Source organism: Pseudoxanthomonas japonensis (assembly GCF_010093445.1).
Taxonomy (GTDB): Bacteria; Pseudomonadota; Gammaproteobacteria; order Xanthomonadales; family Xanthomonadaceae; genus Pseudoxanthomonas_A; species Pseudoxanthomonas_A japonensis.
In genome coordinates this window covers 1-41206 of record NZ_PDWW01000035.1, presented here as the reverse complement: position 1 = coordinate 41206, position 41206 = coordinate 1, and the positions used below count along the sequence as shown (strand labels likewise).

The 41206-nt window shown below is 68.5% G+C and carries 47 protein-coding genes and 1 pseudogene; 35 read left to right on the top strand and 13 right to left on the bottom strand.

The features are described from left to right. Positions 1-22 precede the first annotated feature (22 nt). From CSC78_RS17710 to CSC78_RS17630, 17 genes are all read left to right on the top strand, one after another. On the top strand, positions 23-568 hold the full coding sequence (locus tag CSC78_RS17710) for a KdsC family phosphatase (protein WP_162339181.1): 546 nt from the start codon (positions 23-25) through the stop codon (positions 566-568). After that, the gene (lptC, locus tag CSC78_RS17705; RefSeq protein WP_162339180.1) at positions 565-1128 is read left to right on the top strand and encodes an LPS export ABC transporter periplasmic protein LptC; all 564 of its coding nucleotides are present in this window, start codon (positions 565-567) and stop codon (positions 1126-1128) included. The genes CSC78_RS17710 and lptC overlap by 4 nt, the downstream gene beginning before the upstream one ends. Next, positions 1106-1615: a lipopolysaccharide transport periplasmic protein LptA gene (gene lptA, locus CSC78_RS17700; RefSeq protein ID WP_162339179.1), complete on the top strand. Its 510-nt coding sequence runs from the start codon at positions 1106-1108 to the stop codon at positions 1613-1615. The genes lptC and lptA overlap by 23 nt, the downstream gene beginning before the upstream one ends. Further along, positions 1615-2334 carry an LPS export ABC transporter ATP-binding protein gene (lptB, locus tag CSC78_RS17695; protein WP_162339178.1) on the top strand — a complete coding sequence of 240 codons (720 nt, stop codon included), beginning with the start codon at positions 1615-1617 and terminating at the stop codon, positions 2332-2334. The genes lptA and lptB overlap by 1 nt, the downstream gene beginning before the upstream one ends. Further along, the gene (locus tag CSC78_RS17690) at positions 2240-3817 is read left to right on the top strand and encodes an RNA polymerase factor sigma-54 (protein WP_379609397.1); all 1578 of its coding nucleotides are present in this window, start codon (positions 2240-2242) and stop codon (positions 3815-3817) included. The genes lptB and CSC78_RS17690 overlap by 95 nt, the downstream gene beginning before the upstream one ends. A gap of 258 nt (positions 3818-4075) precedes the next feature. Then, positions 4076-4396 (top strand): ribosome hibernation-promoting factor, HPF/YfiA family, encoded by a 321-nt coding sequence (gene hpf / locus CSC78_RS17685; protein ID WP_162339176.1) that lies wholly within the window; start codon positions 4076-4078, stop codon positions 4394-4396. 217 nt (positions 4397-4613) lie between these two features. Next, positions 4614-5564 (top strand): HPr(Ser) kinase/phosphatase, encoded by a 951-nt coding sequence (gene hprK / locus CSC78_RS17680; protein WP_162339190.1) that lies wholly within the window; start codon positions 4614-4616, stop codon positions 5562-5564. Between the two features lie 50 nt (positions 5565-5614). After that, on the top strand, positions 5615-6478 hold the full coding sequence (rapZ, locus tag CSC78_RS17675; protein WP_162339189.1) for an RNase adapter RapZ: 864 nt from the start codon (positions 5615-5617) through the stop codon (positions 6476-6478). Positions 6479-6649: 171 nt separating this feature from the next. Then, a complete protein-coding gene (locus tag CSC78_RS17670) occupies positions 6650-7042 on the top strand; it encodes a PTS sugar transporter subunit IIA (RefSeq protein WP_162339175.1) in 393 nt (130 codons plus the stop codon). Beyond that, positions 7035-7304, top strand: coding sequence for an HPr family phosphocarrier protein (locus CSC78_RS17665; RefSeq protein ID WP_162339174.1), 270 nt, complete (start codon positions 7035-7037; stop codon positions 7302-7304). The genes CSC78_RS17670 and CSC78_RS17665 overlap by 8 nt, the downstream gene beginning before the upstream one ends. A gap of 1 nt (position 7305) precedes the next feature. Next, complete coding sequence (gene ptsP, locus CSC78_RS17660; RefSeq protein WP_162339173.1) at positions 7306-9027, top strand: phosphoenolpyruvate--protein phosphotransferase; 1722 nt, start codon at positions 7306-7308, stop codon at positions 9025-9027. Positions 9028-9247: 220 nt separating this feature from the next. Then, on the top strand, positions 9248-10609 hold the full coding sequence (mgtE, locus tag CSC78_RS17655; RefSeq protein ID WP_162339172.1) for a magnesium transporter: 1362 nt from the start codon (positions 9248-9250) through the stop codon (positions 10607-10609). Positions 10610-10621: 12 nt separating this feature from the next. After that, on the top strand, positions 10622-11233 hold the full coding sequence (locus tag CSC78_RS17650; protein ID WP_162339171.1) for a DUF1294 domain-containing protein: 612 nt from the start codon (positions 10622-10624) through the stop codon (positions 11231-11233). A gap of 160 nt (positions 11234-11393) precedes the next feature. Continuing rightward, entirely contained in the window at positions 11394-12245 is an 852-nt protein-coding gene (locus tag CSC78_RS17645) for a DNA ligase (RefSeq protein WP_162339170.1), read from the top strand. Positions 12246-12321: 76 nt separating this feature from the next. Further along, positions 12322-13125: a carboxylesterase family protein gene (locus CSC78_RS17640; RefSeq protein ID WP_238391334.1), complete on the top strand. Its 804-nt coding sequence runs from the start codon at positions 12322-12324 to the stop codon at positions 13123-13125. A 3-nt stretch (positions 13126-13128) separates the two neighbouring features. Continuing rightward, the gene (locus CSC78_RS17635) at positions 13129-13407 is read left to right on the top strand and encodes a hypothetical protein (RefSeq protein WP_162339169.1); all 279 of its coding nucleotides are present in this window, start codon (positions 13129-13131) and stop codon (positions 13405-13407) included. Positions 13408-13551: 144 nt separating this feature from the next. After that, the gene (locus CSC78_RS17630; RefSeq protein ID WP_162339168.1) at positions 13552-15111 is read left to right on the top strand and encodes a GGDEF domain-containing protein; all 1560 of its coding nucleotides are present in this window, start codon (positions 13552-13554) and stop codon (positions 15109-15111) included. A gap of 178 nt (positions 15112-15289) precedes the next feature. Here the strand turns inward: CSC78_RS17630 and CSC78_RS17625 are convergent, their stop codons facing one another. From CSC78_RS17625 to CSC78_RS17615, 3 genes are all read right to left on the bottom strand, one after another. After that, a complete protein-coding gene (locus tag CSC78_RS17625; protein WP_162339167.1) occupies positions 15290-16234 on the bottom strand; it encodes an aspartate carbamoyltransferase catalytic subunit in 945 nt (314 codons plus the stop codon). Positions 16235-16253: 19 nt separating this feature from the next. Further along, complete coding sequence (ruvX, locus tag CSC78_RS17620; RefSeq protein WP_162339166.1) at positions 16254-16703, bottom strand: Holliday junction resolvase RuvX; 450 nt, start codon at positions 16701-16703, stop codon at positions 16254-16256. A gap of 76 nt (positions 16704-16779) precedes the next feature. Further along, positions 16780-17346, bottom strand: a complete 567-nt coding sequence (locus tag CSC78_RS17615; protein WP_162339165.1) for a YqgE/AlgH family protein — start codon at positions 17344-17346, stop codon at positions 16780-16782. A 101-nt stretch (positions 17347-17447) separates the two neighbouring features. On the opposite strand from CSC78_RS17615, the gene CSC78_RS17610 reads away from it, so the two are divergent. Beyond that, complete coding sequence (locus CSC78_RS17610) at positions 17448-17993, top strand: DNA-3-methyladenine glycosylase I (RefSeq protein ID WP_162339164.1); 546 nt, start codon at positions 17448-17450, stop codon at positions 17991-17993. 94 nt (positions 17994-18087) lie between these two features. After that, on the top strand, positions 18088-19602 hold the full coding sequence (locus tag CSC78_RS17605) for an acetyl-CoA hydrolase/transferase family protein (RefSeq protein WP_162339163.1): 1515 nt from the start codon (positions 18088-18090) through the stop codon (positions 19600-19602). A 150-nt stretch (positions 19603-19752) separates the two neighbouring features. On the opposite strand, the gene CSC78_RS17600 is transcribed toward CSC78_RS17605, so the two are convergent. Continuing rightward, on the bottom strand, positions 19753-20265 hold the full coding sequence (locus CSC78_RS17600) for a DUF6622 family protein (RefSeq protein ID WP_162339162.1): 513 nt from the start codon (positions 20263-20265) through the stop codon (positions 19753-19755). Positions 20266-20534: 269 nt separating this feature from the next. Here CSC78_RS17600 and CSC78_RS17595 point away from each other — a divergent pair, with 269 nt between their 5' ends. Genes CSC78_RS17595 through CSC78_RS17585 form a run of 3 tightly spaced genes read left to right on the top strand, consistent with a single transcriptional unit; the run spans position 20535 to position 22318 of the window. After that, entirely contained in the window at positions 20535-21047 is a 513-nt protein-coding gene (locus CSC78_RS17595) for a DUF2975 domain-containing protein (RefSeq protein ID WP_162339161.1), read from the top strand. Position 21048: 1 nt separating this feature from the next. After that, a complete protein-coding gene (locus CSC78_RS17590; RefSeq protein ID WP_162339160.1) occupies positions 21049-21270 on the top strand; it encodes a helix-turn-helix domain-containing protein in 222 nt (73 codons plus the stop codon). 49 nt (positions 21271-21319) lie between these two features. Beyond that, entirely contained in the window at positions 21320-22318 is a 999-nt protein-coding gene (locus tag CSC78_RS17585; protein ID WP_162339159.1) for an alpha/beta hydrolase family protein, read from the top strand. 47 nt (positions 22319-22365) lie between these two features. Here CSC78_RS17585 and CSC78_RS17580 read toward each other — a convergent pair whose 3' ends face one another. The 3 genes from CSC78_RS17580 to CSC78_RS17570 all read right to left on the bottom strand — a co-directional run bounded on the left by CSC78_RS17580 (position 22366) and on the right by CSC78_RS17570 (position 25165). Further along, complete coding sequence (locus CSC78_RS17580) at positions 22366-22752, bottom strand: glutaredoxin family protein (RefSeq protein WP_162339158.1); 387 nt, start codon at positions 22750-22752, stop codon at positions 22366-22368. 113 nt (positions 22753-22865) lie between these two features. After that, the gene (locus CSC78_RS17575; protein WP_162339157.1) at positions 22866-23996 is read right to left on the bottom strand and encodes a PilT/PilU family type 4a pilus ATPase; all 1131 of its coding nucleotides are present in this window, start codon (positions 23994-23996) and stop codon (positions 22866-22868) included. 131 nt (positions 23997-24127) lie between these two features. Further along, positions 24128-25165, bottom strand: coding sequence for a type IV pilus twitching motility protein PilT (locus CSC78_RS17570; RefSeq protein ID WP_162339156.1), 1038 nt, complete (start codon positions 25163-25165; stop codon positions 24128-24130). Between the two features lie 93 nt (positions 25166-25258). Here CSC78_RS17570 and CSC78_RS17565 point away from each other — a divergent pair, with 93 nt between their 5' ends. The 4 genes from CSC78_RS17565 to CSC78_RS17550 are packed head-to-tail and all read left to right on the top strand — an operon-like array spanning position 25259 to position 27877. Next, positions 25259-25936, top strand: coding sequence for a YggS family pyridoxal phosphate-dependent enzyme (locus CSC78_RS17565; protein WP_162339187.1), 678 nt, complete (start codon positions 25259-25261; stop codon positions 25934-25936). Between the two features lie 20 nt (positions 25937-25956). Beyond that, a complete protein-coding gene (locus tag CSC78_RS17560) occupies positions 25957-26532 on the top strand; it encodes a hypothetical protein (protein ID WP_162339155.1) in 576 nt (191 codons plus the stop codon). An 8-nt stretch (positions 26533-26540) separates the two neighbouring features. After that, complete coding sequence (gene proC, locus CSC78_RS17555) at positions 26541-27380, top strand: pyrroline-5-carboxylate reductase (protein WP_162339154.1); 840 nt, start codon at positions 26541-26543, stop codon at positions 27378-27380. Between the two features lie 44 nt (positions 27381-27424). Next, positions 27425-27877, top strand: a complete 453-nt coding sequence (locus CSC78_RS17550) for a DUF4426 domain-containing protein (protein ID WP_162339153.1) — start codon at positions 27425-27427, stop codon at positions 27875-27877. A 115-nt stretch (positions 27878-27992) separates the two neighbouring features. Here CSC78_RS17550 and CSC78_RS17545 read toward each other — a convergent pair whose 3' ends face one another. From CSC78_RS17545 to pdxH, 3 genes are read right to left on the bottom strand one after another with little or no spacing between them, the layout of a single operon-like run. Then, a complete protein-coding gene (locus CSC78_RS17545) occupies positions 27993-28787 on the bottom strand; it encodes a cobalamin-binding protein (RefSeq protein WP_162339186.1) in 795 nt (264 codons plus the stop codon). Between the two features lie 2 nt (positions 28788-28789). Then, on the bottom strand, positions 28790-29239 hold the full coding sequence (gene aac(6') / locus CSC78_RS17540; protein WP_338015142.1) for an aminoglycoside 6'-N-acetyltransferase: 450 nt from the start codon (positions 29237-29239) through the stop codon (positions 28790-28792). Further along, complete coding sequence (pdxH, locus tag CSC78_RS17535) at positions 29236-29838, bottom strand: pyridoxamine 5'-phosphate oxidase (RefSeq protein ID WP_162339184.1); 603 nt, start codon at positions 29836-29838, stop codon at positions 29236-29238. The genes aac(6') and pdxH overlap by 4 nt, the downstream gene beginning before the upstream one ends. Before the next feature lie 31 nt (positions 29839-29869). Between pdxH and CSC78_RS17530 the strand changes: the two genes are divergently transcribed. Continuing rightward, a complete protein-coding gene (locus CSC78_RS17530) occupies positions 29870-30700 on the top strand; it encodes a kinase (RefSeq protein ID WP_238391333.1) in 831 nt (276 codons plus the stop codon). A gap of 101 nt (positions 30701-30801) precedes the next feature. Here the strand turns inward: CSC78_RS17530 and CSC78_RS17525 are convergent, their stop codons facing one another. Further along, entirely contained in the window at positions 30802-31005 is a 204-nt protein-coding gene (locus tag CSC78_RS17525; RefSeq protein ID WP_162339152.1) for a dodecin family protein, read from the bottom strand. Positions 31006-31113: 108 nt separating this feature from the next. Between CSC78_RS17525 and CSC78_RS17520 the strand changes: the two genes are divergently transcribed. The 6 genes from CSC78_RS17520 to CSC78_RS17495 are packed head-to-tail and all read left to right on the top strand — an operon-like array spanning position 31114 to position 35285. Continuing rightward, entirely contained in the window at positions 31114-31656 is a 543-nt protein-coding gene (locus CSC78_RS17520) for a shikimate kinase (protein ID WP_162339151.1), read from the top strand. Beyond that, the gene (gene aroB / locus CSC78_RS17515) at positions 31653-32756 is read left to right on the top strand and encodes a 3-dehydroquinate synthase (protein WP_162339150.1); all 1104 of its coding nucleotides are present in this window, start codon (positions 31653-31655) and stop codon (positions 32754-32756) included. Before CSC78_RS17520 ends, aroB begins: the two co-directional genes overlap by 4 nt. 9 nt (positions 32757-32765) lie before the next feature. Then, a complete protein-coding gene (locus tag CSC78_RS17510) occupies positions 32766-33020 on the top strand; it encodes a WGR domain-containing protein (protein WP_093300856.1) in 255 nt (84 codons plus the stop codon). A gap of 21 nt (positions 33021-33041) precedes the next feature. Beyond that, positions 33042-34133, top strand: coding sequence for a uroporphyrinogen decarboxylase (hemE, locus tag CSC78_RS17505; RefSeq protein WP_162339149.1), 1092 nt, complete (start codon positions 33042-33044; stop codon positions 34131-34133). A 30-nt stretch (positions 34134-34163) separates the two neighbouring features. Next, complete coding sequence (locus CSC78_RS17500) at positions 34164-34799, top strand: hypothetical protein (RefSeq protein ID WP_162339148.1); 636 nt, start codon at positions 34164-34166, stop codon at positions 34797-34799. A gap of 3 nt (positions 34800-34802) precedes the next feature. Continuing rightward, positions 34803-35285, top strand: a complete 483-nt coding sequence (locus tag CSC78_RS17495; protein WP_162339147.1) for a hypothetical protein — start codon at positions 34803-34805, stop codon at positions 35283-35285. A gap of 6 nt (positions 35286-35291) precedes the next feature. On the opposite strand, the gene CSC78_RS17490 is transcribed toward CSC78_RS17495, so the two are convergent. Together CSC78_RS17490 and CSC78_RS17485 are read right to left on the bottom strand one after the other, a co-directional pair. Further along, positions 35292-36260, bottom strand: a complete 969-nt coding sequence (locus CSC78_RS17490) for a hypothetical protein (RefSeq protein WP_162339146.1) — start codon at positions 36258-36260, stop codon at positions 35292-35294. Beyond that, complete coding sequence (locus CSC78_RS17485; RefSeq protein WP_162339145.1) at positions 36257-39832, bottom strand: hybrid sensor histidine kinase/response regulator; 3576 nt, start codon at positions 39830-39832, stop codon at positions 36257-36259. Before CSC78_RS17485 ends, CSC78_RS17490 begins: the two co-directional genes overlap by 4 nt. A 144-nt stretch (positions 39833-39976) precedes the next feature. Between CSC78_RS17485 and CSC78_RS17480 the strand changes: the two genes are divergently transcribed. Together CSC78_RS17480 and CSC78_RS17475 are read left to right on the top strand one after the other, a co-directional pair. Next, entirely contained in the window at positions 39977-40606 is a 630-nt protein-coding gene (locus tag CSC78_RS17480; protein ID WP_162339182.1) for a YceI family protein, read from the top strand. Beyond that, positions 40603-41139, top strand: a pseudogene (locus CSC78_RS17475) (cytochrome b); the annotation flags it as partial. The gene CSC78_RS17480 and the pseudogene CSC78_RS17475, both read left to right, overlap by 4 nt. Between the last annotated feature and the right edge of the window lie 67 nt (positions 41140-41206).

The window sequence follows — 41206 nt, the reverse complement described above, 5'->3', positions numbered from 1 at the left end:
CTTCCCTTCCTCCCGCCTCCCGATGCCCCTTCGCCATCTCCATGACCTGACCGACGACGTGCTGGCCCGTGCCGCACGCATCCGTCTGGCGTGCTTCGACGTGGACGGGACGCTCACCGACGGTCGCCTGTTCCTCGACAGCGAGGGTCGCGAGCAGAAGGCGTTCCATGTGCAGGACGGCCAGGGCCTGGTGCTGCTGAAGCGCGCCGGCATCGAGGTCGCCTTCGTCACCGCACGTGGCGGCACCGTCGCCGTGGCACGAGGTCGGGAACTGGGCGTGCAGGTCTTTACCGGCGTCAAGGACAAGCTGGCCAAGGTGCAGGAACTCGCGGCCGGCCTGGGCATCGGGCAGGACGAAGTCGCCTTCATGGGCGACGATCTGCCGGACGTGCCGCCCTTTCTCGCTGTTGGCCTGGCGATCGCGCCGGCCGACGCGCACCCGTGGACCGCGCAGCATGCGCACTGGCGTACGCGCCGCGCGGGCGGCCAGGGCGCCGCGCGCGAAGCCTGCGACCTGTTGCTCGGCTCGCAGGGCCATGCGCCGATCTTCGAAGGCGGTACCGCATGAGCTGGCGTGCAACGCTCGGGCTGGTGCTGCTGCTCGCGGCCATCGTCAGCGGCTGGTCCGCGTGGAAGAACCGCGACGTCCCCGAGCCCAACCAGGTGCTCGCCGACCGGTCGGACTATGTGATGCACGATTTCGAGATGATCGCGTTGAACGGGGAAGGCCAGGAGGCCGTCGCCGTGCGCGCTCCCGAGATGGCGCGCAATCCCCAGGACGAGACCTACACCATCACCACGCCGCTGTTCCTGCTGCCGGAAGAGGAAGGCCGTTCGTGGGAGTTGCGCGCGAAGACCGGCTGGCTCAGCGCCAAGGGCGAGGAACTGCGCCTGAAGGGCGACGTGCACGGCATCTCCCCGGCCGGCAGCGCGCGCAAGGCGGAATTCCGCTCCGAGACGCTCAACGTATTCCCCGGCCGCGACCTCGCCCAGACCGACGACGAGGTGACGGTGACCCAGCCCGGCTCTAGACTGACCGGGCGCGGTTTTGAGACCAACCTCAAGACCAAGGAATACACATTCAAATCCCAGGTGAGATCGATCTATGAACCGCGTTCTGCTCGCTAGCGCTGCGCTGCTGCTCGTGCTGCCCGTCGCCGACGCCATGGCCAAGGCCAGCGACCGCAACCAGGCCATGACCATCGATTCCGGCAGCCAGAGCGGCAACATGGAAGGCAGCGGCAAGACCGTGCTGGGCGGCGGCGTGGTGGTGACCCAGGGCACGCTGGAGATCAAGTCGTCCGCAGCGGAGATCTACATGGCCGACGGCGAGGTCTCGCGCTCGGTCTTCACCGGCAAGCAGGTGAAGATGAAGCAGCAGATGGACGACGGCACCTGGATGGATGCGCAGGCCGACCGCGTGGAGTACGACATGAAGACCGAGACCATCACCTTCATCGGCAACTACACGGTCAAGTCCGACCGCGGCTCCAACAGCGGCCAGCGCATGGTCTATAACACCAAGACCGGCAACATGCAGAGCGGCGGCGACGGTACCCGCGTGCGCACCGTCATCCAGCCCAAGTCGGCGCAACCCGCGCAGGGCAAGAACTGATGCTGACCGCGAAGGGACTGCGCAAGCGCTACAAGCAGCGCGAAGTCGTCGCCGACTTCGGCCTGACCCTGCAGCCGGGCGAAGTGGTCGGCCTGCTGGGACCCAACGGCGCCGGCAAGACCACCTGCTTCTACATGATCGTCGGCCTGGTGGCCGCCGACGCCGGCAGCATCGAACTGGACGGCCAGGACATCACCGCCGAGCCGATGTACCAGCGCGCCAAGCTCGGCGTGGGCTACCTGCCGCAGGAACCCTCGGTGTTCCGCAAGCTCAGCGTGGCCGACAACATCCGCCTGGTGCTGGAACTGCGCGACGACTTGGACAGCGCCGGCATCGAGCGCGAACTGGTGTCGCTGCTGGACGAATTGCAGGTCACCCACGTGGCCGACCAGCTCGGCGCCAGCCTCTCCGGTGGCGAGCGCCGGCGCGTGGAGATCGCGCGCGCCCTCGCCGCCCGTCCGCGCCTGATGCTGCTGGACGAACCCTTCGCCGGCGTCGACCCGATCTCCGTGGGCGAGATCCAGCGCATCGTGAAGCACCTCAAGGATCGCGGCATCGGCGTGCTGATCACCGACCACAACGTGCGCGAAACCTTGGGAATCTGCGACCGGGCGTATATCCTCAATGCCGGTAGCGTTCTGGCGCAGGGGGCCCCGGACGCGTTGCTGGCCAATCCGGACGTACGCCGGGTCTATCTGGGCGAAACCTTCCGCCTGTGATCCCGTCGGCGGCTCTTGGCCGCCACATGGGTTTCCAAGGTCGGGAATGAAGCCACGCCTGCAGACATCGCTGGGACAACAGCTGGTCATGACGCCGCAGTTGCGTCAGGCCATCCGGCTGCTGCAGATGTCCACGGCCGAACTCGAGATCGAACTGACCGAAGCGGTCGAGACCAATCCGCTGCTCGACTGGAGCGAGCCCGAAGACGAACCGGTGCCGGTCCGCGGCAGCGACGACGACCAGCCCCCCGCCGAACCGGCGCAGGAAGTCGCGCGCGAGGCTGCCGACGACCGCGACGACTGGTCACCGGACGAAGGGCCCTGGACGACGTCCGGCAGCGGCGGTTCCTTCGACGACGATGACGGCGGCAGTCCCGCCGAGCGCGTGGCGGAAGCCGATACGCTGCATGGCCACCTGCTGTGGCAGCTGCATCTCTCGCATCTGTCCGAGCGCGACCGCCGCATCGGCGCCACCCTGATCGACGCACTGGAAGAAGACGGCTACCTGCGCGAGCCGCTGTCCGGCATCGTGCAGGCGCTGCGTCCGGACATCGAAGCGCGCGAGGACGAAGTGCTGGTCGTGTTGCACCAGGTGCAGCGATTCGATCCCGTTGGCGTCGCCGCGCGCACGCTCGGCGAATGCCTGCACCTGCAACTGGCGGTGCTGGCCGACGACACGCCCGGCAAGGCGCTGGCCCTGCAGATCGCCGATACGGCACTGGAGCGCCTGCCGCGCAGCGGCGTGGCCGGCATCGCGCAGGAACTGAGACGTCCCGTCGCCGAGGTGGAGGAAGCCGTGCAATTGCTGCGCACGCTCGATCCCAAGCCCGGCGCGCAGGTGGGCGATCTTTCGCACGACACCTACGTGGTGCCGGACTGCGTGGTCTGGCGCCAACGCGGCGTCTGGCGCGCCGCACTGTCCGGCAACACCTTGCCCCGCATCACCATCCACCGCGGGTACGAGCAGATGATCCGGCAATGCGGCGACAGCGACGCCGGCTATCTCAAGGCGCAACTGCAGGAAGCGCGCTGGCTGCTCAAGAGCGTCGAGGCCCGCGGCGACACGCTGCTGAAGGTCATGCGCTGCCTGCTGCACCAGCAGGCCGGCTTCCTGGAATTCGGCGAGCAGGCGCTGCGTCCGCTGACGCTGCGCGACGTCGCCGAGGAAGTGGGCCTGCACGAATCGACCGTGTCGCGCGCCATCGCCCGCAAGTACGTGCGCACGCCGCGCGGCACCCTGCCGATGCGCGCCTTCTTCGCGTCCGGCATCGACACCGAGGGCGGTGGCGAAGCCTCCAGCACGGCGATCCAGGCCATGATCCGTCGGCTGGTCGACGGCGAGAATCCACGCAAGCCGTTGTCGGATGCCAAGCTCGCGGACCTGCTCAAGGCGTCCGGCATCCCGGTGGCACGCCGCACCGTCGCGAAATATCGCGAAGCCCTCCATATCCTGTCGTCCCACGAACGCGTGCGCATCGGCTGAACGCTCCCCGCGTCGCACCGGTTCCGTGACTCCGTTCCGCGCCCGCGAAACGCTTTTCTAACACCGCATCGTCCTACGCAAAATTCTGCTCGACAACAGTTGATAGTTGTCGCGGACGGGTCCATCTTGTCCTCGAAGGCCTCGCCCTTCCCTTGCCGCCGACACAGGAGATGACCGGAACCCAGACCCCTGCCGCGTTGTCACATGACACGCTCTCCGCGCCACGCGCGCGGTTCTACCGACCAGAAGGAGGCACACATGCGTATCGAGACTTACGGCCATGAAATCGAAGTCACTCCCGCCTTGCGCGAATACGTTGAAACCAAACTGAAGCGGTTGGAGCGCCACTTCGAGCAACCCTGCGAAGTCCGTACGCAACTGGGAACCCGCAAGCCCGATTATCTCGCCGAGGCCACGGTCAACGTGTCCGGGCGCACCCTGCATGCCGATGCCGGCGCGCAGACGATGTATGCGGCCATCGACATCCTGGCCGACAAGCTCGACCGCCTGCTGGTCAAGCACAAGGAAAAGCGCACCGACGTCCAGCGCCACAGCATGCGTGGCGAACTGATCGGCTGACGCATCGCCCCACGGGCCGCTTCGCGCCGCGGAGCGGCCCTCGCACGCACGACTATTCCCGCGCCCGGCGTCCTCGCCGCGCATCGGTGGTCGCACGCTCCCGGAAGGGACATTACACTGGCCCTCACTGCGCTCCGGACGGATCGTGCCGACACCGTGTCGTCGATCCGCGCACTGTCCGGAGAAGCACTCCCTTCCCGCCGGCTGCCTTCGCATGATGAATACCAGCATCACCGCCCGTGAACTGTTCGATCAGCAGAAGGACAAGCTGGCCCTGCGCTGGCTGGCCGGGCAGAAGGGCGAGAAGCGCGTGCTGGAGTCCGGCGACACCGTGTCCCGGCGCCCGTCGCTGGCCGGCTACCTCAACGCGGTCTACCCCAACAAGGTGCAGATCCTCGGTACGGAGGAACTGACCTGGCTGGATTCGCTCGACTCCCGCCAGCGCTGGGAAACGATCGAGAAGATCGTGCAGGCCAAGCCGCTGGCGCTGGTGATCAGCAAGAGCCAGTCCTGCCCCGAGGACCTGCGCGAAGCGGCCAACGAGAACGATACGCCGTTGTGGGGATCGCCCAAGCGCGGCCACGAACTGCTCAACCATATTTCCTACCACCTGGCGCGCACGCTGGCGCCGCGGGTCACGCTGCACGGTGTCTTCATGGAGATCTACTCCATCGGCGTGCTGATCACCGGCGAGGCCGGGTCCGGCAAGAGCGAACTGGCGCTGGAACTGCTGAGCCGCGGCCATCGCCTGGTCGCCGACGACGCACCGGAGTTCACCCAGATCGCGCCGGACGTGCTCGACGGCACCTGCCCCGAGCTGCTGCAGGACCTGCTGGAAGTGCGTGGACTGGGCGTGCTCAACGTGCGCGAGATGTTCGGCGACACGGCCGTGAAGAAGAACAAGTACCTGCGCCTGATCGTGCACCTCACCCGCCCGATGACCGAGCCGAACCCGCATGGCTACGAACGGCTGACCGGCGATTCCGGCACGCGCCACGTGCTCGACCTGGACGTTCCCCTGATCACCCTGCCCGTGATGCCCGGCCGCAACCTGGCCGTGCTGACCGAAGCCGCCACGCGCCTGCACATCCTGCGCACCAAGGGCATCGATCCGGCGGCGATGTTCATCGCCCGCCACAGCAACCTGCTCGAGCGCAGCACGCCATGAGCCAGGCCGGCGACGACTCCGCTCGCGCGCACGAAGAGAACGCCCCGGGCATGACGCCCACGGTGGTGATCGTCAGCGGCCTGTCCGGTTCGGGCAAGTCGGTGGCGTTGAAGACGTTCGAAGACTTGGACTACTACTGCGTCGACAACCTGCCCGTGGACCTGCTGCCGTCGTTCGTGCGCAGCCTGGTCCGCGAGGACGAACTGCCGCCCAAGATCGCGGTGGGCATCGACGTCCGCAGCCGCCACAGCGACCTGTCGAAGCTCGCCCAGTGGCGCGCCGCGCTGGCGCAACTGGGGCTGGAAGGTCGCTTGGTCTTTTTCGACGCGGGCGACGACGTGCTGCTGCGCCGTTACTCCGACACCCGTCGCCGCCACCCGCTGGGCCACGGCGGCCTGTCGCTGCAGGAGGCGATCCGCCAGGAACGCGATATCGTCCAACCGCTGCGGGACGAGGCGGATATCGTCATCGACACCAGCCAGCTCAACGTGCACCAGCTGCGCCGCCGGATCATCGCCGAGTTCGCGCTCAACAAGGGCACGCAGCTGTCGCTGTTGTTCGAGTCCTTCGCCTACAAGCGCGGCGTGCCCGCGGACGCGGACTTCGTGTTCGACGCGCGTGTGCTGCCCAACCCGCACTGGAACCCGGAACTGCGCCCGTACGCCGGCCGCGACCCGAAGGTGCGTGCGTTCCTCGACGCGCAGCCGGACGTGGCCGAGTACGTGGGCCAAGTCAGCGGTTTCCTCGATACCTGGCTGCCCCGCCTGCGCGGCGAGACCCGCAGCTACGTGACCATCGCCTTCGGCTGCACCGGCGGCAAGCACCGCTCCGTGTACCTGGCGGAAACCCTGGCCCGGCATGCCCGCGAACAGGGCTGGGAAGAGGTCGCGACCTTCCATCGCGAGCTGGATTGACCCCCGCTTCCGTAGAGCCGAGCTTGCTCGGCTGACACCCGCTCCATACTCGGGCGTCAGAGCAGCGAAGCGAGCTCCGGTACGGGGACGCGGTGGCGACGCATCATGTCACCCTGACCGTTCCATCGGCGCCGCTTCCAGCCCGTCATGCCCGTCTGTTAACGTTCCGGCATGGCCTGTGGCATTCTTCTTGTGACTCATCCTGGCGTGGGCGCGGCGATCCTGGCGGTCGCCACGTCGCTGCTGCGACAGCTGCCCCTGAAGGCGGAAGCCTTCGAGGTGCCGTTCGACGCCGACCTCGATGTCCTGCTCCCGCAGGCATCGGCCGCGTTACGGCGCGTGGACGGTGGCGATGGCGTGCTGGTGCTGACCGACCTGTACGGCGCCAGCCCCAGCAACCTGGCCGGCAAGCTGGCCCGCCTGGGCACACCGGTGCGCCGCGTGTCGGCGCTCAGTCTGCCCATGCTGCTGAGGGTGATGAATTATCCGGAACAGGGACTGGACGACCTGCCTGCCACTGCGGCGGCCGGCGCACGCAATGGAGTCATTCACGACGATGCTTGAACGCGAACTCATCATTTCCAACCGCCTCGGGCTGCACGCACGCGCCACCGCCAAGCTGGTGCAGACGCTGTCCGGCTTCCGCTGCAATGCCACGCTGGCGGCCAAGGGCCGTGAGGTGAACGCCAAGAGCATCATGGGCGTCATGCTGCTCGCCGCCGGCCAGGGGACGCCCGTCATCGTCCGCATCGACGGCGAGGACGAGGCAGCCGCCATGCAGGAAATCGTGTCGCTGTTCGAGCGACGATTCGACGAGGAGTCCTGACATGAGGGCGCTGCTGCCGGGCCATGGGGCTTCGCGTGGCAGTGCGCTGGGACGTGCCCGGGTCCGCCTGCCGCATGTGCTGGAGGTCGCCGAGCAGCACGTTCGCCCCGATCAGATCGACGACGAAGTCGGCCGCCTGCACGCGGCCGTCGAGGCCACCCGCGCCGAGATGCACAGCCTGCGCGCGCGCCTGCACGGCGCGCTGGCCAAGGAGGTCGGCGAGTTCCTCGACCTGCATGCCCTGCTGCTGGACGATCCCGAACTGCTGCAGGGCCTGGACGAGCTGATCCGTACCGGCCGTTACACGGCCGACTACGCACTCCGGCTGCAGCGCGACCGGCTGGCCGCCGTCTTCGACGGCATGGACGACGCCTACCTCAAGAGCCGCATGGACGACCTGGACCATGTGATCGGCCGCATCCACGCGCACCTGCACCAGCGCGCGCCCGACGCGCCCGCGGTGGCCGGCGAGATCCTGGTCAGCGACAACGTGGCGCCATCGGAACTGGCGGAACTGCAGCAACACGGTGTGGTCGCGGTCGTCACTGCCGCCGGCAGCGCGCTGTCGCACAGCGCCATCCTCGCGCGCAGCCTGCACCTGCCGCTGGTGGTAGGCAACGCGCAGGCGCTGCAGAAGATCAACGACGGCGACGTGCTGCTGGTGGACGGCGCCACCGGCGAAGTGGTGGTCGATCCCGACCCGGACGACCTGCGTCGCTACCGCGAGCGCCTGCGCGAGGCCGCCAGGGAAGCGCGCGAACTCGGACGCCTGCGCTCCAAGCCCAGCCGCACCCGTGACGGCATCGACATCGCCCTGTGGGCCAATGCGGAATCGCTGGAAGACGTGGCGAACGCGCACGCCCTCGGCGCCACTGGCGTCGGCCTGTACCGCACCGAGTTCCTGTTCCTGCAGCAGCGTGAGCTGCCCAGCGAGGAGCAGCAGTTCCAGGTCTACCGCGACCTCGTGCTCGGCATGGGCGGACGGCCGGTGACCATCCGCACGCTCGACCTGGGAGCCGACAAGGCGGACCGTGCCGGCCTGGTCGTCGGCGACGAAGAGAATCCCGCCCTCGGCGTGCGCGGCGTGCGCCTGTCGCTGGCCCATCCCGGCGTGTTCGACACCCAGCTGCGCGCCATCCTGCGCGCGTCGAACTACGGACCGGTGCGCGTGCTGGTGCCGATGGTCAGCGGCCGCGAAGAGATGCTGGAAGTGCGTCGCCGGCTGCAACGCGCCGCCCTGCAGTTGCGCAAGCAGGGCCACGAGATCGCGGTACAGCTGGAACTCGGCGCGATGATCGAAGTACCTGCCGCAGCGATCGCCCTGCACGGCTTCGTCGACGTGGTCGACTTCGTCTCCATCGGCACCAACGACCTGGTGCAGTACCTGCTGGCGGCCGACCGCAACAACGATGCCCTGGGAGAACTGTATTCGCCGCTGCATCCGGGTGTGCTGCGGCTGCTGCGGCACGTGATCCGCACCGGCGCCGAACACGACATCCCCGTGGCGATATGCGGCGAGATCGCCGGCGACGCCGCGCTCGCACCGATCCTGCTGGCGCTGGGCCTGCGGGAGTTCAGCCTGCACCCGGCCACGCTGCTGGAAGTACGCAAGGCCATCCGTGATGTCGACTTCGGCGACCTGCAGGCGCGCACCGACAAGCTGCTGCAGGCGCGCGACCGTGCCGGCATCGAGCGCTGGTTGAAGGCGGCGGTCGCGAGCTGACAGCACCTGTAGGAGCGCCCCATGGGCGCGATGCTTTTCCGCTTTCGTACCCAACGCAACAGCATCGCGCCCATGGGGCGCTCCTACAGCAGCATAGGGTCTTGTACGGATGGCTTGTACAGGGTGTCCATAACTCGCAGGCCGGGCGATAATGGCGCAATGAACGCCTGATGCCCCGGTCGCATCCGCCTGACGGATCGGCCCCATTCCGGAGTACCGAATGGTCGAGACCATCCGCCACGACAAGACCGCACGCCAGTTGCGCCTGCTCTCCGACGCGCTCGACAGCGGTCGGCTGGGACCCGTGCGCCGGCTGGTCAATACCTTGTCGCCCGCGGAGATCGGCAACCTGCTGGAGTCGCTCCCGCCTGGCAAGCGCGAAGTCGTCTGGGGCCTGGTCGATCCCGAGGACGACGGCGAGGTGCTGGTGCACGTCGGCGACGAGGTGCGCGAAAGCCTGCTGGCCGACATGGACACCGACGAGATCGTCGCCGCGGTCGAGGACCTCGACATCGACGATCTCGCCGACCTGGTCGAAGACCTGCCCGACACCGTCATCGACGAAGTCCTCAAGTCGATGGACCGCGAGAACCGCGAGCGCCTGGAACAGGTGCTGTCGTACGCCGAGGACACCGCCGGCCGCCTGATGAACCCGGACGTGGTCACCGTGCGCGCCGACGTCAACGTCGACGTGGTGCTGCGTTACCTGCGCCTGCGTGGCGAACTGCCTGACCACACCGATCACCTGTACGTGGTCAGCCGCCGCCACCAGTATCTCGGTCGCGTGCCGTTGGCCGCGCTGGTCACGCATGAGGACACCACCCCGATCAACCGCCTGATCGACGACGAGCAGCCGGCCATCGACGTGGGCGAGAGCGCACAGGAAGTGGCGCGCCAGTTCTCCGACCACGACTGGGTGTCGGCGCCGGTGGTGGACGACAACAACATCCTGCTCGGCCGCATCACCATCGATGACGTGGTCGACATCATCCGCGAGCAGGCCGAGCACCAGGCGCTGGGCGCCGCCGGTCTGGACGAGGACGAGGATCTGTTCTCTCCGGTCAAACGCGCGGTTCGTGGTCGCGTGGTGTGGCTGGGCATCAACCTGTTCACCGCGTTCATGGCGGCGACGGTCATCGGCCAGTTCGAGGTGACGCTGGAGAAGATCGTTGCACTCGCGGTGCTGATGCCCATCGTGGCGGGCATCGGCGGCAACGCGGCCGTACAGGTATTGACGCTGATGGTGCGTGGCCTGGCGCTGGGTCAGGTGGGTTCCAGCAATGCCCGCATTCTGCTGTGGAAGGAAATCCGCGTCGCCCTGATCAACGGCTTGCTGATTGGCGGCATCGTCGGCGTGATCGCCTTCGCGTGGTTCCGCAACCCGCTGCTGTCGCTGGTGATCGCGCTGGCGCTGATCATCAACTTCTGCGCGGCCGCCACCGCCGGCGTGCTGCTGCCGCTGCTGCTCAAGCGCATGAACATCGATCCCGCCGTCGCCGGCACCGTCGTCGTCACCGCGGTCACCGACGTGATGGGCTTCTTCTGCTTCCTCGGCCTGGCCACGCTGATCCTGCTGCACTGAGGCCGTCCATCGATGGAGCGACTCGGCAAGGTCAGTGAGTGGAACGACGACCGTGGCTTCGGCTTCATCGCGCCGCTCGATGGCGAACCCACCCGCGTGTTCTTCCACGTCCGCGACTACCGGCTGGATGGCCGCCGGCCCGAGGTCGGCGAGCTGGTGAAGTTCAGGGTGCAACGCCAGCCCGACAGCAAGTGGCGGGCGCAGGCGGTGCAACGGACGGTTCCCGCCGTGCGCCGCGCCAGTCCGGCGACGCCTGCATGCGGTCCTTCGCGGCCGCCGTCGGTCGTCCCGGGCGCGGTGGCCGTCCTCGCCTACGCACTGCTGATCGCGTGGGGGATCCGCGCAGGCCGACTGCCGGCCGAGGCGATGTTCCTGCCGATGATCCTGTCGGCGATCACGTACGTGGTCAACGCGCTGGACAAGCACGCCGCGCAGACGGGCCGCTGGCGCACGCAGGAGACGACGCTGCATCTTCTGGAACTGCTCGGCGGCTGGCCCGGCGCGTGGGTCGCGCAGCAGACGCTGCGGCACAAGTCGCGCAAGCCCGGCTACCGTGTCGCCTTCTGGACGATGGTGCTGCTGCACGTTGCCTCTCTGTGTGCGTGGCTGTGGACGCGGCGTTGAGCCCGCCACCGTCGTGCGCTTGCTCATCGGCGATCCGATAACGAGTTTCTGATGCGCGACGCCGCGTCGGGCACTTCCTACGCACGGCCGCGGCATGCGCCGATCCCCGCGTTCGATCGCACGCGCGACGCTGACGTCCCCTCCGGCCCGGTCCGCCGCCATGCGTCTGCTGCTCACCGCCCTGCTGTGCCTGCTGATCTTCCCCGTCCTGTCGGCACCGCCGCCCGATCCGATGCTGGCGACCGCCTATCGCGAAGGCGTCCCCGTCGACACCTTCCTGGTCAGCGAGAAGCTGGACGGGGTGCGTGCCCGTTGGGATGGCCGGGCACTGTGGACCCGCGGCGGCGCACGGATCGCGGCGCCGCCGACCTTCACGCGCGGCTGGCCGGTCGAGCCGATGGAGGGCGAACTGTGGATCGCGCGTGGCCGCTTCGACGACATCAGCGCCCTCGTCCGCCGCGTCGGCACCGATGCGCAGGCCTGGCGCGACGTGCGTTTCATGGTCTTCGACCTGCCGATGCATCCGGGACCGTTCGCCGAGCGCGTCGTACGCATGCGCTCCATCACGTCCGCCGCAGGCAACACGCACCTGCAGGCGATTCCGCAACGACGCTTCGATACCGCCGCGGCGCTGGACGCGGAGCTTGCCCGCGTGGTCGCCGCCGGGGGCGAAGGGCTCATGCTGCATCGGCGAACCGCCCGCTATCGCGCCGGGCGCAGCGAGGACCTGCTGAAGTACAAGCCGCATGAGGACGCGGAGGCGCAGGTCGTCGCTCACCTGCCCGGCAAAGGCAAGTACGAAGGCATGATGGGCGCACTGCAGGTACGCATGCCGGACGGGCGAAGTTTCCGCATCGGCACCGGCTTCACCGATGCGCAGCGGGCCGCGCCGCCACCGCTGGGTGCATGGCTCACCTACCGCTACAACGGCCTGACATCGAACGGACTGCCGCGCTTCGCCCGGTTCATGCGGATGCGCGACGAGATACCGCTTCCCGCTACTGCGCGCTGACGCAGAGGATCGATGTGGCGCCGTCCGCCACGCGACGGGGTATGCTGCCGTCCGTTACCCTCGGACCGCGACCGCCATGCGCTCTCTCGCCACCACCTGCCTGGGCCTGCTGCTGATCCTGATGACCGCCTGCACCACGACCTCCCCCATGAACCCGACCGGCGAATTCGTCTCGCGCGAGATCACGCTGGAAGGCAAGGCGTACCGCTACCAGGTGTTCGTGCCCGCCGCCCGCTTCCGCAACGGCAAGCCGCCGGTGGTGCTGTTCCTCAACGGTTCCGGCGAGCGCGGCAGCGACGGGGTGAAGCAGACGATGGCAGGCCTGGGACCCTACCTGCGCCAGCATGCGGATACGTTCCCGGCCGTGGTGGTGTTTCCGCAGGCACCGGACGACACGGAGTGGACCGAGTCGGCCGGCCCGATCGCCTTCGCCACGCTGGATGCGGCGATGAAGGAATTCAACGGCGATGCGGACCGTGTTTCGCTGACCGGCATGTCGATGGGCGGTTACGGCACCTGGGAACTGGCGATGCAGCAGCCCACCCGCTTCGCCGCACTGGTGCCGGTCTGCGGCGGCATCACCGTCGACTGGACCGATGCGCGCCCGGGCCTGCGCGTGCACAGCGTCGGCGACGCGGCCGATCCATTCGCCGCCGCCGCGCAGCGCCTGAAGGACGTACCGGTGTGGATCTTCCACGGCGGCCAGGACAACGTGGTACCGCCGTCGCAGTCGCGCCGCATGGAGGCCGCCCTGAAGGCCGCGGGTGCGCGCGACGCGCGCTACACCGAATTCCCGGACGCCAACCACAACAGCTGGGACGCGACCTACGCCTACGCGCCGATGTGGGACTGGCTGTTCGCGCAGCGCCGCGGGCACTGAGCGATGGCCGAGCTCGTTTCCGACTATTTCACCGCCGGGTGGCGCGAGCGCGCATTGGCGTGCCCTTGCGGCTGGCACGGCGACAGCCGCGCAATGGCCATGGAACTGCACGACGCCGTCACCGACTACGCCTGCCCGGCATGCGGCAACCTGCTGCTGATCGTCTCGCACCCCTCGCTGGACCAGGTCCGCGCCGCAGCCACGGCAGGCAACGAGGAAGCCATGGCCCAGTTGGCCATCATCGAAGAAGCCCGGGCCCGGTTCCCCCCGGACGCCGCCTGACCCGCCGCGGGTCCTGCATCACGCTTCCGGCGCGTACACCGGTGGTCGGGCCACCGGGTCCTCAACCTGCGCCCAGGGCGGCCGATAACCCGGCATCCCCTGGTGGCCGACGGGCATCCGCCCATGGCTGTGAGAGCGACGCGAATGGCTGACGTGGCCGACGACAACTCCGGTGTTACTGGCGGCTTCCGCCGGCTGTGGGCACGTCGCCGCGACGGCGGCGCGTCGGCCTCGCGCGAGCTCGCCACGACCCGGGCGGCCGGCCCGCATCCGGCGATCAGCAGCGCGCAGCTGCAGGCGCTGTTCGCGCACGCCGAGGAGCCGGGCGCCCTGCTGTCCGCGTTTGCCGACGGCGTCGCCGGCCTGCCGGGCGAACTGCACGGCATGGGCGAACGCCTGCAGTCCGCGCAGGCCGACAAGGACTGGCCGCGCTATGGCCGCGCGCTGCGCCAACTCATCGACAAGTACATCCGCACCATCCAGGACGAGCCGCTGGCGGGCGAAGCCGAGCAGTTGCGCGACCTGTTGCACCACCTGCTCGTCGGCGGCATGGAACAGTTGCTGCGCGACGACGGCGCGCTGCTTCCGCAGGCGCATGCCCTGGCGGACCGCGTGCGGCAATGGCAGGCCAACCAACCCATCGGCGAGCTCGGCACCGACCTGCGGGACCTCTGCCAGCAGGTGAGCCAGCGCTCGCACGAAGTGGACGACGCGCAGGAGCTGATGCGCAGCCTGTTCGACCTGCTGCTGGAAAACGTCGGCGAGCTGATCGAGGACGGCAGCTGGCTGCAGGACCAGATCGGTGCCGTGCGCCAGTTGCTCGCCGGACCGCTCGACCGCACCGCGCTGGAGCAGACCCGCGCGGGCCTGCGCGAAGTCATCTACAAGCAGGGCCTGCTGAAACAGGGCCTGGCCGAGTCGAAAGCCTCGATGAAGGAGATGATGGTGACCTTCGTCGAGCGTCTCGACGGCATGGCCAACAGCACCGGCGAGTACCACGACCGCATCAGCTTCCACGCGCAGGCCGTGCGCGACAGTCGCAGCATCGCCGAGCTGGGCAAGCGGATGGAGGACATCCTGGAAGACACCGCGCAGGTGCAGGCACAGGCGCTGCGCGCGCGCGACAGTCTGCTGGAGGCGCGCCGCGAGGTGGAGGACGCCGAACGCCGGGTGATGAACCTGGAGCAGGAACTGCAGTCCGTCTCCGAACTGGTGCGTGTGGACCAGCTGACCGAGGCACTGAACCGGCGCGGCTTCGACGAACTGTTCAAGCGCGAATCGGTTCGCGCCCTGCGCAGTGGCCAGACGCTGACACTCGCGCTGCTGGACCTCGACGATTTCCGCCACATCAACGCCGCGCACGGCCACCTCGGCGGCGACGCGGCCTTGTGCCACGTCGTGACGCTGGCGCGCGCCACGTTGCGCGCCACCGATGCCGTTGCACGCTTCGGCGGCGAGGAGTTCGTGCTGCTGTTGCCGGAAACCAGCTTCCTCGAAGCGATGGGCACGCTGGAGCGCCTGCGCGACCGGCTGGCGCACAAGCCCCTCGTCTACGAAGGCCGCGGCATCCTGGTGACCTTCAGCGCCGGCGTGGCGCGCTGGCAGCCGGGCGAATCGCAGGACGAACTGCTCGCACGCGCCGACCGCGCCATGTACCAGGCCAAACAGGCCGGCAAGAATCGCGTGGTTTCGGCGCCGGAGTGAGCACGGCGCAGGGATCCTTGCGCCGTGTTCGTGATTGATCGTCATTCCGGCGAGGGCCGGGACCCAGTGTCTCTGATTCTGATGAATGAAGTCGCCGGGTTCCGGCCTTCGCCGGAATGACGGAATCGGGATGCCTTCTTGAACCGCTCGCCCACGCTTGCACCACGTCGAGCGTCCCTCAGCCCAGCAGCATCTCCAGCACCGCCATGCGGATGGCGACGCCGTTGCTGACCTGGCGCAGCACGAGCGACTGCGGGCCGTCGGCCACCTCGTCGGTGATCTCGACACCACGATTGATCGGCCCGGGGTGCAGCACCACTGCATCCTTCGCAGCACGCTTCAGGCGCGTCGTGGTCAGGCCGTAGTCGCGGTGGTAGTCCTCGAGCGAGGACACCAACCCTTCCTCCATGCGCTCACGCTGCAGGCGCAGCATCATCACCACGTCGACGCCGTCGAGCATCGCGTCGAAGTCCTGCCCGGTTGCGCAGCCTGCCAGCGTGCCGTCGTCGGGCAGCAGCGAGGTCGGCCCGCACACGCGGATCTCGCCCGCGCCGAGCGTACGCAGCGCGTGCAGGTCCGAGCGCGCCACGCGCGAGTGGTTCACGTCGCCCACCATCAGGATCTTCAGGCGCGAGAAGTCGGCGCCCTTGGCCTGACGGATCGTCAGCACGTCCAGCAGGCCCTGGGTGGGATGCGCGCTGCGGCCGTCGCCGGCGTTGATCAGTGCCGTGCCCTCGCCCGCCTCGGCGGCCAGCGCGGCGACCGCGCCGTCGTCGGCATGGCGGACGATGAAGCCACGCACGCCCATCGCTTCGAGATTGCGCAGCGTGTCGCGCGCGGTCTCGCCCTTGCGGGTCGAGGAGGTGGACGCATCGAAGTTCAGCACGTCCGCGCCCAGCCGCTGCGCAGCGATGTGGAACGAACTGCGCGTGCGCGTGGACGGTTCGAAGAACAGCGTGCAGATCGTGGTGCCGTCGAGCACCTGCCGGCGCGGCGTGCGGCCGAGCGCGGCGTCGCGGATCTGGCCGGCGCGGTCGATCAGGCGGCACAGCGTGTCGCGCGGCAGGCCGTCGAGGGTAAGGAGGTGGCGCAGGCGTCCGTCGGAATCGAGTTGTGGGGTCATGGGGCGTGGTCGAGGGTGATCAGGTCAGCTGGGTCGCGTCCTGGGGCGCGGCCAGCCAGCGTTCGATGATGACAGCGGCCGCGACGGCGTCGAGCGCGGCGGCATCGCGACGGCGCTTGCGGCCTTCGGCGCGGTCCAGCGCGAAACGTTCCGCGGCTTCGACGGAACTGGTGCGCTCGTCCACCAGCACCACCGGCAACTGGTAGCGCGTGCGCAGCTCGCGGGCGAAGGCGTGGGCGCGCTTGCGGTTCGGCTGGTCGCCGCCCTCCAGCGTCATCGGGTCGCCGACGACCAGACCGTCCGGTTTCCATTCCGCATGCAGCTTGTCGATCGCCGGCCAGTCGGGGCCGTGACCGTGCACGTCGATCACCGCCAGCGCGCGTGCGCCGGTACCGAACGCGCTGCCCACGGCCACGCCGATGCGGCGGGCGCCCACGTCGAATCCCAGTACGGTGCCATCCAGCTTCATGCCCAGTGCCTCCGTTCGATGCGGTCTGCGCCATCCTGCGACGGCGTCCGTGGAAACGGCGTCGGCGGGCGCGGATTCATGCGTGGCCGCTGTAGTCCGTCAGCCGGGTCATGTCCACGCCGATCCGCTGGCCGGCCGTCTGCCAGCGCTGTTCCAGCGGCACGGTGAACAGCAGTTCGGCGTCCGCCGGTGCGGTCAGCCAGCTGTTCTCGCCCAGTTCGTATTCCAGTTGGCCTGCGCCCCAGCCGGCGCAGCCCAGTGCCACGACGGCGTGCGCCGGGCCTTCGCCGACGGCCATCGCTTCGAGGATGTCGCGCGAGGTGGTCAGGTACAGGCCGCTGGCGACTTCCAGCGTGGATTCCCAGGTGTGGCCGCTGTCGTGCAACACGAAGCCACGCTCGGGATGCACCGGCCCGCCGGCCAGCACGACCTGGTCGTCGAGCCGGGGATCGTGGGAGGCCAGGTTCATCTGCCGCAGCACCTCGCCCAGCGTGTACTCGGACGGGCGATTGACGACCACGCCCATGGCGCCTTCGTCGTCGTGCTGGCAGATCAGGGCGACCGCGCGGGCGAAATGGGGATCGGACAGCGCCGGCGAGGCGATCAGCAGCTGGTTGGCCAAGGGCGTGGCGACGTCTTGCATGGGCACCATTCTAGCCCGGCCCCGCATGGGCCGCGCCTGTGCGGACGGTTCCTGTCCGCAACCCGCCATAGAATCGGCGTTCCCTTTCCAGGCACGCGCCCATGTCAGGCTATTGCGACATTGCCCCCGGCCATCCGCTGCACGGCCCCTACCACGACCGCGAATACGGCTTTCCGCAACGCGAGGAGGCCGTGCTGTTCGAACGCCTGCTGCTGGAGATCAACCAGGCCGGCCTGAGCTGGGAAACCATGCTGAAGAAGCGCGAGGGCTTCCGCGCCGCGTATAGCGGGTTCGACGTGGACAAGGTCGCCCGCTACGGCGACAAGGACCGCGCCCGCCTGCTGGCCGACCCGGGCATCATCCGCAACCGCCTGAAAGTCGAGGCCGCCATCCACAACGCGCAGGTCATCCAGCAGTTGCGCGGCAGCCACGGCAGCTTCGCCGCCTGGCTCGACGCGCACCATCCACTGCCGAAGACCGACTGGATCACGCTGTTCAAGAAGACCTTCCGCTTCACCGGCGGCGAGATCACCAACGAATTCCTGATGAGCCTGGGCTATCTGCCCGGCGCGCATCGCGAGGACTGCCCGGCCTTCACGCGCGCGGCGAAGCAGCGCCCGCCGTGGATGGCCGCCGGGGAGCATTGATCCGGCGCAATCCGCGCGCGCCACGATGGGCGTATCCTGCCGCGCCGCCCCACGGGGCGATAATGCGCGTTTCGCCAAGCCGATGCTCCTTACGATGCACGAAGACCGTATCCGCCATGCCGGCCTGCGCGACCGCGTGACCAGCGCCGAGCATGCCGCCAGCCTCATCCAGCCCGGCGAGACGGTCGCCATGAGCGGCTTCACCGGCTCCGGCTATCCCAAGGCGGTGCCGTTGGCGCTGGCGACGCGCATCGAACAGGCGCATGCGGCCGGCGTGCCGTTCCAGATCAAGCTGATGACCGGTGCGTCGACGGCACCGGAACTGGATGGCGCCCTCGCCAAGGCCGATGCCATCGCGCTGCGCATGCCGTTCCAGAGCGACCCCGACGCACGCAAGCGCATCAACGACGGCACGCTGGATTACATCGACATCCACCTGAGCCATGTGGCGCAGCATGTGTGGTTCGGCTTCTACGGCCCCATCGATACCGCGGTGATCGAGGTCTCCGCCATCCGCGAGGACGGCACGCTGGTGCCGTCCACCTCGGTCGGCAACAACAAGACCTGGCTGGACCTGGCGAAGAAGGTCATCGTCGAAGTCAACGACTGGCAGCCCGCCGACATCGAGGGGATGCACGACATCTACTACGGCACCGCGCTGCCGCCGCACCGCAAGCCGATCCCGCTGGAGCACGTGCGCGACCGCATCGGCGACACCGCGCTGCGCTGCGACCCGGACAAGATCGTCGCGGTGGTCCGCACGCACGGTCCCGACCGCAACAGTCCGTTCACGCCCATCGACGGCACCAGCGAGCGCATCGCCGCACACCTGATCGACTTCCTCAAGCACGAAGTCACGCAGGGCCGCCTGCCGCCCAACCTGCTGCCCTTGCAGTCCGGCGTCGGCAACATCCCCAATGCAGTGCTGGCCGGGCTGGCGAAAAGCGGCTTCCGTGGACTGACCGCCTTCACCGAGGTCATCCAGGACGGCATGCTCGACCTGCTGCGCGACGGCGTGCTGGACGTGGCGTCATGCACGGGCTTCGCGCTCAGCCCGGAGGCGAACGAGGCGTTCAAGCGCGACATCGCCTTCTACCGCGAGCGCATCATCCTGCGCACGCAGGAGATGTCGAACCATCCGGAGCTGGTGCGCCGCCTCGGCTGCATCGGCATGAACGGGATGATCGAGGCCGACCTCTACGGCAACGTCAATTCCACCCATGTGATGGGCAGCCGCATCCAGAACGGCATCGGCGGCTCGGGCGACTTCGCCCGCAACGGGTTCATGTCGGTATTCCTGAGCCCCAGCATCGCCAAGGGCGGCAGCATCTCGGCGCTGGTGCCGATGGTCAGCCACGTGGACCACACCGAGCACGACGTTTCGGTCATCGTCACCGAACAGGGCCTGGCCGACCTGCGCGGCCTCACGCCCAAGCAGCGCGCCCGCCTGCTGATCGCCAACTGCGCGCATCCGGACTATCGCGACGCGCTGCAGGATTACTTCGACCGCGCCCTGCACTACAGCTACGGCAAGCACACCCCGCACCTGCTGCCGGAAGCACTGTCGTGGCATCAGCGGTGGCTGGACACCGGCAGCATGAAGGGCTGAAGAAGCCCTCGTAGGCTGGATGGAGCGAAGCGGCTTTCAACGGCGGAGCCGATCTACCCATCATCAAGATGCTGGCGAGGGTGCAAGCGATGGGTAGACCGGCTCCGCCGTTGAAAGCCGCCTTCGGCTCCACCCATCCTGCGTCGTTCTTCAGGCGCTGCGCTCGACCAGACGCTGTCCCTTCATCGTTCCCACCACCCGCACGGCGCGCGCCATGAACAGACCGCTGAACAGTCCGTAGGTTGCGGAAACCAAGGCCACCACCATCGTCGTGTCGAGGCCGCCAGGCTTGACCGCATGGGCGACCGCCACCGCGTACTTGAAGAAGAAGATACCCATCATCAGCGCCAGCGGCAGCCAACTGCCGGCCACCGTGAACTGCGCGGTCGCCGCGTCGTAGGACGCGGTGCGCGAGGGTCCACGAGCGAGGCCGATGGCAACGACGGTGCCCCATGCGCAGGCCCACGCGGCCAGCGCGGTGAGATGCGTATCGAACGTCGACCACACCGAGTACAGCGACCACCCCAGCATCGCGATCGGCAACACGATGAGTCGGCTACGCGAGACCTGCCGCGTCCGGCTCTGCACGCAACCGAGGTAGACCAGGCCGAAGAACAGGCCGAAAACCCAGAGCGGGGTGTGCGTAAGGATCTGCGTGATCACGAAAAGGTTCCTGGCGTGCCGACACCGCGTCGGGCTGGAACCATCATCCGATCCACGTCCACGCAACTGAGGTGCCGGAAGTCAGCACTTTCGGGTGCCGGATGTCGTATGCCAGGCATTCGCCCGTTGTCGGCTGCCTCACGGGTACGCCGGGATCGCTGCCGCTATGTAGCCGCGCTACCCGCTGGGACGCGGCCATGACCTTCAGCATATTTATTGTTTTTCGATATTACATATATCGTTTAACAACACGATTACCGGAGCCTCCCATGAACCGCATGCCTGCCCGCGCACTGACCATCGCCCGTCCCTTGCTGCAGGGACTCACGGTGCTGAACGTGCTGTACGCCGCGACGATCACCTGCCTGCTGTGCGCCAGCTTCTTCGTGGCCGACTGGCCCTGGAAACCGCTGGGTTTCGATCTGGCCACCATGCATCCGCAGGCACCGCTCGGGCTGCGCGCGATCATGGTCATCGGCATCGTATGCGCGTTGATCGTGCATGCGGTCCTCCGGCGCCTGGTGGCGATCGTCGACAGCGTGCGCGCCGGCGATGCGTTCATCCTTCCCAACGCGCAGCGCCTGAACGCGATCGCCTGGAGCGTGCTGGCGATCGAGCTGATGCGGTTGGCGGTGCTGGCGATCTCGGAAGTCGCGTCGCTCCCCGGCAGGATGACCGGACTGTCGCCGACGCCCTGGCTGGCGGTGCTGCTGCTGTTCGTGCTGTCGGGCGTGTTCGCGCACGGCGCACGCCTGCGGAGCGACCTGGAAGGGACCATCTGACATGGCCATCGTCGTCCGACTCGATGACCTGCTGCATGCGCGCCGCATGACGCTCACCGAGCTGTCCTCGCGCATCGACATCACCCTGGCCAACCTGTCCATCCTCAAGACCGGGAAGGCCAAGGCCATCCGGTTCTCCACCCTCGAGGCGATCTGCGAAGCGCTGGACTGCCAGCCGGGCGACCTGCTGGCGCGTGACCAGTCGCTGGCCGACGACGACTGACACGCGCCGGCCACCTTCGCCCTCCCTCTTCCACAGAGAGATCCGCTGCATGTCCCGCACGCTGATGATCGCGCTCGCCCTGTTGTCCGCCCCGTTCGCACCCGCGCTTGCCGCACCACCCGGCGATCCACCCGCCACCTTCCTCTCGCACGCCGACTGCTTCGAGCAGACACCGGACTACGAGAGCTGGCTGGCCTCCATCGTCGGCCGCGCCGATGCTCCTGCGGTGTCGCGGGAACAGCTGGCGTCGGTGGTGCCCGTCAAGGCATTCGACTTCGCACGCTCGGCATTCGACTGCCACGTCATCACGTATGCCAGCGGCGATCACGTCGTGGCCGGCTACCTCGTGCGTCCGAAAGCCGACACGGCGGCAGGCGCGCTGCCCTTGCTGGTCTACAACCGGGGAGGCAATGGCGCCTTTGGCCGGCTCGACGGCTTGCAGCTGTTCCAGACCCTGTTGCCGCTGGCCAAGGCGGGCCATGTGGTGGTGGCCAGCCAGTACCGCGATGCGGACGAATTCGGGGGGCAGGACGTGGACGACGTCATGCGCCTGATCGACCTGGCACGGACGCTGCCCGGCGTGCACCGCAGCCGCGTGTTCCTGCTGGGCCAGAGTCGCGGTGCGATGACCAGCTACCTGGTGGCGCGTCGCCGCTCCGACATCGCCGCGATGGCGACGATCGCCGGCCCCACCGATCTTGCCGCCGGGCTGGCCTGGCGACCCGGCATGGAGCGCGTCTACCGAGCCCGCATTCCCGGCTATGCCGACGATCCGCAGGGTGCGTTGCGGGCGCGCTCGGCGCTGCACTGGGCCGAGCAACTGCCCGCCCGGTTGCCGGTACTGCTGCTGCATGGCGATGCCGACGACCGCGTCAGCGTCGAGGATTCCCGCGCGATGGCCGCGCGCCTCCACCAGCTCGATCGCCCGCACAAGCTGGTGGTCTACGCCGGCGACGACCATGGCCTGCGCCAGAACCGTCGCGCTGCGCACGCGGAAATCCTGGCCTGGTTCAGGCAGGCGGAACCGGTGGAACACGGCGCAGAGTAGCGCTCGCCGCCGGATACGCCGGGGCGCGAACCATCAGGCGTGCCGGATCAGTCCCGGGTTTGGAAGTGGTACGCCACGACATCGGGCGTCGGCCGCATGCTGACCTCCCCGTCCACTTCGACGACAGGAAGCGCGTAGCCGCGGGGACCCGCCAGCCCCGTGCCATCGAACCGCTCGTGGAACGCGCTGCTGGCATGGGCAAGATCGAGGTCGACGTAGGTCACCGGGATATTGCGGCTCCGCAGGGAGGCGAGCATCTGCCGGGTGTAGCCGCATCCGTCGCGACCGTAGACAACCACGGTATTGCGGGACGAGGCGACGATGGCGGTCTCCATCATCGAAGACTCCAATCCCGCCTTGATGCGCTTGTAGGCGTGATGGCCGCCGCCCAACGCCACCAGCACAGCGACCAGAACAAGAAACGTACGCGACATGCTTCCTCCGTGAAGTATTGCTGCATTCGGCCCACGCCTTGGGCACGCGGTTCACTGCCTATAGAAAAGGGGCGATCGCTCGCCCCTTCCGGTCTTCGAATCCCACGGCCGGATCACCGGACTTCCGCAATCTCCACGCCATCCAGCCCCTGCGCCAGCGTGCGGGCGTCGCCGCCCTGGGCCAGCTTGATGCGCAGGCGCACCTCGTTCTGCGAGTCGGCGAAGCGCAGCGCGTCCTCGTAGCTGATCTCGCCGGCCTGGTACAGCTCGAACAGCGCCTGGTCGAAGGTCTTCATGCCGAGGTTGGTGGATTCCTTCATCACTTCCTTCAGCTTGTGCACCTCGCCGTCGCGGATGTAGTCCTGCACCAGCGGCGTGCCCAGCAGGATTTCCATCGCCACCCGGCGGCCCTTGCCGTCGGGCGTCGGGATCAGCTGCTGCGCCACCACGCCCTTGAGGTTCAGCGACAGGTCCATCAACAGCTGCGTGCGGCGGTCTTCCGGGAAGAAGTTGATGATGCGGTCCATCGCCTGGTTGGCGTTGTTGGCGTGCAGCGTGCACAGCACCAGGTGACCGGTTTCGGCGAAGGCGATGGCGTGGTCCATGCCCTCGCGGGTGCGCACCTCGCCGATCATGATGACGTCCGGCGCCTGGCGCAGCGTGTTCTTCAGCGCCGCCTCCCAGCTGTCGGTGTCGATGCCGACTTCGCGCTGGGTGATGATGCATCCCTCGTGCTTGTGCACGAATTCGATCGGATCCTCGATGGTGATGATGTGGCCCGTCGTGTTCTGGTTGCGGTAGCCGATCATCGCCGCCAGCGAGGTCGACTTGCCGGTGCCGGTGGCGCCGACGAAGATGATGATGCCGCGCTTGGTCATGGCCAGCGTCTTGATCACCGGCGGCAGGTTCAGTTCCTCGATGGTCGGGATGCGCGTCTCGATGCGACGCAGCACCATGCCCACCTGGTTTCGCTGGTAGAAGCAGCTGACGCGGAAGCGGCCCACGCCGGCCACGCCGATGGCGAAGTTGCACTCGTGGGTCTTCTCGAACTCCTCGCGCTGCGCCGGCGTCATGACGTTGAGCACCAGGTCGCGCGACTGCTGCGAGGTGAGCGGCGTCTGCGTGATCGGCGAGATCTTGCCGTGCACCTTGATGGACGGCGGCATGCCGGACGTGATGAACAGGTCCGACGCCTTCTGGTGCGCCATCAGCTTGAGGAAGGAGGTGAAGTCGATGGTGCTCATGGATGGCTCCTGTGGAACCGGGAATAGGGAATGGGGAATGGGGAATCGTGTTGCTGATCCGTTCCAACCCTTCCGTATCCCAGCGTTGAACTATTCCCGATTCTCTATTCCCAATTCCCGCGTCTCTTCGATTATTCGAAGAGACGCTTTTCCTTCGCGTATTCCTTGGCCTGCTGGCGCGTGATCAGGCTGCGCTTCACCAGATCCTGCAGGTGCTGGTCCAGCGTCATCATGCCGCTCTGCTGGCCGGTCTGGATGGCCGAGTACATCTGCGCCACCTTGTCCTCGCGGATCAGATTGCGGATGGCCGGGGTGCCGACCATGATTTCCCACGCCGCGGTACGGCCGCCGCCGATCTTCTTCAGCAGCGCCTGCGAGATCACCGCGCGCAGCGATTCGGACAGCATCGAGCGGACCATCGGCTTCTCGCCGGCGGGGAACACGTCGATGATGCGGTCGATGGTCTTGGCCGCCGAGCTGGTGTGCAGGGTGGCGAACACCAGGTGGCCGGTTTCCGCGGCGGTCAGCGCCAGGCGGATGGTCTCCAGGTCGCGCAACTCGCCGACCAGGATGTAGTCGGGGTCTTCGCGCAGCGCCGAACGCAGCGCCTCGTTGAAGCCGTGCGTGTCGCGATGCACTTCGCGCTGGTTGATCAGGCACTTCTGCGAGGTGTGCACGAATTCGATCGGATCCTCGACGCTGAGGATGTGGCCGTATTCGTTCTTGTTGATGTGGTCGATCATCGCCGCCAGCGTGGTCGACTTGCCCGAACCGGTCGGGCCGGTCACCAGGATCAACCCCTGCGGCTGCTGGATCAGCTCGCGGAACAGCGGCGGGCAACCCAGGTCTTCCAGCGTCAGCACTTCGGACGGAATGGTACGGAACACCGCACCGGCGCCGCGGTTCTGGTTGAACGCGTTGACGCGGAAGCGTGCCAGCGACGGGATCTCGAACGAGAAGTCGACCTCGAGGAACTCTTCGAAGTCGCGCCGCTGCTTGTCCGACATGATGTCGTAGACCAGCGCGTGCACCTGCTTGTGGTCGAGCGCCGGGATGTTGATGCGGCGCACGTCGCCGTCCACGCGGATCATCGGCGGCAGGCCGGCCGAGAGGTGGAGGTCGGACGCTTTGTTCTTTACCGAGAACGCCAACAGTTCGGCGATATCCATGACGCTGCTTCCCCAAGTTGCTGCGAACTGGAACCTTGATTCCCCGGCGGGCAGTATAGCGCCCTCGCCGTTCCCGCCAATGGTTGGATGAACATGCTCGCCGACACCCTCAGCGAGACCCTGCAACACCTTGAAAACGCAGCCAAAGACGCACATCGGCCACCCCCTGCGCTGCTGGCCGTGTCCAAGCTGCAGCCGGCCTCCGCCGTGGCCGAGCTGGCCCGCGCCGGGCAGCGCGCGTTCGGCGAGAACTACGTGCAGGAAGCGCAGGCCAAGATCGGCGAACTGGGGGGCATGGACCTGGAATGGCATCTCATCGGCCACCTGCAGTCGAACAAGGCCGACCTTGCCGCGCGCCTGTTCGACTGGGTGCAGACGGTCGACCGTCACAAATTGATCGGCGCCCTGTCACGGAATCGACCCGCCGACAGGCCGCCGTTGAGCGTGCTGATCCAGGTGAACATCGACGACGAGGCGAGCAAGCATGGCTGCCGGCCGGAGGAGATCGATGCCCTGGCCGATGCCATCGCCGAGGCGCCGAACCTGCGGCTGCGCGGACTGATGGCGATTCCGGCCCCGCACGAGGACGCGGCCCTGCGCGCCGCCGCATTCACCCGCATGCAGACGCTGCAGCAGGCATTGGCGACGCGGCATGCCGGCGTGGACACGTTGTCGATGGGCATGAGCGGTGACTTCGCGCAGGCCATCGCACATGGCGCGACGATGGTCCGTATCGGCACAGCGCTGTTCGGCGCGCGGCCGGCACCGTAGACCACCCCGGAGCTACCCCCATGGACGACGTGCCAGGCCGCATCCACTTCCCCGGCAATCCCTGGCCGGAAGGTCACGCGCTGACGGAGTTCGCATGGACCGCGCGCGTGGTCGACGGCGTGGTGTGGTGCGACCTGCACCTGCGCAGCGCGGACTACTACGCCGAGCGCGACATCGAGTTGGACGGGGACGACGACGAGGACCACGACAGTAGCTGGGAAGCGCCCGGCGTGTGGGGCAACTACCACCGCTGCACGCTGTCGTCGACGTTCTGGGACGACGAGGGTGGCTTCGCCGTCTGTCCCGTCGATACGTTCACGCCGGCCTGGCTGGATGGCCGGACGTTCGAGGTCGACACGATCGCCGGCGGTACGCTGGCCGACACCGAACTGGACGATCTCGCCTTCCATGTCTACCTGCTCGGCCACGACAGCGTGGCCAACCACCGCATCGCCTTCCATCGCGTCGGCGACAGCGACCGCTTCGACATCACCTGGTCGGGCGACATCGCCCTGACCTACGCCGGCGACGACGATCTCGAACACCGATTCGAGGCACGCATCGCCAATGTCCCTTTCCCGACGCTTCCTTCCTGAGGCCCGCCATGTCTCCCTCTTCTTCCCTGCTGACGCATCCGCTGGCCTTCATCGGCGGCGGCAACATGGCGCGCAGCTTGATCGGCGGCCTGCTCACGCGCGGCGCCGATCCGTCGCGCATCCGCGTGGCCGAACCCGCCGACACCCTGCGCGCCGCCCTCGCTGCCGACTTCGGCGTGCAGGCCTTCGCGGAAGCGAAGGAAGCCGCGCATGGCGCCGATACCTGGCTGTTCGCGGTGAAGCCGCAGGTGATGCGCACCGTCTGCGAAAGCCTCGCGCCGCTGGCGCAGGCCCAGCGTCCGCTGGCGGTTTCGATCGCCGCCGGCATCACCACCGCACAGATGCAGCGCTGGCTGGGCGGCGACGTGGCCGTCGTGCGCAGCATGCCCAACACCCCTGCCCTGCTGGGTGCCGGCGTCACCGGCCTGTACGCCAGTGAGGAAGTCGATGCTGCCGGCCGCCAGCGCGCGGAACTGCTGTTGTCCGCCGCCGGCCCGACCGTGTGGATCGACAGCGAGGCGAAGATGGACGCGGTGACCGGCGTATCCGGCAGCGGCCCGGCCTACGTGTTCCTGCTGGCCGAGGCGATGGAAGACGCCGCGAAGGCCGAAGGCCTGTCCGCCGATGCCGCGCGCACGCTGGTGCTGCAGACAGTACTGGGCGCGGCGCGCATGCTGACCGAAAGCGGCGAGACGCCGACGGAACTGCGCCGCCGCGTCACCTCGCCCAACGGCACCACGCAGGCGGCCATCGAGACGTTCCAGGCCGGCGGCTTCGAAGCGCTGGTCGCGAAGGCCGTGCACGCGGCGACCGTGCGTGGCGGCGAATTGTCGGCGGCGAACGAGTGAAGCGCCGCGACGATCATTTCCTCTGCCTGCATCGGACGTTTCCCATGAAGCGGATTACCTTGTTGCTCGTCATCGCGTTGCTGTCCGCCTGTTCCGGCGGCGACGCGCCGCGGACCGCCGAGTTCGTGCAGGCCACGCCGGCCGAAGCCGATTTCGGTGACCTGCGCGTGCGCTACAACGCCTTGCCCACGCTGTCGCTGAGCGAGGCGGTCGCCAAGCAGTACGGCGTTCCCCGCGACGCGGGCACCGCGCTAGTCCTGGTCGCCCTGCGCAAGGTGACCGGCGGCGAAGAGGTCGATGCGGATGGCGAAGTCAGCGTCACCGCGCACGACCTGTCCGGCGCGCGGCAGGCCATCACGCTGCGCAAGGTGGATGCCGGCGGCTACCTGGACCACATCGGCACCGCACGCATCTCGCCGCGCGATTCCTACCGCTTCGAGGTGGTGGTGACGTCGGGCGGACGCACTGAAACGGTGAAGTTCCAGCGGAATTTCTGAGGCGAAGCAGCACTGGCCTGTTGTGGGAGCGACGTAAGTCGCGATGAAGCACTGCGGTGGCCTATCGCGACTTACGTCGCTCCCACGTCAGACCATCCGGACATGGAAAATCGCCTCAGCGATGGCGCCCCGCCCAACGCTGGATGATCGCCGCGATCGCCTGCACGCCATCGGTCAGCGCCGCTGGTCCCGGTTGCAGGATCAGCGGCGACTTGATTTCGTGCAGCTCGCCGTCGCGCACCGCAGGGATGGCGTCCCAGCCCGGTCGCGCGGCGACGCGGTCGGGGCGGAATTTCTTGCCGCACCACGAACCCAGGATGATGTCCGGCGCGCGGCGCACCACTTCGCTGCCATCGGCGAGGATGCGGTGTTTGGCCAGCGACTCCTTCGCCATCTCCGGGAACACGTCGTCGCCCCCGGCAATACCGATCAGTTCTGATACCCAGCGGATGCCGGTGATCTGCGGCTCGTCCCACTCCTCGAAGTAGACCGTCGGCCGTCGCGGCAGGCGCGCCGCCTGCGCACGCACGTCGTCCAGCCCGCGCTGCAAGGTGTCGGCGTAGGCGTTGGCCCGTTCGGCCGCGCCGACCAGCGCGCCCAGCCGCCGCACGTAGTCGACGATGCCGTCCACGCTGCGGTGGTTGCTGATCCACACCTCGACGCCGTGCCGGACCAGTTCGGCGGCGATGTCGGCCTGGATATCGGAGAAGCCGATGGCCAGGTCCGGTTGCAGTTTGAGGATCTCGCCGATCTTCGCGCTGGTGAACGCGCTGACTTTCGGCTTCTCCTTGCGCGCCTGCGGCGGCCGCACGGTGAAGCCGCTGATGCCGACGATGCGGTCCTGCTCACCGAGCGCGTACAGCGTTTCTGTCGGCTCCTCGGTCAGGCACACGATGCGCTGCGGGCCGATGCTCATGCGTCCAGCGCCTTGCGGAAGTACACCACGCGCTCGGTTTCCTCGAAGCCGCAGGCCGCGTGCGCCGCATGGCTGGCCGTGTTGTCGAGCAGGGCATCGGACGCCAGCTCGGTGCAGCCCTGTTCGCGCGTCCATGCTTCCACTGCAGCGATCAGCGCGCGGCCGACGCCGCGCCCGCGATGATCGGCATCGACGTACCAGGCCTCCAGGAAGCCGACCGGCGAACCATCGGTGCCATTGACGTAGTCTCGGCGCAGGCTGGCCTCGGCCATGCCGATGGCATGGTCGCCGTCGTCGACAGCGATGAGTGCGATACCGCTGCCGGTGTCCCATGCCAACGCCTCGACCCGGAGTTCGTCGGGATCGGCATCGGGCCAGAGCGCCACGCGCATCGCGGACCACGCATCGATATCGGCCGTGGATGCGGCCCTTACATGGACGTTCAAGGGAACAGCATCCGCTTGCTCCAAGCACCCGCACTGTCGTGCTCGTAGCGCCAGCGCTCGTGCAGGCGGAACTGCGCGCCGTACCAGAACTCGATCGCCTCCGGCGCCACGCGGTAGCCGCTCCAGCCGTCGGGTCGCGGTACATCGCCGCCGGCGAAGCGCGCTTCGACCTCGGCCATGCGCGTGTCGAACGCCTCGCGCGAAACGAGCGTTTCCGACTGGATCGACGCCCACGCGCCGAGCTGGCTGGGGCGAGGCCGCGAAGCGAAGTAGGCATCCGCCTCGGCGTCGCTGACCGGCGTCACCGCGCCTTCCACGCGCACCTGGATGCCGGCCTCGCGCAGGCTGCGCCACAGGAACAGCAGGGCGGCATGCGGGTTGTCGTGCAGCTCGCGGCCCTTCTGGCTGTGCGTATGCGTGTAGAAAACGAACCCGCGTTCGTCGTACGCCTTCAGCAGCACGGTGCGGGCGGAGGGGCGTCCGTCCGGCGTGGCGGTGGCGACCATCATCGCATTCGGCTCGACTTCGGTGCCTGCGGCCTTCGCTTCGTCGAACAGCGTGGCGAACGTGGACAGGGCTTCGGCGTACAGGTCGGTCATGGCGTCGTCAGGCAGCGCCCGCGCATCGGGCATGCGCTATTGTCGCGCGATGGCGCAGGCAACGCATCCCGACGGTTTTCCCGACGCGCTCGTCGCCGACGCGCTGGCTGCGGCACGCGCATTGCCGGCGCGTACGCCGGTGTTCGCGATCAGCGGCCTGCAGGGAAGCGGCAAATCCACCCTGGCCGCGCAGATCGGCGCGCGGGCGGAAGCCGGAGGCCTGCGCGTGGCCGTCCTCTCGCTGGACGATCTGTACCTGACCCGCGACCAGCGCCGGCAGCTTGCCCACGATGTCCATCCATTGCTCGCAACCCGCGGACCGCCAGGCACGCACGATGTCGCGCTGGGCTGCCGGGTACTGGATGCACTAAAGGCGGGCAATGACATCGCCGTGCCGCGTTTCGACAAGCTCGCCGACGATCGCGCGGAGGACGCCTGCACCCGCGTGTGGGGGCGCGTCGACCTGGTGCTGTTCGAAGGCTGGTGTGTGGGTGCGGTGCCCGAGGACGACGCGGCGCTGGCGACGCCGATCAATGCGCTGGAGCGCGACGAGGATGCCGATGGCCGCTGGCGGCGCTATTGCAACGAAGCGCTGCGCCGCGACTATCCCGCCCTGTGGTCGCGGCTCGATGCGCTGTGGTTCCTGCAGCCACCCGGCTTCGACATCGTGCGGACATGGCGCTGGCAGCAGGAGCAGGCGATGGTGGCGCGCGACCCCGCCCGCCGCGGCATGGACCTAGCGCAGCTGGACAGGTTCATCCAGCACTACGAGCGCACCAGCCGGCATCTGCTGGCGACGTTGCCGGGGACGGCGGACCGGGTGATCCGACTGGATGAGGCGCGCAGGCCCGTGGCCAAGTAGATGCAGGGGTGGGAGCGACGTAAGTCGCGATGACGTATCCGGATGTCTCCATCGCGACTTACGTCGCTCCCACGCCGGACTATCGATGCCCGCGCCGCGCCTCACTCCACCACAAAGCTGATCCGCAGGTTGACGCGCCATTCCTGCACGTTGCCGCCGTCGTCGGTGACGACCTTGATCTCGTTGACCCAGGCACCCTTGATGTTCTTCACGGTTTCCGAGGTCTTCTTCAGGCCGACCTTGACGGCATCCTCCATGCTGGTCTTCGACGATGCGTTGACCTCGATGATCTTGGCGACGGACATGGCGCACTCCTGTTCGGTTGCCCGGCACGACGCCGGACGGCCACCGTAGTCCCGCCGGTGTTAAGTCCGCGCCACGTGCGCAGGTGGGCGGTGTAGCATCTGTCCATCATGAATCCGGCCCCCAACCTGATCCTGGTCGGCCCCACCGGGGCCGGCAAGACCTCCATCGGCAAGCGCGTCGCCGAGCGCTTCGGGCTGGTGTTCGTGGACGCGGACCAGGCCATCGTCGACCGCACCGGCGCCAGCATCGCCTCGCTGTTCGAGCATGTCGGCGAAGCCGGCTTCCGCGAGCGCGAAAAGGCGACCCTGCACGACCTGCTGGCCGGCCATGGCCAGCTGGTCTCCACCGGCGGCGGCGCCGTGCTGGATGCCGACAATCGGATACAGATGAAACAACGCGGTTACGTGGTCTACCTGCAGGTAAGCGTGGAGGCCCAGCTGAAGCGCCTGGGCCGCTGCACCAACCGGCCACTGCTGCAGCGCCCGGACCGCGAGCAGGTACTGCACGACATGGCCATGCGGCGCGAACCGCTGTACCGCGAGATCGCCGACCTTACCCTGGACACCGACGGCCTGACGCCCCCGGAGGCGACGGCCCGCCTGACCCAGCTGCTGGCGCACCGCTGGCAACCCATCGAAGAGAACGCATGAGCCACGCACGTACCGTCGATGTCGGCGGCGAGACCCCCTATTCCATCGCCATCGGCCCCGGCCTGCTGGCCGACGGCAACGCGCTGGTGCAGCACGTGCGTGGCCGCCACGTGCTGCTGGTCAGCGATTCCATCGTCGCCCCGCTGTACGCCGGCACCGTGCGTGAAGCCCTGCACGCCGCGCGGCCGGACCTGGCCATCGGCACCTTCATCCTGCCGGCGGGTGAGGAATCGAAGACGCTGGCCCACTTCGGCCATGCCATCGACGCGTTGGCGACGCTCGGCGCCACCCGCGATGCCTGCGTGATCGCGCTCGGCGGCGGCGTGGTCGGCGACCTGGCCGGTTTCGCGGCGGCGTGCTGGATGCGCGGCGTGGATTGCGTACAGGTGCCGACGACGCTGCTGTCGATGGTGGATTCGTCCGTCGGTGGCAAGACCGCGGTCGACATCCCGCAGGGCAAGAACCTGGTCGGCGCGTTCCATCCGCCGCGTGCGGTGTTCGCCGACACCGGCACGCTGGCCACGCTGCCGCCGCGCGAACTGCGCGCGGGACTGGCGGAGGTCATCAAGTACGGGGCGATCCGCGATGCCCGCTTCTTCCAGTGGCTGGAACAGGAGCGCACCGCGTTGCTGGCGATGGACGAGGAAGCGCTGGCCCTGGCCATCGCCGCCAGTTGCGAGCACAAGGCCGAGATCGTCGCCCGCGATCCGCTGGAGAAGGGCGAGCGCGCCCTGCTGAACTTCGGCCACACCTTCGGCCACGCCATCGAGACCGAACAGGGCTACGGCGGCGTGGGCAACGACAACCTCAACCATGGCGAAGCGGTGGCCATCGGCATGGTGCTGGCCGCGCGCCTGTCGGCCGATCTCGGCATGGCGCCGGCCACCGACGCCGACCGCCTGGAAAGCCTGCTGCGCGACTACGGCCTGCCGGTTCGCCTCCCGGCCGGGCTTGCGCCGGAGGCGCTGCTCGCGCGCATGCGCCTGGACAAGAAGAATGTGGCCGGCCGCCTGCGCCTGGTGCTGTGGCGGGGCCTGGGCCAGGCCGAGGTGGTGCCGGACGTGGACGAGGCCCGCGTGCTGGGCGTGCTGTCCGGCTAAAATACCGCCATGCGCGTCTTCCTCCAGCAGCGCCCCGATGCGGGCGAAGCCCCCCGCTACGTCCAGCTGACCCTGCAGCCCGATCTGTTCGGCGGTTGGGAACTGCTGCGCGAGACGGGACAGATCGGCGGCCGCGCGACGCTGAAGCGCGAGCAGTACTTGCTGCAGGACGAGGCCAACGCCGCGTTCGAGAAGGCCCGCGACAGCCATCTCAAGCGCGGCTTCCAGCTGATGTTCGCCCGCGGTGCCGACGCGCCCAAGTAACCCTTTCCGGATCTCCCCCGAATGACCGCTTTGAAGAACGATCGCTTCCTGCGCGCCCTGCGTCGCGAACCCGTGGACCGCACGCCCGTGTGGCTGATGCGCCAGGCCGGTCGCTACCTGCCGGAGTACCGCGCCACGCGCAAGGAGGCCGGCAGCTTCCTCGGCATGGCGAAGAACCCCGACGTGGCCTGCGAGGTGACCCTGCAGCCGCTGCGCCGTTTCGACCTGGACGCGGCGATCCTGTTCTCGGACATCCTGACCATCCCCGATGCGATGGGCCTGGGCCTGTACTTCGTCGAAGGCGAAGGTCCGAAGTTCGAGCGCACCGTGCGCAGCGCCGCCGACGCGGCGAAGCTCGGCGTGCCGGACATGGAAACCGAGCTGCGCTACGTGATGGACGCGGTACGGGTGATCCGTCGCGAGCTGGACGGCAAGGTGCCGCTGATCGGCTTCTCCGGCAGCCCGTGGACGCTGGCCTGCTACATGGTCGAAGGCGGCGGCGGCAAGGACTTCGCCCGCATCAAGGCGATGGCGCTCAACGATCCGGAAACACTGCACCAGCTGCTGTCGGTCAACACCGATGCGGTGATCGCCTACCTCGCCGCACAGCGCGCGGCCGGTGCGCAGGCGCTGCAGGTGTTCGACACCTGGGGCGGCGTGCTGAGCCCGGCGATGTACCGCGAATTCTCCCTGCCCTACCTGCAGCGCATCGCACGGGAACTCGACCGTGGCGCCCTTCGACAGGCTCAGGGCGAGCTGGACGAACATGTGCCGCTGATCCTGTTCGGCAAGGGCACGGCGGCGTATCTGGAAGACCTGGCCGCCAGCGGTGCCGATGGCGTCGGCGTGGACTGGCTGGTCGAACTGGGCGAGGCCGCGCGCCGTACGCAGGGCAAGGTCGCGTTGCAGGGCAACCTGGACCCGGCCACGCTGTACGGTTCTCCCGACGCGATCCGCCGCGAAGTCCGCCGAGCGCTGGACAGCTACCGCGACGGCAATGGCGGCTCGCGCGACGGCCACGTGTTCAACCTCGGCCACGGCATGTCGCCCGACATGAATCCCGACCACGTCGCCGTGCTGGTGGACGAAGTCCACGCTTACAGCGCACGCTGACGCACCCGTTCCACCCGCCGGAGTGACGCAATGGACTGCCGCCACCTGCTCGCGCCCGCTGCCGCCGGCCTGCTGCTGGTGGCCGGCGCGCGTGTCCGTGCCGAGGACGCGGGGGCTGCGCGGATCATGCACGTCACGGGCGGCGATTTTCCCGCGCTGGTGATGGTGGTGCCCGGCGACCATGCCGCGCACGGACCGGACGCGACCCCGGCCTGCGACCGCATCCGCGCACGCCGCGCGGATGAACTGCCGCCCGGGTGGCGCACGCGCGTGGCGCGCGTCGAACTGGACTGCGAAGACACCCTGGCCGACGACGACCAACGGACCCTGACGGCAGTGACCGCACGCGCGGTGCTGCACCCGGATCGCGTCCAGCTTGCCGGCCAGCCGGTCAGCGAAGTCCGGCTGATGGATTCGCAACGCTGGGGCGATCACCAGTACGTGCTGGCCGCGCCGTTTCCGACCGCGGGGGCCGTGATCCGACGCTTCGTCGAGGACACCTGCCTGGCGCGGACACTGGCGGAAGAATCCCCTGCCACCGCCTGCACCATGCAAGCCACCGACGACGGCTTCTACCTGCCGTCGTCCGATGCCGGCGGCATCTGGATCCACGCGGATCCCGACGACGCTGCGCGCATCCTCTATGTCGAAGCCTGGGCAGACTGACCGATGCGCCTGTTCCCTCTTGCTTGCCTTCTCGTTCCGGCCTCCGTGGCCCTGGCGGGCGAACCCGCCTCCTTCGCCGGCGATTACGGCCACGGTGCGACCCACGACGCAGACGAAGTCGTCTGGCGCGTGCAGGACACGGGCACGGGATGGCGCCTGACCTCCACCGGCGATGGCGGGGTGGTCGACGCGCATCGGCTGGACCGGCAAGGGCGGACGGCGTTCTGGAACCGCATGGGCTGGCCTGCCGACAGCAGCCGCGATGCCGACTGCCTGACCTGGGGCGAGAAGCCGGCCTCGCTGGACGACCTGCTCGCCGACACACCGCCTGCCCCCGTCGCCGCCGGCGGGGACTACGGCTTGGGCGTACTGTGCCGGGTGCCGTTGGCCGCTCGCATCCAGACCGGCTGGCTCGGCGACCAGGCCAGCGACTGGTTCTACTACGACCCCGTCGCCGGCGTGATGGAAGCGCGCCGGCTGCGCTGAGCCGCGTCAGCCTACGCCGGCGCGCGGGCTGCGCAGGCGGGGCGTGCTGCCGTCGCTACGCTCGGGCGGTGCGCGGTACTCGAAGCGCAGTTCGCGCATGCCGTCGGGCACCGCCGGCGTCATGTCCTCCGGCGGGTTGCAGCCTGCGATCCAGCGACCGCTCGTGCTGTACGCCAGGAACTGGGCGATCACCGCCTCGGACGAACCGGCGTCCACCGCTTCGACGCGATCGGCGAAGCCTACCGCCCGTGCCGCGCCCTCACTGCCGATGTTCACCAGCGCTCCTGTTGCCTTGGGATCCGGCGCCGCCACCTGCACGATCGGCGGCGGCATCCAGCACTCGCCCGTGCTGTACAGCCGGGTTTCGCGCACCAGTCGCGTGCTGAAGTCCTTCAGCTCGGCGTGCAGGGACTCGGGCGTGTGCGACGCGGCCTCTCCGCTGTAGCGGCCCTTGATGTAGTACAGGTCCTTCGCCAGCAACGTCATCGCCGACGCATAGCGCGTGCCGTCGCGGGCGAGCACGAAACCGGCCGAGTACAGCGTGGCGGGCCGACGATCCTTGTCTCCGGAGAGCGCGATGTGCGACGTCTCCAGTTCGCCCGCCGGCAGCCCTTCGTTCCCCGGCGACGCGCGGATGCCGTCCACCGTTCCCTGGGCCATCGCACGCACGTGCTCATCGGGCACGATGCCGGCCGGGTAGAAATAGACGTCGATCCAACGGTCGCGCAGATCGCCATGCTGGTAGCGCACCGAAGCACCCGCCTCGGCCTGCTCGTACCGGTGCTCGTCGCGGGCGGTCCACTGACCGATCGTCAGCGGATACAGGATCCTGCTCTCTTGCAGGAAGCCGCCAAGGAACGGACGCTCGGCCTGCGTGTCGTCCGCCGGCGCGTGCGAAGAAGCGGAGAGTGCCGCCAGCCCGAAGGCGAGCCCCATGAGAATGCCGCGTGCTTTCCGGTGTCGTCCCTGGATCATGTGTCCTCTCCTTGTGTGTTGTTGTGCGGGGCGGTTGCCTCCCCGACCGCCCTGGCGATCACGTCCGCCAGCATGTCGCCGGTGACCGGCTTGCGGACGAAATCGTCGAACCCCGCCTGCCGCGCCATCGGTTCGGCTTCGGCGTCGGGGCGCGCGGTCAGGGCGACCAGCGGCGTGGACACGCCCTGCAGGCGCAGTTGCCGCGCCAGCGCCATGCCATCCAGTCCCGGCAGATCGAGGTCGAGGAATGCCACGTCGAACTCGGTCGTGACCACGTCGGCCAACGCCGCCAGTCCGTGCGGCGCATGCGTCACGCGATGGCCGCGCGCGCGCAGCAATCCGGCCACGACATCGGCCACCGTCGCGTCGTCCTCGACCAGCAGGATGTGCAGCGGCCCGACCTGTGCCGCCTGCAGCGGCGGCGGTGCCGGCACCCCCTGCCCGTCGCCTCCGGCCTCCTCCTGCAGGGCCGGCAGTTCGACGGAAAAGCGCGTGCCCCTGCCGGGCGCGCTGTCGACCTCGATCCGCCCGCCCATCGCCACCGCCAGTTCCTGGCAGATCGCCAGGCCCAAACCGCTGCCGCCGTAACGCGCCGTCGTCTGCGCGCCGTCGGCCTGCTCGAAGCGACGGAACAACCGGGCCTGCTGCTCCGCATTGATGCCGGGGCCGGTATCGCCGACCACCAGCCGCACGCCCTGCGGCGCCAGCGGCAGTGCATGCAGCGACACATGGCCGGACTCGGTGAACTTGATCGCGTTGCCGAGCAGATTGAGCAGGATCTGCCGCAACCGCAGCGGATCGCCACGCACCATACGCGGCACGCCGGCGGCGATGCCGTCCTGGAAATCGAGGCCACGCTTGCCCGCGACCGGCCCCATCAGCGCGACGACGTCGGCGATCAGCGCGTGCAGATCGAATTCGACCTGCTGGAGCTCCAGCTTGCCCGCTTCGATCTTCGCCAGGTCCAGCGCATCGTTGACCAGCCGCAGCAGGTGCGTGCCCGCGCGCTGGATGGCATCGGCATAGCCCTTCTGCCGCTCATCCAACGGCGTGGCCTGCAGCAGTTCCGTCATGCCGAGCACGCCGGTCATCGGCGTGCGGATCTCGTGGCCCAGCGTGGCCAGGAAGCGGGTCTTCGCCAGCGATGCCTGTTCGGCCACGTCGCGCTTGTGCTCGGCCAGCTGCCATGCGCTGCGGCGACGCACGCGCCGCCGGTACGCCGCGGCGGCGGCGAGCAGCAGCAGCACCCCCACGAGCGCGAACAGCGCCAGCCCCCACGCACTGCGCCACCACGGCGGTAGCACGTGCACGGGCACCAGCAGTTCGCGCGAGGCATTGCCGGCGGCGTCGAAGGCCTGCACCCGCAGCCGGTAACGGCCGGGCGTGAGCGCGGAGAACACGCGCTCGCCGCTGGCGCCCTGGTCCACCCAGCCGCTGTCGAACCCCTCCAGCAGCGAGCGGTAGCGGTTGCCCAGCGGATTCTCGTAGCTCAGCAGTCGCGTGCCGACGAGCAGTTCGTGGTCCCCGGGCTGCAGGACGAGGGGCTGGTCGATCCGCAGGGCGAGCACGTCGTCGCCGCGGCTGATCTGCAGACCGTCGAGTACCAGGTTCGGCGTCACCGGCCGCGGGTCCGGCAGCTGCGTGTCCAGCAACGCGACCGAACCGTCGGCCGCGGTCGAGACCAGCAGGCCGTCCCGCGTCATCAACAGTCCGCGGTCGTTGAGTTCCTGGCTGAGCAGTCCCTCGCGCACGCCGAAGTTGCGCAGCAGCGCACGCGAGCCGTGCAGGTTGGGGTCGATGCGGAACAGACCGCGACGCGTGCCCAGCCACACCCGCCGTTGTGGATCCACCACCAGGCCGGTCGACTCGACCGCCGGCAGCCCTTCCTCCGCGCCGATCCTGCGTTCGCGCACCCAGCGGGTGCCGTCGCGACGCCACGCCTCCACGCCCGACATGCGATGCAGCCAGAGGCGGTCGGCATGCTCGAAGGCGAACGCATACACGCGCTCGCCGCCCATCGCGCCCACCGGGGCGAAGCGGTTCGCCGCCTCGTCCCACACCATCATGCCGGCAGCACCCCCCAGCCACACGCGTCCGTCGGGCGCGACGGCGAGGCCCTCGATGTCGGGCAGGCCGCTGCCATCCTCCTGCTTGACGATGGTGCGCAACACGCGTCCATCGGCGAGGTCGCGCTGCTGCACGCTGCCCATCTGCGTGACCAGCCACAGCGTGCCGTCCTGCGCTTCGACCAGCCAGTCGATCGACGTACCGTCCGGCACGGCGTCCTGGCCCTGCTGCGCCCATTGCCGCAGCGCACCGGTCCGCGGATCGACGCGGATCAGTCCGTTGCGGTGGCCGATCCACAGCTGGCCATGGCGGTCCTGCCGCAACGACGTCAGCCGCAGGTCGCCGAGCAGGGCGGCGTGCTGGGGCAAGGGCACGACATGGCCGCCGCGGGTATCCAGCCGTTCCAGCTTGCCGGTGCTGCTGCCGATCCAGAGGCCACCGTCATCGGCCTGCGACAGGCCGCGATAGAGGCCGCCGCCGAGTCCCTGCGCGGGCGAGAACGCCGCGATGCGCCGCCAGTCCGACCGCAGGTACGCCAGGCCGCGCGTCGGCACCGGCACCCACAGGCCACCGTCGGGCAACACCAGCACGGTCTGCAGCACGCGGCCGATGCCCACGCTCTGCGCGTCGTAGTTCACCGGTGCCGGAGCGAGGTCGCCCTCCGTGCGCCACAACCCGCCCTGGCTGGCCAGCCAGTACTCGCCTTCGCCATCGCTGGTCATCGCGATCAGTGCATTGGGCCGCGCGAACATCGGCGACCACGGCGGCGACGTCCATCCGCCCTGTGGCGACCAGCGATGCACGCCGTCCGACGCGCCCACCCACATCGCCTCGTTGTCGGCGGTCACCGAATAGACGATCAGGCCACTTCCCGTGGGCAGCGCAAGGCGCTCGACATGCGTGCCGTCGTAGCGCGCCAGGCCGCCCATGGTGCCGATCCACAGCACGCCCTTCGCGTCGAAGGCGAGCGACAGCACGTTGTCCGACGGCAGGCCCTCGCCGCTGTCGGGCGACGCCGCGTAACGGGTGATGCGCCCGTCCGCCGACAGCCGGTGCAGTCCGCCACCGAAGGTCCCGAACCACACGTCGCCGCCCCGGCTGGCGATCGCGAACACATCGTCGCTGCCCATCTGCGGATGGTCGGCCTTCCGGTAGTGGTGGAAGCCGCGACGGTCCACGCCCATCACGCTGAGGCCGCCGTTCTCGGTCGCCACCCAGATCCGGTCCGCGGCATCGATATGCAGCGCCTGCACGACGTTGCCGGGCAAGGAGGCGGGATCGGCGGGATCGTGCCGCCAGACCTTGAAACCGACGCCGTCGTAGCGGGCCAGGCCGTCCCAGGTCGCGACCCACAGATGGCCGGCGCGGTCGCGCGCGAGCGCGGGGATGGTCGTGGACGGCAGGCCGTCGCCTGCACCCAGCAGGCGGAAGCGCGGAATCTCGGGCACCGCGGCGTACGACAGCGCGCTCAGCAGGCAGACCAGCAGCAACCACCATGCGCGCATCGCCATTCCTGTCCGCCCCTCGTTCCCTGATCGACCCCGTCCGGCATCGTCGCAACGGACCGTTGCACGTGCAAGCGGGGTATCTTCATGGGCCGGCCCATAGAATCCGTCCCCATGCCCGGACCCACCGCCCGCCGCCTGCTGATGCGCAGCCTCTGTCTGCTGGCGCTGTTGCCTGCGACCTCCTACGCGCGCGACGCTCTGGCCGAGTACCGGCTGGATCCGGTCCACACGCGCGTGATGTTCGCCATCTCGCATGCCGTCTTCTGCTTGAAAAACACGGTCTCCGGCAGCACCGGCACGCTGGTGTTCGATCCGGACGACTGGACGCGCGCGCGCGTCGACGTGCGCGTGCCGATCTCCCGCGCCGACCTGGGCGATGCCGACTGGAACAAGGCCACCCTGGCGAAATCGCTGCTGGATGCCGAAGGCCATCCGGAAGCGCGCTTCGTCTCCACGCGGGTGGAACCGGTCGACGCCACGCATGCGAAGGTGCATGGCGACCTCAGCCTGCGCGGCGTGACGCGTGAAGTCGTCCTCGACGTGACCCTCAACGCCGCCAAGCGACATCCGATGCCGCCATTCCGGCGCACGGTCGGGTTTTCTGCCACCACGACACTCAGCCGTGCCGACTTCGGCATCACCGCGTGGAAGTCGGTGATCGGCGACGCGGTGGAACTTCGCATCGAAGCCGAGGCCACCTACGACGGCAAGGCCGGCGACGACGCGACCGATACGCCCCCTTCCTCTTCCATTGCGGAGCCGACGCCGTGACACTGAAGAACACCGAACACCACTGGGGCGCGGTCAGCCAGCTGTTCCACTGGACCATCGTCGTGCTGATCCTGGTGATGGCCTACCTGGGCCTGACCATGGGCGACCTGCCCAACGGCCCGCGCAAGATCAACATCTACGCGCTGCACAAGTCGATCGGCCTGACCATCTTGGCGCTGGTCGTGTTGCGGGTGCTTTGGCGTGTCTACGCCGGGGCGCCTGCGCCGGTCGCCGGTACGCCGACCTGGCAGCAGCGCATCGCCTCGGTGACGCATTTTCTGCTGTATGCGCTGCTGTTCGCGATTCCGCTGTCGGGCTGGGTCCTGAACTCGTCCGCCGGCTATCCGCTGCAGTGGTTCAAGCTGTTCAACCTGCCTGCCATCACCGGCCGCAACGACGGCGTGCACGAGGCCGCCGAGGGCGCGCACGAACTGCTGTTCTGGGTGCTGGCGGTACTGGTGCTGGCGCATGCCGCCGCCGCGTTCCACCACCACTTCTTCCAGGGCGACGCCACGCTGCGCCGCATGCTGCCGGGCCGACGCGCCGCCGTGGCAGCATGCGGCGCAGCGTGGCGTCGCCCTGGAAGAAGTGGTGGTGGAA

Bases quoted from the DNA above. Each gene is read 5' to 3' on its own strand.
- CSC78_RS17520 (WP_162339151.1), top strand. From the start codon at position 31,114: ATGAATCCGGCCCCCAACCTGATCCTGGTCGGCCCCACCGGGGCCGGC.
- lptC (WP_162339180.1), top strand. From the start codon at position 565: ATGAGCTGGCGTGCAACGCTCGGGCTGGTGCTGCTGCTCGCGGCCATC.
- CSC78_RS17635 (WP_162339169.1), top strand. From the start codon at position 13,129: ATGGCCGAGCTCGTTTCCGACTATTTCACCGCCGGGTGGCGCGAGCGC.
- CSC78_RS17570 (WP_162339156.1), bottom strand. From the start codon at position 25,165: ATGGATATCGCCGAACTGTTGGCGTTCTCGGTAAAGAACAAAGCGTCC.
- CSC78_RS17530 (WP_238391333.1), top strand. From the start codon at position 29,870: ATGCGCTATTGTCGCGCGATGGCGCAGGCAACGCATCCCGACGGTTTT.
- lptB (WP_162339178.1), top strand. From the start codon at position 1,615: ATGCTGACCGCGAAGGGACTGCGCAAGCGCTACAAGCAGCGCGAAGTC.
- hpf (WP_162339176.1), top strand. From the start codon at position 4,076: ATGCGTATCGAGACTTACGGCCATGAAATCGAAGTCACTCCCGCCTTG.
- CSC78_RS17625 (WP_162339167.1), bottom strand. From the start codon at position 16,234: ATGACCCCACAACTCGATTCCGACGGACGCCTGCGCCACCTCCTTACC.
- CSC78_RS17565 (WP_162339187.1), top strand. From the start codon at position 25,259: ATGCTCGCCGACACCCTCAGCGAGACCCTGCAACACCTTGAAAACGCA.
- CSC78_RS17480 (WP_162339182.1), top strand. From the start codon at position 39,977: ATGCGCAGCCTCTGTCTGCTGGCGCTGTTGCCTGCGACCTCCTACGCG.
- ruvX (WP_162339166.1), bottom strand. From the start codon at position 16,703: ATGAAGCTGGATGGCACCGTACTGGGATTCGACGTGGGCGCCCGCCGC.
- pdxH (WP_162339184.1), bottom strand. From the start codon at position 29,838: ATGACCGACCTGTACGCCGAAGCCCTGTCCACGTTCGCCACGCTGTTC.
- hemE (WP_162339149.1), top strand. From the start codon at position 33,042: ATGACCGCTTTGAAGAACGATCGCTTCCTGCGCGCCCTGCGTCGCGAA.
- CSC78_RS17500 (WP_162339148.1), top strand. From the start codon at position 34,164: ATGGACTGCCGCCACCTGCTCGCGCCCGCTGCCGCCGGCCTGCTGCTG.
- CSC78_RS17665 (WP_162339174.1), top strand. From the start codon at position 7,035: ATGCTTGAACGCGAACTCATCATTTCCAACCGCCTCGGGCTGCACGCA.
- mgtE (WP_162339172.1), top strand. From the start codon at position 9,248: ATGGTCGAGACCATCCGCCACGACAAGACCGCACGCCAGTTGCGCCTG.
- CSC78_RS17690 (WP_379609397.1), top strand. From the start codon at position 2,240: ATGCCGGTAGCGTTCTGGCGCAGGGGGCCCCGGACGCGTTGCTGGCCA.
- CSC78_RS17580 (WP_162339158.1), bottom strand. From the start codon at position 22,752: ATGTCGCGTACGTTTCTTGTTCTGGTCGCTGTGCTGGTGGCGTTGGGC.
- CSC78_RS17630 (WP_162339168.1), top strand. From the start codon at position 13,552: ATGGCTGACGTGGCCGACGACAACTCCGGTGTTACTGGCGGCTTCCGC.
- CSC78_RS17640 (WP_238391334.1), top strand. From the start codon at position 12,322: ATGCGCTCTCTCGCCACCACCTGCCTGGGCCTGCTGCTGATCCTGATG.
- rapZ (WP_162339189.1), top strand. From the start codon at position 5,615: ATGACGCCCACGGTGGTGATCGTCAGCGGCCTGTCCGGTTCGGGCAAG.
- CSC78_RS17650 (WP_162339171.1), top strand. From the start codon at position 10,622: ATGGAGCGACTCGGCAAGGTCAGTGAGTGGAACGACGACCGTGGCTTC.
- CSC78_RS17510 (WP_093300856.1), top strand. From the start codon at position 32,766: ATGCGCGTCTTCCTCCAGCAGCGCCCCGATGCGGGCGAAGCCCCCCGC.
- lptA (WP_162339179.1), top strand. From the start codon at position 1,106: ATGAACCGCGTTCTGCTCGCTAGCGCTGCGCTGCTGCTCGTGCTGCCC.
- CSC78_RS17605 (WP_162339163.1), top strand. From the start codon at position 18,088: ATGCACGAAGACCGTATCCGCCATGCCGGCCTGCGCGACCGCGTGACC.
- CSC78_RS17670 (WP_162339175.1), top strand. From the start codon at position 6,650: ATGGCCTGTGGCATTCTTCTTGTGACTCATCCTGGCGTGGGCGCGGCG.
- CSC78_RS17710 (WP_162339181.1), top strand. From the start codon at position 23: ATGCCCCTTCGCCATCTCCATGACCTGACCGACGACGTGCTGGCCCGT.
- ptsP (WP_162339173.1), top strand. From the start codon at position 7,306: ATGAGGGCGCTGCTGCCGGGCCATGGGGCTTCGCGTGGCAGTGCGCTG.
- CSC78_RS17615 (WP_162339165.1), bottom strand. From the start codon at position 17,346: ATGCAAGACGTCGCCACGCCCTTGGCCAACCAGCTGCTGATCGCCTCG.
- CSC78_RS17495 (WP_162339147.1), top strand. From the start codon at position 34,803: ATGCGCCTGTTCCCTCTTGCTTGCCTTCTCGTTCCGGCCTCCGTGGCC.
- CSC78_RS17590 (WP_162339160.1), top strand. From the start codon at position 21,049: ATGGCCATCGTCGTCCGACTCGATGACCTGCTGCATGCGCGCCGCATG.
- CSC78_RS17550 (WP_162339153.1), top strand. From the start codon at position 27,425: ATGAAGCGGATTACCTTGTTGCTCGTCATCGCGTTGCTGTCCGCCTGT.
- CSC78_RS17585 (WP_162339159.1), top strand. From the start codon at position 21,320: ATGTCCCGCACGCTGATGATCGCGCTCGCCCTGTTGTCCGCCCCGTTC.
- aroB (WP_162339150.1), top strand. From the start codon at position 31,653: ATGAGCCACGCACGTACCGTCGATGTCGGCGGCGAGACCCCCTATTCC.
- CSC78_RS17575 (WP_162339157.1), bottom strand. From the start codon at position 23,996: ATGAGCACCATCGACTTCACCTCCTTCCTCAAGCTGATGGCGCACCAG.
- proC (WP_162339154.1), top strand. From the start codon at position 26,541: ATGTCTCCCTCTTCTTCCCTGCTGACGCATCCGCTGGCCTTCATCGGC.
- hprK (WP_162339190.1), top strand. From the start codon at position 4,614: ATGAATACCAGCATCACCGCCCGTGAACTGTTCGATCAGCAGAAGGAC.
- CSC78_RS17485 (WP_162339145.1), bottom strand. From the start codon at position 39,832: ATGCGCGCATGGTGGTTGCTGCTGGTCTGCCTGCTGAGCGCGCTGTCG.
- CSC78_RS17610 (WP_162339164.1), top strand. From the start codon at position 17,448: ATGTCAGGCTATTGCGACATTGCCCCCGGCCATCCGCTGCACGGCCCC.
- CSC78_RS17595 (WP_162339161.1), top strand. From the start codon at position 20,535: ATGAACCGCATGCCTGCCCGCGCACTGACCATCGCCCGTCCCTTGCTG.
- CSC78_RS17645 (WP_162339170.1), top strand. From the start codon at position 11,394: ATGCGTCTGCTGCTCACCGCCCTGCTGTGCCTGCTGATCTTCCCCGTC.
- CSC78_RS17525 (WP_162339152.1), bottom strand. From the start codon at position 31,005: ATGTCCGTCGCCAAGATCATCGAGGTCAACGCATCGTCGAAGACCAGC.
- CSC78_RS17560 (WP_162339155.1), top strand. From the start codon at position 25,957: ATGGACGACGTGCCAGGCCGCATCCACTTCCCCGGCAATCCCTGGCCG.
- CSC78_RS17490 (WP_162339146.1), bottom strand. From the start codon at position 36,260: ATGATCCAGGGACGACACCGGAAAGCACGCGGCATTCTCATGGGGCTC.